At 72.8% G+C, this 56746-nt stretch carries 52 protein-coding genes (2 of these 52 cut by a window edge); 21 read left to right on the plus strand and 31 right to left on the minus strand.

The genetic code is table 11. The features are described from left to right. The 6 genes in view from AB0I89_RS02985 to AB0I89_RS03010 are tightly spaced (at most 14 nt apart) and all read right to left on the minus strand, a layout consistent with a single transcriptional unit that may run on beyond the window. A protein-coding gene (locus tag AB0I89_RS02985) for a cupin domain-containing protein (RefSeq protein WP_357119121.1) crosses the window boundary here: on the minus strand, nt 1-239 show its 5' portion. The gene continues 178 nt to the left of window position 1, outside the view; the window shows 239 of its 417 coding nt (coding positions 1-239); its start codon is at nt 237-239; the stop codon falls past the left edge of the window. Beyond that, nucleotides 232-1041 (minus strand): SRPBCC family protein, encoded by an 810-nt coding sequence (locus tag AB0I89_RS02990; protein WP_357119124.1) that lies wholly within the window; start codon nt 1039-1041, stop codon nt 232-234. Before AB0I89_RS02990 ends, AB0I89_RS02985 begins: the two co-directional genes overlap by 8 nt. Then, a complete protein-coding gene (locus tag AB0I89_RS02995) occupies nt 1038-2468 on the minus strand; it encodes an acetyl-CoA carboxylase biotin carboxylase subunit (protein WP_357119127.1) in 1431 nt (476 codons plus the stop codon). Before AB0I89_RS02995 ends, AB0I89_RS02990 begins: the two co-directional genes overlap by 4 nt. Before the next feature lie 14 nt (nt 2469-2482). Continuing rightward, nucleotides 2483-3067 (minus strand): acetyl-CoA carboxylase biotin carboxyl carrier protein, encoded by a 585-nt coding sequence (gene accB / locus AB0I89_RS03000; protein WP_357119130.1) that lies wholly within the window; start codon nt 3065-3067, stop codon nt 2483-2485. After that, on the minus strand, nt 3064-4821 hold the full coding sequence (locus AB0I89_RS03005) for an acetyl-CoA carboxylase carboxyltransferase subunit alpha (protein ID WP_357119133.1): 1758 nt from the start codon (nt 4819-4821) through the stop codon (nt 3064-3066). The genes accB and AB0I89_RS03005 overlap by 4 nt, the downstream gene beginning before the upstream one ends. Then, a complete protein-coding gene (locus AB0I89_RS03010) occupies nt 4818-5147 on the minus strand; it encodes a TcmI family type II polyketide cyclase (RefSeq protein WP_357119136.1) in 330 nt (109 codons plus the stop codon). The genes AB0I89_RS03005 and AB0I89_RS03010 overlap by 4 nt, the downstream gene beginning before the upstream one ends. 436 nt (nt 5148-5583) lie before the next feature. Here AB0I89_RS03010 and AB0I89_RS03015 point away from each other — a divergent pair, with 436 nt between their 5' ends. The 5 genes from AB0I89_RS03015 to AB0I89_RS03035 all read left to right on the plus strand — a co-directional run bounded on the left by AB0I89_RS03015 (nt 5584) and on the right by AB0I89_RS03035 (nt 10903). Next, a complete protein-coding gene (locus AB0I89_RS03015; RefSeq protein ID WP_357119139.1) occupies nt 5584-6393 on the plus strand; it encodes a BTAD domain-containing putative transcriptional regulator in 810 nt (269 codons plus the stop codon). 93 nt (nt 6394-6486) lie between these two features. Further along, the gene (locus AB0I89_RS03020) at nt 6487-6834 is read left to right on the plus strand and encodes a TcmI family type II polyketide cyclase (RefSeq protein ID WP_357119142.1); all 348 of its coding nucleotides are present in this window, start codon (nt 6487-6489) and stop codon (nt 6832-6834) included. Between the two features lies 1 nt (nt 6835). Beyond that, nucleotides 6836-8185 carry an NAD(P)/FAD-dependent oxidoreductase gene (locus tag AB0I89_RS03025; RefSeq protein ID WP_357119145.1) on the plus strand — a complete coding sequence of 450 codons (1350 nt, stop codon included), beginning with the start codon at nt 6836-6838 and terminating at the stop codon, nt 8183-8185. Nucleotides 8186-8434: 249 nt separating this feature from the next. After that, complete coding sequence (locus tag AB0I89_RS03030; protein WP_357119148.1) at nt 8435-9487, plus strand: hypothetical protein; 1053 nt, start codon at nt 8435-8437, stop codon at nt 9485-9487. A 210-nt stretch (nt 9488-9697) separates the two neighbouring features. After that, complete coding sequence (locus AB0I89_RS03035; RefSeq protein ID WP_357119151.1) at nt 9698-10903, plus strand: low temperature requirement protein A; 1206 nt, start codon at nt 9698-9700, stop codon at nt 10901-10903. A 23-nt stretch (nt 10904-10926) separates the two neighbouring features. On the opposite strand, the gene AB0I89_RS03040 is transcribed toward AB0I89_RS03035, so the two are convergent. Next, the gene (locus tag AB0I89_RS03040; RefSeq protein WP_357119154.1) at nt 10927-11754 is read right to left on the minus strand and encodes a hypothetical protein; all 828 of its coding nucleotides are present in this window, start codon (nt 11752-11754) and stop codon (nt 10927-10929) included. A gap of 230 nt (nt 11755-11984) precedes the next feature. On the opposite strand from AB0I89_RS03040, the gene AB0I89_RS03045 reads away from it, so the two are divergent. From AB0I89_RS03045 to AB0I89_RS03055, 3 genes are all read left to right on the plus strand, one after another. After that, nucleotides 11985-12191 carry a hypothetical protein gene (locus tag AB0I89_RS03045; RefSeq protein ID WP_355052696.1) on the plus strand — a complete coding sequence of 69 codons (207 nt, stop codon included), beginning with the start codon at nt 11985-11987 and terminating at the stop codon, nt 12189-12191. Between the two features lie 432 nt (nt 12192-12623). After that, the gene (locus tag AB0I89_RS03050; RefSeq protein WP_357119158.1) at nt 12624-18086 is read left to right on the plus strand and encodes a carboxyl transferase domain-containing protein; all 5463 of its coding nucleotides are present in this window, start codon (nt 12624-12626) and stop codon (nt 18084-18086) included. Nucleotides 18087-18388: 302 nt separating this feature from the next. Continuing rightward, complete coding sequence (locus AB0I89_RS03055) at nt 18389-19582, plus strand: endo-1,4-beta-xylanase (protein WP_357119161.1); 1194 nt, start codon at nt 18389-18391, stop codon at nt 19580-19582. 45 nt (nt 19583-19627) lie between these two features. Here the strand turns inward: AB0I89_RS03055 and AB0I89_RS03060 are convergent, their stop codons facing one another. Beyond that, on the minus strand, nt 19628-19957 hold the full coding sequence (locus tag AB0I89_RS03060) for an NIPSNAP family protein (RefSeq protein WP_357119165.1): 330 nt from the start codon (nt 19955-19957) through the stop codon (nt 19628-19630). 83 nt (nt 19958-20040) lie between these two features. On the opposite strand from AB0I89_RS03060, the gene AB0I89_RS03065 reads away from it, so the two are divergent. Then, entirely contained in the window at nt 20041-20970 is a 930-nt protein-coding gene (locus tag AB0I89_RS03065; protein ID WP_357119168.1) for an endonuclease/exonuclease/phosphatase family protein, read from the plus strand. Here the strand turns inward: AB0I89_RS03065 and AB0I89_RS03070 are convergent. Further along, complete coding sequence (locus tag AB0I89_RS03070; RefSeq protein ID WP_357119171.1) at nt 20931-22994, minus strand: hypothetical protein; 2064 nt, start codon at nt 22992-22994, stop codon at nt 20931-20933. The two genes, AB0I89_RS03065 and AB0I89_RS03070, sit on opposite strands and share 40 nt — an antisense overlap. Further along, nucleotides 22991-24781 carry an HSP90 family protein gene (locus AB0I89_RS03075; protein WP_357119174.1) on the minus strand — a complete coding sequence of 597 codons (1791 nt, stop codon included), beginning with the start codon at nt 24779-24781 and terminating at the stop codon, nt 22991-22993. The genes AB0I89_RS03070 and AB0I89_RS03075 overlap by 4 nt, the downstream gene beginning before the upstream one ends. 124 nt (nt 24782-24905) lie before the next feature. Here AB0I89_RS03075 and AB0I89_RS03080 point away from each other — a divergent pair, with 124 nt between their 5' ends. From AB0I89_RS03080 to AB0I89_RS03090, 3 genes are read left to right on the plus strand one after another with little or no spacing between them, the layout of a single operon-like run. Beyond that, complete coding sequence (locus AB0I89_RS03080) at nt 24906-25298, plus strand: hypothetical protein (RefSeq protein ID WP_357119177.1); 393 nt, start codon at nt 24906-24908, stop codon at nt 25296-25298. 1 nt (nt 25299) lies between these two features. After that, nucleotides 25300-27729 carry a DUF4132 domain-containing protein gene (locus tag AB0I89_RS03085; RefSeq protein ID WP_357119180.1) on the plus strand — a complete coding sequence of 810 codons (2430 nt, stop codon included), beginning with the start codon at nt 25300-25302 and terminating at the stop codon, nt 27727-27729. Continuing rightward, nucleotides 27729-27962: a GntR family transcriptional regulator gene (locus tag AB0I89_RS03090; RefSeq protein ID WP_357119183.1), complete on the plus strand. Its 234-nt coding sequence runs from the start codon at nt 27729-27731 to the stop codon at nt 27960-27962. Before AB0I89_RS03085 ends, AB0I89_RS03090 begins: the two co-directional genes overlap by 1 nt. Before the next feature lie 14 nt (nt 27963-27976). Here the strand turns inward: AB0I89_RS03090 and AB0I89_RS03095 are convergent, their stop codons facing one another. The 9 genes from AB0I89_RS03095 to AB0I89_RS03135 form a co-directional block, all read right to left on the minus strand. Next, nucleotides 27977-28960 (minus strand): zinc-dependent alcohol dehydrogenase family protein, encoded by a 984-nt coding sequence (locus tag AB0I89_RS03095; RefSeq protein WP_357119186.1) that lies wholly within the window; start codon nt 28958-28960, stop codon nt 27977-27979. Nucleotides 28961-29009: 49 nt separating this feature from the next. Then, nucleotides 29010-29585 (minus strand): TetR/AcrR family transcriptional regulator, encoded by a 576-nt coding sequence (locus tag AB0I89_RS03100; RefSeq protein WP_357119189.1) that lies wholly within the window; start codon nt 29583-29585, stop codon nt 29010-29012. 83 nt (nt 29586-29668) lie between these two features. Beyond that, entirely contained in the window at nt 29669-30283 is a 615-nt protein-coding gene (locus AB0I89_RS03105; RefSeq protein WP_357119192.1) for an LUD domain-containing protein, read from the minus strand. Continuing rightward, nucleotides 30265-31686, minus strand: coding sequence for a LutB/LldF family L-lactate oxidation iron-sulfur protein (locus tag AB0I89_RS03110; RefSeq protein WP_357119483.1), 1422 nt, complete (start codon nt 31684-31686; stop codon nt 30265-30267). The genes AB0I89_RS03105 and AB0I89_RS03110 overlap by 19 nt, the downstream gene beginning before the upstream one ends. A 20-nt stretch (nt 31687-31706) precedes the next feature. Further along, entirely contained in the window at nt 31707-32462 is a 756-nt protein-coding gene (locus tag AB0I89_RS03115; protein ID WP_357119195.1) for a (Fe-S)-binding protein, read from the minus strand. Nucleotides 32463-32481: 19 nt separating this feature from the next. After that, on the minus strand, nt 32482-33231 hold the full coding sequence (locus AB0I89_RS03120; RefSeq protein ID WP_357119198.1) for an SDR family oxidoreductase: 750 nt from the start codon (nt 33229-33231) through the stop codon (nt 32482-32484). Next, nucleotides 33228-34079, minus strand: a complete 852-nt coding sequence (locus AB0I89_RS03125) for a fumarylacetoacetate hydrolase family protein (RefSeq protein WP_357119201.1) — start codon at nt 34077-34079, stop codon at nt 33228-33230. The genes AB0I89_RS03120 and AB0I89_RS03125 overlap by 4 nt, the downstream gene beginning before the upstream one ends. A gap of 275 nt (nt 34080-34354) precedes the next feature. After that, nucleotides 34355-35239: an MHYT domain-containing protein gene (locus tag AB0I89_RS03130; protein WP_357119204.1), complete on the minus strand. Its 885-nt coding sequence runs from the start codon at nt 35237-35239 to the stop codon at nt 34355-34357. A 165-nt stretch (nt 35240-35404) separates the two neighbouring features. Continuing rightward, complete coding sequence (locus tag AB0I89_RS03135; RefSeq protein ID WP_357119207.1) at nt 35405-38206, minus strand: DEAD/DEAH box helicase; 2802 nt, start codon at nt 38204-38206, stop codon at nt 35405-35407. An 86-nt stretch (nt 38207-38292) separates the two neighbouring features. Here AB0I89_RS03135 and AB0I89_RS03140 point away from each other — a divergent pair, with 86 nt between their 5' ends. After that, nucleotides 38293-39054, plus strand: a complete 762-nt coding sequence (locus AB0I89_RS03140) for an HAD family hydrolase (RefSeq protein ID WP_357119210.1) — start codon at nt 38293-38295, stop codon at nt 39052-39054. A 65-nt stretch (nt 39055-39119) separates the two neighbouring features. Continuing rightward, complete coding sequence (locus tag AB0I89_RS03145) at nt 39120-40031, plus strand: EamA family transporter (RefSeq protein WP_357119213.1); 912 nt, start codon at nt 39120-39122, stop codon at nt 40029-40031. Here AB0I89_RS03145 and AB0I89_RS03150 read toward each other — a convergent pair. The 6 genes from AB0I89_RS03150 to AB0I89_RS03175 all read right to left on the minus strand — a co-directional run bounded on the left by AB0I89_RS03150 (nt 39994) and on the right by AB0I89_RS03175 (nt 44849). After that, entirely contained in the window at nt 39994-40932 is a 939-nt protein-coding gene (locus tag AB0I89_RS03150) for a diacylglycerol kinase (RefSeq protein WP_357119486.1), read from the minus strand. The two genes, AB0I89_RS03145 and AB0I89_RS03150, sit on opposite strands and share 38 nt — an antisense overlap. A 159-nt stretch (nt 40933-41091) precedes the next feature. Continuing rightward, on the minus strand, nt 41092-42042 hold the full coding sequence (tatC, locus tag AB0I89_RS03155) for a twin-arginine translocase subunit TatC (protein WP_357119216.1): 951 nt from the start codon (nt 42040-42042) through the stop codon (nt 41092-41094). Between the two features lie 18 nt (nt 42043-42060). Further along, nucleotides 42061-42375, minus strand: coding sequence for a Sec-independent protein translocase subunit TatA (gene tatA / locus AB0I89_RS03160; RefSeq protein ID WP_355233542.1), 315 nt, complete (start codon nt 42373-42375; stop codon nt 42061-42063). A 158-nt stretch (nt 42376-42533) separates the two neighbouring features. Beyond that, nucleotides 42534-42779, minus strand: a complete 246-nt coding sequence (locus AB0I89_RS03165) for a hypothetical protein (protein WP_357119219.1) — start codon at nt 42777-42779, stop codon at nt 42534-42536. Between the two features lie 10 nt (nt 42780-42789). Then, the gene (locus tag AB0I89_RS03170; protein ID WP_357119222.1) at nt 42790-43854 is read right to left on the minus strand and encodes a YafY family protein; all 1065 of its coding nucleotides are present in this window, start codon (nt 43852-43854) and stop codon (nt 42790-42792) included. Then, nucleotides 43851-44849: a WYL domain-containing protein gene (locus AB0I89_RS03175; RefSeq protein WP_357119225.1), complete on the minus strand. Its 999-nt coding sequence runs from the start codon at nt 44847-44849 to the stop codon at nt 43851-43853. Before AB0I89_RS03175 ends, AB0I89_RS03170 begins: the two co-directional genes overlap by 4 nt. A gap of 119 nt (nt 44850-44968) precedes the next feature. Here AB0I89_RS03175 and AB0I89_RS03180 point away from each other — a divergent pair, with 119 nt between their 5' ends. Both AB0I89_RS03180 and AB0I89_RS03185 read left to right on the plus strand, forming a co-directional pair. Continuing rightward, nucleotides 44969-45970, plus strand: coding sequence for a cation diffusion facilitator family transporter (locus AB0I89_RS03180; RefSeq protein WP_357119228.1), 1002 nt, complete (start codon nt 44969-44971; stop codon nt 45968-45970). 60 nt (nt 45971-46030) lie between these two features. After that, complete coding sequence (locus tag AB0I89_RS03185) at nt 46031-47116, plus strand: DUF3866 family protein (protein WP_357119231.1); 1086 nt, start codon at nt 46031-46033, stop codon at nt 47114-47116. Nucleotides 47117-47230: 114 nt separating this feature from the next. On the opposite strand, the gene AB0I89_RS03190 is transcribed toward AB0I89_RS03185, so the two are convergent. The 5 genes from AB0I89_RS03190 to rfbA form a co-directional block, all read right to left on the minus strand. Then, a complete protein-coding gene (locus tag AB0I89_RS03190) occupies nt 47231-48370 on the minus strand; it encodes an oxalate decarboxylase family bicupin (protein ID WP_357119234.1) in 1140 nt (379 codons plus the stop codon). Nucleotides 48371-48600: 230 nt separating this feature from the next. After that, nucleotides 48601-48795 carry a hypothetical protein gene (locus AB0I89_RS03195; RefSeq protein WP_357119237.1) on the minus strand — a complete coding sequence of 65 codons (195 nt, stop codon included), beginning with the start codon at nt 48793-48795 and terminating at the stop codon, nt 48601-48603. Between the two features lie 67 nt (nt 48796-48862). Beyond that, nucleotides 48863-50221 carry a Pup--protein ligase gene (gene pafA, locus AB0I89_RS03200; RefSeq protein WP_234581936.1) on the minus strand — a complete coding sequence of 453 codons (1359 nt, stop codon included), beginning with the start codon at nt 50219-50221 and terminating at the stop codon, nt 48863-48865. A gap of 68 nt (nt 50222-50289) precedes the next feature. Next, nucleotides 50290-50913 carry a dTDP-4-dehydrorhamnose 3,5-epimerase gene (gene rfbC, locus AB0I89_RS03205; protein WP_357119241.1) on the minus strand — a complete coding sequence of 208 codons (624 nt, stop codon included), beginning with the start codon at nt 50911-50913 and terminating at the stop codon, nt 50290-50292. Then, the gene (rfbA, locus tag AB0I89_RS03210) at nt 50910-51788 is read right to left on the minus strand and encodes a glucose-1-phosphate thymidylyltransferase RfbA (protein WP_357119244.1); all 879 of its coding nucleotides are present in this window, start codon (nt 51786-51788) and stop codon (nt 50910-50912) included. The genes rfbC and rfbA overlap by 4 nt, the downstream gene beginning before the upstream one ends. Before the next feature lie 87 nt (nt 51789-51875). Here rfbA and rfbB point away from each other — a divergent pair, with 87 nt between their 5' ends. Genes rfbB through AB0I89_RS03235 form a run of 5 tightly spaced genes read left to right on the plus strand, consistent with a single transcriptional unit; the run spans nt 51876 to nt 56124 of the window. Next, nucleotides 51876-52877: a dTDP-glucose 4,6-dehydratase gene (gene rfbB / locus AB0I89_RS03215; RefSeq protein ID WP_357119247.1), complete on the plus strand. Its 1002-nt coding sequence runs from the start codon at nt 51876-51878 to the stop codon at nt 52875-52877. Next, nucleotides 52874-53761: a dTDP-4-dehydrorhamnose reductase gene (gene rfbD / locus AB0I89_RS03220; protein WP_357119249.1), complete on the plus strand. Its 888-nt coding sequence runs from the start codon at nt 52874-52876 to the stop codon at nt 53759-53761. Before rfbB ends, rfbD begins: the two co-directional genes overlap by 4 nt. Further along, nucleotides 53758-54129: a DUF2304 domain-containing protein gene (locus AB0I89_RS03225; protein WP_007459918.1), complete on the plus strand. Its 372-nt coding sequence runs from the start codon at nt 53758-53760 to the stop codon at nt 54127-54129. Before rfbD ends, AB0I89_RS03225 begins: the two co-directional genes overlap by 4 nt. Further along, nucleotides 54122-54823: a glycosyltransferase family 2 protein gene (locus AB0I89_RS03230; protein ID WP_357119253.1), complete on the plus strand. Its 702-nt coding sequence runs from the start codon at nt 54122-54124 to the stop codon at nt 54821-54823. Before AB0I89_RS03225 ends, AB0I89_RS03230 begins: the two co-directional genes overlap by 8 nt. Beyond that, nucleotides 54820-56124: a polysaccharide biosynthesis protein gene (locus AB0I89_RS03235; protein WP_357119256.1), complete on the plus strand. Its 1305-nt coding sequence runs from the start codon at nt 54820-54822 to the stop codon at nt 56122-56124. Before AB0I89_RS03230 ends, AB0I89_RS03235 begins: the two co-directional genes overlap by 4 nt. A gap of 205 nt (nt 56125-56329) precedes the next feature. On the opposite strand, the gene prcA is transcribed toward AB0I89_RS03235, so the two are convergent. Continuing rightward, nucleotides 56330-56746 carry the 3' portion of a proteasome subunit alpha gene (gene prcA / locus AB0I89_RS03240; RefSeq protein ID WP_355053023.1) on the minus strand. It continues 414 nt past the right edge of the window, so only the last 417 of its 831 coding nucleotides appear in the window; its start codon lies beyond the right edge, outside the window — the gene reads right to left on this strand; the stop codon is at nt 56330-56332.

Consider the following 56746-nt stretch of genomic DNA (forward strand, 5'->3'; position numbering starts at 1 on the left):
TGCGTGGGCTGGTCGTCGAGGTCCACGGTGATCGCGCCGCGAGCCACGTACAGGAACTCCTCGCTGTAGGGGTGGTAGTGCTCGGCGATCCGCTCCCCCGACGCGAGGGTCGCCACCCCGAGGAAGCCGGAGGTGCTGCCGACGGTGCGGGGGCCCAACAGCACCCGCAACTCACCGCCGCGTCGCCGGTCCGCCGGTACGTCCGAGGCCGCTATCAGCCGGGTGCCCAGGTCACTCATCGCCGGCCTCCCCCGCGGCGGAGCCGGCCTGCGCCGAGGCGTCGCCGTCGACGGAGCCGGCCTGCGCCGGAACCGAGCCGCCGGCCGGGCCGCTCCGGCCGGCGCGTTCCCGGGCGATCCGCTCCACCCGGTCCTTGATCACGGCGAGTTGGATGACGCTGTTGGTGTTGATCCGCTCGGTCATGGCGGCGTTGTCGACGGGCGCGGTCGGCTTCATGGCGAAGTCCTGCGTCCAGGTCATCCGGGTGCCGCCGGCCTCCTCGGTGTAGCGCCAGTGGATCCTCATGTACTCGAACGGCCCGGTCTCCACCCGGTGCGCCCGCACCTGACGGCTCACCGGGTCGGCGGTGCGTTCGCTGACCCAGCTCCACGCCACCCCGTTCTCGTCGGGGTACATGGTGAGCCGGAACCGTACGGTGTGCCCGTCGCGGTGCAGAATCTCCACCACGGCGTACTCGGTGAACAGCTCGGTCCAGTTCGCCACGTCGTTGGTGACGTCCCAGACCAGCGCGAGCGGCGCGTCGATGAGCACGGTGTTCTCGGTGTGCCCGGGCGGGTCGGTACGACGGGCGACCAGGTCGGCCACCGCCGCGATGCTCAGTTGCCCGGCCTGCTCGGGGATGCTCACCTGCCACCGGTCGGCGACGACCGCCGAGAGTTCCAGCAGGGCGAGCGAGTCCATGCCGAGTTCCTCCAGCGACGCGGCGGGCGTGCGGGCCGCGGCCTCGGCGTCCAGGCCGCAGTGCGCCACCAGGATGTCGGTGATCTCGGCGGTCATCGGGCGACCATGGGTGACGGTCATCGGGTCCTCCTGTGGGTTACGTCGGGCTCCGCGGCGGGCGCGGCGCGGGGTGTTGGGGTGGCCGCCGGCCGCGACGCGGGCGCGGCGAGCAGGCGGTCGACGAGGCCGGTGGTGTAGCGGCCCTTGCGGAACCCGGCGTCGTCGAGCACCCGCCGGACGAACGGGATGGTGGTGTGCACACCCGGACCGGCGATGTCGAACTCGTACAGCGCGCGTTCCAGCCGGTTGAGCGCCGACTCCCGGTCGGGCGCCCAGACCACGACCTTGGCCAGCAGGGAGTCGTACCAGGGGCCGACCAGGTAACCGGCGCGGGCGTGGGTGTCCACCCGGGTGAACGGGCCGCCCGGCGGGGTGAACCGCTCGAGCCGTCCGGGGGTGGGGGCGAAGCCGCGTGACGGGTCCTCGGTGTTCACGCGGCACTCCACGGAGACGCCGCGCAGGTGTATCTCCTCCTGCCGCCACCGCAGCGGCACACCGGCCGCGATGTGCAGTTGCTCGTGCACCAGGTCGATCCCGGTGACCATCTCGGTGACGGGGTGCTCCACCTGGATCCGACAGTTGATCTCCAGGAAGTGGAAGCGTTCCTCGGCGTCGACCAGGAACTCCAGCGTGCCGGCGCCGACGAAGCCCACCTCCAGCGCGCCCCGCAGCGCGGTCTCGGCGATGGAGTCGAGCGTCGCGGCGGACAGCGCGGGGGCGGGGGCCTCCTCGACGAGTTTCTGGTGTCGGCGCTGCACCGAGCAGTCCCGGGTGCCCAGGTGCACGCCGTTGCCGTGGGCGTCGCAGAGCACCTGCACCTCGACGTGCCGGGCCTCGGTGAGGTAGCGCTCGACGTACACCCGGTCGTCGCCGAAGGCGGCCTGGGCGGCGGCCCGCGTCCGCGCGTACGCCCGGGCCAGCTCGGCCGGACGGCGCACCACGGTCATCCCCCGGCCGCCGCCCCCGGCGGCGGCCTTGACGATCACCGGGTAGCCGACGGCGTCGGCGACCTCGGCCGCCGCCGCGGCGGTGGCCACCGGCGCGACGCTGCCCGCCGCCAGCGGCAGTCCGGCCCGGCTCATCAGGGCCCGGGCCGAGGACTTGTCGGCCAGCGCCGCCATCACCGCCGGCGGCGGCCCGATGAACGTCAGCCCGTTGTCCGCGCAGATCTCGGCGAAGTCGGCGTCCTCGGAGAGGAACCCGTATCCGGGGTGGACGGCCTGCGCGCCCACCTGGCGGGCGGCCTCCACGATCGCGGCGGCGTTGAGGTAGCTGCGCCGGCTGGACGCCGGTCCGATCCGGACGGCCTGGTCGGCGAGGCGGACGGCCGCGGAGTCCGCGTCGGCGGCGGAGTAGACCACCGCCGTGCGGACGCCGAGTTCCCGGCAGGCCCGCAGCACCCGCAGGGCGATCTCGCCCCGGTTGGCGATCAGAACGGTCTCGAACATCGCCACCCCCGCCGTCAGGCCGGATCCAGCTCGACCAGTGGCTGGTCGTACTCCACCGGCTGACCGTCCTCGACGAGGATCGCGACCACCCGGCCGGCCCGGTCGGCGCTCACCTCGTTCATCAACTTCATGGCCTCGACGATCGCCACCGGCTGACCGGGACGGACCAGGTCGCCGACCGCGACGAACGGCCCAGCGCCCGGCTCCGGCGCGCGATAGAACGTGCCGACGATCGGCGCCCGGATCGCGGCGCGGCCCGGAACCGGGGGGCGGATCAGCGCGGCCGGCGGACCGGGCGCGGCCGCGGTCGGCGGCGGCGTGGCGGCGGCCACCGGCAGGGCCGGAGGTACGCCCGAGCCGCCGGCCGGCTCGTCCGGATGCCACTCGATCTCGAGCACGGTCGCCCCGCTGCGCAGCCGGATCCGGCGTACCGGCCCGGCCAGCTCGGCGAGCAGGTGCCGGGCCTGTCGGCGTAGCCCGGCCAGCACCTCCTCGCCGTCCGTGTCGGATCCCTGGGATCCGTCCGCCCGGAGGCGCCCGTCGACGTCCGCCCGGCCGTTCGGGCCGTCGGCGGTGGACACCGTCGCGCCGGCCGTCATCGGGCACCTGCCTGGTTGCCGGCGCGGGTGGCGCCGAACCGACGGAAGCGCTGCCGTCGCAGGCGGACCAGCATCGCGGGCGGCACGTCCAGCAGTGGCAACAGATTGGCCAGCAGGGCGGCGCGCAGCCGCCGGGCGGTCTCCGCCGGGTCGTCGTGGGCGGCCGTCGCGGGCTCGGGGACGATCTCGTCGACGACGCCGAGGCGACACAGGTCGGGCGCGGTCAGCCGCAGCGCGCGGGCCGCCTGTGGGGCGGCGGAGCGGTCCGGCCAGAGGATGGCGGCGCAGCCTTCCGGGCTGATCACCGAGTAGACGGCGTGTTGGAGCATCAGCACCCGGTCGGCGACGCCGAGGGCCAGCGCGCCGCCGCTGCCGCCCTCGCCGGTGATCACCGTGACGACGGGGGTCGGCAGCACGGTGAGGGTGAGGATGTTCTCCGCGATCGCCGCCGCCTGCCCCTGCTCCTCGGCGCTGATCCCCGGGTCCGCGCCGGGCGTGTCGATGAGGGTGACCACCGGCAGGCCGAGTCGCGCGGCGAGACGCATCAGCCGCAACGCCTTGCGGTGCCCGGCCGGGCTGGCCATGCCGAAGTTGCGGGCGACCAGGTCGGCGGTGGTGTGCCCCTTCTGGTGGCCGATCACCATCACGTGCCGCCCGGCCAGGCGGGCGATCCCGCCCACGATGGCCGGGCAGTCCCCGCCGAGCCGGTCGCCGTGCAACTCGACGAACCCGTCGAAGACCGAGTCCAGGTAGTCCAGGGTGGTGGGTCGACCGGGGTGGCGGGCCGTGCGCACGGTGTCCCACGCGTCGCGTACCGCCGGCTGCGTGCCGTCGTCGGCCGCCGCCGTGGGCGGTCGCTGCCCGTCGGCCACCGCCGGCGGGACCGCGTCCACCAGACGCTCGTGGTGTCGCGCCGGCTCCTGACGGGGTACGGACGCCCGCGCCGGACGGCCGGTGCGGGCCGCGGCCAGCAGCGCCGCCAGCCGACCGCGCAACGACCGGCGCTGCACCACCATGTCGACCTGCCCGTGACGCAGCAGGAAGTCGGCGGTCTGGAACCCCTCCGGCAGGGCGCGACCGGTGATCTGACGGATCACCCGTGGACCGGCGAAGCCCATCCGGGCGCCGCTCTCGGCGAGCACCAGGTCGGTGTTGGTGGCGAAGGACGCCGCCACGCCGCCGTAGGTCGGGTCGGTGAGCACGCTGACGGTGAGCAGGCCCGCCTCGCGCAGGGCGGCGATCGCCTGGCTGACCGTGGCCATCTGCATCAGCGACAGGGCGCCCTCCTGCATCCGGGCGCCGCCGGACGCGGTGACCAGGATGAGCGGCACCCGGTCGTCGAGCGCCCGCTCGGCGGTGCGGGTGATTAGCTCGCCCACCGCGGCGCCGAGGCTGCCGCCGAGGAAGCGGAAGTCCATCACCGCCAGGGCGGCCGGGTGCCCGCCGATGGTGGCGGTGCCACAGAGAACAGCCTCGGGCAGGCCGGTGGCGGCCCGCGCCGCGGTGAGCCGGTGCGGGTACGGGAGCACGTCGACGAAGTTCAGCGGGTCCGCCTCGGGTATCCGGTCGGGCAGCAGGCGCAGCGAGCCCGGGTCGACGAGCTGCCGCAGCCGCTCCGGCGCGCCGAGGCGGGAGTGCTCCCCGCACTCCGGGCACACGTGCAGGTTGCGGCGTAGCCGCTTGCGGTAGAGCAGGCTCGCGCAGCCGGCGCAGCGGGACCAGAGCTGCTCCTCCTGCCCCGCGGCGGCGGTCACGAGCGCCCTCCGGCGTCGAACCGGTAGAAGCAGCGCGCCATCGCGTCGCGCGGGGAGCGCCAGGTCGGCAGGTACGGCGAGACGTACGGCCGGAGCCGGTCGCTGACCCGGATGAACTCGGGGTGGCCCCGGGCGGCCTCGACCGCCGGCTGCGCCGGCTGCTCGGTCTCGAGCAGGTGCACGTAGAGGTCGTGCAGCCGGTACAGCGCGCGGTGCCGGACGCCGACCAGGCGCGGTAGCTCGGTCGCGTCCGACTCGGCGAAGATTTCGGCGACCTGCTCCTGCGCGGTCGGTACGACCTTCGCGATGATCAGCGATCGGTCCATGGCTGGGCCTCCCCCCACGGCGTCCGGGTCGGCCGGATGAGCCCCGGGGACGCGCTGGACGACTGCCGCCACGATGCGGCAGTCGTCGTCACGGCGGCGTCACCGCGACGGATCGACCGGCGACGCCAAATGGTGACGCTGCGTTGACGCAACCTGTGTATGAGCTATGCGTCCCATGTGCAGCCCGCCTCGAATGATCGATGTTTTTGCAGTTCAGAACCGATTTCATGGGCGAGATTGGGCCAACATGGGCGTTGACTCACCGTGACCGTAATTGATAATCTTCACGGTGGTCAGCCCGGCGGCTCCGGCGGGTGACGCCGCGCGTGGACAGCCGTGGTCGGATTCCATCGACGGAGCCGACGGTGGCGACGCGGGCAGCCGATCCGGGACACAGCAGACAGTCGGGACGAGCGTTCCACAGAGGGGTGCCGCCGTGGCCGCTGATCCGTCCGTGCCGACCGCCGAAGGCCCCGGCGAGGGTGACCTCGCGCTGCACCTGCTCGGCGGCTTCCGCCTCCTGCACGCCACCGCGCACATCGTGGTGCCGCGCGGACTGCAACGGGTGATCGCCCTGATCGGGCTGCGCCCCGGCGCCACCCGCAGCCAACTCGCCGGGCTGCTCTGGCCCGACGTGTCCGAGGAGCGGGCGCTGTCGTCGCTACGGACCGCGCTGTGGCGGCTGCGGCAGGACCCGTGCTGCCCGATGGTCGTGGCCGGCGACACCGTCCGGCTGGCCCCGGCCGTCCGCCTCGACGTCGACGACCTCGTCGGGACGGCCGAGCGCGTCCGCAACGGCGACGACCCGCGGACCACCGCCGGGGCGCTCGCCGCCGGCCGGCACGACCTGCTGCCCGGCTGGTACGACGACTGGGTGTTGCTGGACCGGGAACGGCTGCGGCAACTGCGTCTGCACATGCTGGAGCAGGTGTCCGCCCAGCACCTCGCCGCGGGGCGGCACGGCGAGGCGTTGGAGGCAGCGTTGGAAGCGATGGCCGCCGAACCGCTGCGCGAGACACCGCACCGGCTGGTGGTCCGCATCCACCTCGCGGAGGGCAACGCGTTCGAGGCCGTGCACGCCTTCTACGTCTACCGGGACCTGCTGCGCCGCGAGCTGCGCCTCGAACCCAGCCCGGCGATGAGCGCCCTGCTCGACGACACGCTCGCCCCGATCCGGGCGGCCACCCGCCCCGCCGCCGGCCGGGACCCCGCCGTACGGCCGTCACCGGCCGGTCGGCACACGTGACGGTGACGTGACACGGCCTGCGGCACGGTGACCGCATCAAGCACGTGACCACCGGCCTGCGGGTCGGGATCGGCCACCGGCGGAAGGGGTCCCATGAGTCGTCTACTGATCGTCAGCCGGATCATCCCAGGCGCGGAGGGGCGGGTCGCCCAGATCTTCGCCGAGTCCGACGCCACCGAACTGCCCGGCCTCACCGGCGTCACGCACCGGTCCCTGTACGGCCTGCACGACGTGTTCGTGCACGTCATCGAGACCTCGGACGTCAATCCGGGCGCCCTCGCCGCCGCCCGTAACCATCCGCTGTTCCAGCAGGTCAACGAAAGGCTCGCGGCGCACACCTCGCCGTACCTGTCGACCTGGCGCTCCCCGAAGGACGCCATCGCCGAGTGCTTCTACCGCTGGGACGCGGCCGACGCGGCGGCGCCTCACCCGGCCGGCTGACATGTCCACCACGGGACCGCACGTCCTGGTCATCGGCGCCGGCACCGGCGGCCTGTGCCTGGCGCACGGGCTGCGCCGCGCCGGCATCAGCGTCGCCGTCTACGAGCGGCATCGGCACAGCGGAGAAGGGCTGCTCGGATACCGCGTGGGCATCGGTCCGACCGGCAGCCGGGCACTGCGCGACTGCCTGCCACCTCAACTGTTCGCCACGTTCCTGGCAACCTGCGCCCGGCCGCCGAGCTACTTCAACGTCGTCACCCAGCGGCTGCGCGAGACCGCGTCGTTCGAGCTGCGGCCGGCCGTCGATCCCGTGCGGACGGAACACTCGGTGGCCCGGATGGTGCTGCGCCAGGTGCTGTTGACCGGCCTGGCCGACGTGGTGCACTTCGACAAGACCTTCGTCCGGTACGAGCAGCACGACGACGGCACGGTCACCGCCCACTTCGCCGACGGGACCACCGCCACCGGCGACCTGCTGGTGGCGGCGGACGGCACGCACTCGGCGGTCCGCCACCAGTACCTGCCGCACGCGGTCATCCGGGACGCCGGGACGATCAACATCGCCACGCGCATCCCGCTGACCGCGCAGACCCGCGGTCTCGTGCCCGAGCGCGTCGCCAAGGGCATCTCGCTGATCTTCGGCGTCGGCGGCACGATGGGCGTGCTGCACGTGATGGAGTTCAAGTGGGACGCGAACCGGACGATCAAGCCCGGCGTCGGCGACGACGACGCCGCCCTGCTGCGGGCCTGGTCCGGCCTGTCCGAGCAGACCAGCGCCGACTACATCAACCTCATCATCTGGAGCACCGCCCGTCGGTTCCCGTCCGACGTCCTGGAGCGCCGGGGCGAGGACCTGAAGCGGGTCGCGCTGGACCTGACCCCGAACTGGCACCCGGACCTGCGGGAACTGTTGCGGACCAGCGATCCGGGCAGTGTCCTGCCGATCAGGGTGAGCACGTCCGAGCCGACGCCACCCTGGAAGAGCAGCACCGTCACCCTGCTCGGGGACGCCATCCACACGATGACCCCCGGGCGCGGGGTGGGGGCGAACACCGCGCTGCGCGACGCCCGCCTGCTCTGCCAGCACCTCACCAGCGCCGTCGCCGGGGACAAGACGCTCGTGCAGGCCGTGGCGGACTACGAAGCCGCCATGGTGCCGTACGGCTTCGCACGGGTCGCCGAATCACTGAACCGCAGCGGCACCAACGGCGAGGACCGGATGTACCGCCCGGTGGTGGGCCGTCTCGCCCTGCTCGGCGCGCGCGGCTACTTCGGAGTGACCAGTCGGGTGCCCCCACTGCGACGCCGTTTCGTCGACGACTTCCACACCTACGAGGGCGACGAGGACTGACCGCGGCACCCACCGACCCGGGTACGACGTGCGAGCGTCGTACCCGGGTCGCCTCGTGCCCGGCGGGCGCCGGTCGCGACGTCGGCGCTGGTGGGCGCGACGCTGCGTCACCCGTCGGGCACCCCGCGAGGTGGTGGGCGTCGGCGCGCGCCGTACGACCGGTCCTGTCTGTCGTCGTCCGATCGCGTGTGCGAAGCTGCGGCGAGTTTTTCTCGTGACTTTCTCGACGAGGTGAGAGGGAGGTTCGCCGTGGAGTGGTCTATCGGACACTCGCTGATAGTGGTCGTGGCGGGGTTGCTGGGCCTGGCCGCCGGATGGTTGCTGCGCGGCCGGCAGGGCGCGGGGGCCGCCGCACGGCCCATCGTGGACGGCGATCCCGTCGCCGGTCTGGCCGTGGTCACCAGCCCGGAGCCACCGGCCATGACCGACGAGGCCCGGCCGGCGGCGAGCATCGACTCCCCGCCCGCGGCGGTCGCCGACGAGCCGGCCCCGGTCGACACGGTCAGCGCGCCGGCCACCGTGACCACGTCGGACGATTCCGCGCCGGACGCCGTCGACCCCGGCGACATGGCCCTCACCGAAGCCCCGCCGACCGTTCCGGCCGATGACCGGACCGACGCGGTCGACGAGCCGGGCACGGTCGACGAGCAGCCCGCCCCGGCGACGGTGGTCGCCCCGCGCCAGCCGCTGGACGACCGCACCGACACTCCGTCCGACGAGCCGATCGACGCCACGCCGGTCGACACCACGCCGGCCGAGCCGATCGACACCACCCCGGCCGACGCCACCCCGGCCGAGCCGATCGACGCCACCCCGGCCGAGACCGTCCCGGCCGCGCCGGACGAGCAGGCCGAGGCCGTTCCCGCCGAGAGCGCGTACACCGGGACGACGCCGGCCGACACGACCCCGGCGGTCGCGGCCGGTCTGCCGGCGGTGGACGTCGACGAGGCCGAGCCGGCGCGGGCCACGCCGCCGGTCCGCGCGACGGACGCCCCGCCGATCCCGGCGGCCACGGCGGACACCGACCCGACGGGCCCGGCGGACACCGACCCGACGGGCCCGGCGGACGACTTCCGTCGGATCCAGGGTGTGGGGCCGAAGATGGCGGCCGCGTTGCAGGCGGCCGGCGTGCGCACCTACCGCCAGCTCGGCGAGCTGGACGAGCCGGCGCTGCGCGACCTGATCCGGACCGCCGGCCTGCGCGCCGCGCCCGCGCTGGCCACCTGGCCCCAGCAGGCTCGGGTGCTGGCCGGCGCCGGCGACGCGGCGAGCGCCGTCCTGCCCGGCGGCGACCAGGGCTGACGCACCACCGTGAACCCCCGGACGTCCGCGCGGACGTCCGGGGGTTCGCTCGTTCCGAGCGCGCCCGACGGAGGCCGGGACGCGGGTCGACCAACCGCCCGGTCGGGGGACGGTGGGACGAATCCCGAGGTGGCGGGGTGGGCCGCTGGCTAGCGTCGGTCGGGGTGGGCCGGACGGTCCGCCACGTCGACCGGCACCGCAGGAGCGAGCGTGCAGTTCTCCGCGCCGGAGCCCGGGCCTGGCAGGACGCGACCACCGGTACGCGACCCGGATTCCCCCCGCCGGGTGACTCTGCTCGAACTCTTCTTCGACCTGGTGTTCGTGGTCGCGCTCGCGCTCATCTCACGCGGCATGGTCGACCAGCTCGACTGGCACCGCGCCGGACAGGCGTTGATCCTGCTGGCCGCCGTCTGGTGGACGTGGGCGATCACCACCCTCGTCACCGACCTGTACGACCCGGAACGGACCGAGATCAAGCTGCTGATCGCCTCGGTCATGTTCGGCGCGCTGCTGATGACCACCGCGATCCCCGAGGCGTTCAACGCGCGCGGCATCGTCTTCGCCGGCACGTACGTGGCCATCCACCTGGGGCGCGGGCTGTTCCTGATGCCGGCCGTGCGTCGCCAACCACAGACCCAGCGCCGGGCGTTGCGCATCTTCACCTGGTTCGTCGTGTCGGCGATCCCCTGGATCATCGGCGCGTTCGTCGCCGGTGACGCCCGGCTGGCGTGCTGGGCCATCGCGCTGGCCATCGACTACACCGGCTTCCGGCTCGCGTACCCGGTGCCGGGGCTGGGGGTGGTGCCGGAGCCGCAGCGCAACGTCACGGCCGAGCACCTGTCCGAGCGGTACCAGCAGTTCTTCATCATCGCGCTCGGCGACGCCATCCTGACCATCGGCACCATGTTCAACCTGGCGCACACCGAGGCCCAGAACATCGCCTCGTTCGCGGTGGCGTTCGGGACCACGCTGCTGCTCTGGCGGATCTACGTCCACAAGTCCGGCCAGCTGCTGCCGACGGCCATCAAGATGTCCGGCGCGCCGGCCAAGTTCCTGTTCACCGCCCCGTACACCCACCTGCTGATGATCGCCGGAGTGGTGACCACGGCCGCCGGGTTCGACCTGGTGCTGCACGACCACCCGGGACGTACGCCGCCGGCCTGGGTGGCGGTGATCCTCGGCGGCCCGGCGCTGTTCCTGGTCGGCCGGTCCTCGTTCGAGTACGAGGTGTTCAGTCGGGTGTCGCCGTCCCGCCCCGGTGGGCTCCTCGCGTTGCTCACGATCGCGCCCGTGGTGATGTACCTGCCACCGCTGGCCGCCTCGTTCGGCGCGCTGCTGGTGCTGGCCGGGGTCGCCTACGCGGACCACCTCCGCAGCCACGGCAAACCGCCGGAGCCCCCCGCACCGCCGCACTGAACCAGCCGCCGGCCGGCGGGCGGTCACACCAGCGCGCCCGCGTACCCCCGGGCCTGTAGCCGCTGCCCGGCGGTGTTGCCGAGGCGCACCTGGAGGCCCAGCGGCACGGCGGCCCGGCGGACGTCGTCCACGTGCAGCGAGCCGTGCCGGTCCACGGTCAGCACCGGCGGCTCCTCCAGCTCGCCGACCGGCGCGTGGAAGGAGAGCAGGGTCACCGAGGTGGTGAGGTAGCCCGGGTAGGCAGCGCGGGCCACCGCCTCGTCCGGGTGGGCGAGCACCACCAGGTCGCGCAGGTGAGCGAAGTCGGCCGCGAGCGCGCCGGCCTTCCAGTGGGCCGGCTCGTCGACGGCGCCGGTGTGGTGCCGGGACCGGTTCGCCGACGTGATGTAGAGGTGGTCGGTGCCGGTCTCGGCGAGCGCCCGCTCGAAGAACGTGTTGGACGGACAGGTGAGGCCGGGAGCGATGACCTGGGCGGTCCGCAGTCCGCAGTCGACCTGGGTGAGGTGGTCGGGCAACCGGTCGGCGGCCGGACCCCGGAAGCCGAACGGCCCGGCACCGTAGAGGGCGTCCATCAGGGCCCGCACCCGGCCGACCGGCAACCGGGGCGAGATACGGGACCAGTCGAACATCCCCGGGATACGTCCGATCGCGGTGGTGATGCTGCCGACCTGGTCGACGGCCCGACCCTTGGCCAGGTTCACCCGACGGACGGTGGCCGGGTCCGGGCGGGCGACGAGGGCGTAGACGTTGGCGAACGCCACCGCGACGACCGCGCCTCCGGCGAGCGCGCGGGCAGCGACCGCGACGTCGTGGGGGCGGTCGACGTAGAGCGATGGTGTCGGGACGTCCATGGGTCCTCCTCGGCGGGCCGTGAGGCAGTTCTACGTCCGATGCCCCGCGCGGCGGCCGGGTCGGTCGGCGATCCGATAGCCGCGCGCGGAGACCTCGTGCGGGCGGCCGATGCCGGCATCGGCCGGACGGACGATGCGGCGGGGGTACGACGCGTCCACCGTTAGCGGCGCGACCCGATTGGGTACAACGCGTGCACCTCAGCTCCACCACATTCCTTCAGGAGGCAGCGATGCGCGGCACCTCGATACTCGGAGTCATCGTCGTTATCTGGCTGGTGATCGGCGCGGTCGCCGCCGGCCAGCGGGGCTACTACAGCGGCGACGACACCAACTGCGCCGAGGCGGGCACGATCCTGGTCACGATCGTGGCCGGACCGTTGAACTACATCGGGGCCAATCCCAAGATCGACTGCAAGCTGCCCGAGCCGTCCAAGTAGGACGAAGGCGGTTCGCCCGGCCCGCGCCCGCGTAGGGCGCGGGCCGTTTTCCGTCCCAGGGTCGGGCGGGCGGTCGGCGGTCGGCGGTCGGCGGTCGGCGGTCGGCGGTCGGCGGTCGGCGGTCGGCGGTCGGCGGTCGGCGGTCGGCGGTCGGCGGTCGGCGGTCGGGTGATGGTGAGGGCGGTGCCCAGGGCGGGCGCAATGGGGCGAAGAAGCCGAAAGGTGATGTCGGGGCGTTCATCGCGAAGAGGGGACATCTATCCGGCACCTGGCCGCTGACAGCCAAAAAGTTTTGTGGGGTCTCTACAACTCAGCGGCGGTTGGTTCGGCCGTTGCACCATGGCGCCGTCCGCTCCGAGCCGGAAAAGTGATCACTGCCGGGAGCCGTCGTGTCTCGGCACGTACAGATGGTCTACCAAAGGGGTCAGTCGGGTGTTCAACCGCGTCGCCATCGTCAACCGTGGTGAGGCCGCCATGCGGCTCATCCACGCGGTCCGGGAGCTGGCCGCGGAGACGGGCAGCCGGATCGAGACGGTCGCCCTCCACACCGACGTCGACCGCACGGCCACCTTCGTGCGCGAGGCCGACATCGCCTACGACCTCGGGCCCGCGTCGGCGCGCCCGTACCTGAATCTCGCGACGCTCGAGCGCGCCCTGACCGAGACCGGCGCCGACGCCGCGTGGGTCGGCTGGGGCTTCGTCGCCGAGGATCCCGCCTTCGCCGAGCTGTGCGAGAAGATCGGGATCACCTTCGTCGGACCGAGCCCGGAGGCCATGCGCCAGCTCGGCGACAAGATCGGCGCAAAGCTGATCGCCGAGCAGGTCGGCGTGCCGGTCGCGCCGTGGAGCCGCGGCGCCGTCGAGAGCCTGGAGGCCGCGACGGCGGCAGCGGCCGAGATCGGCTACCCGCTGATGCTCAAGGCGACGGCCGGCGGCGGCGGGCGCGGCATCCGCGTGGTCACCAGCGACGCCGAACTCGCCGACGCGTACGAGCGCACCAGCCAGGAGGCGGCGCGGGCGTTCGGCAGCGGCATCGTGTTCCTGGAGCGCCTGGTCACCGGTGCCCGGCACGTCGAGGTCCAGGTGATCGCCGACGGTCAGGGCACCGCGTGGGCGCTGGGCGTGCGGGACTGCTCGGTGCAGCGGCGCAACCAGAAGGTCATCGAGGAGTCGGCCTCGCCGGTGCTCGACAAGGCGCAGGCCGCCGAGCTGAAGACGTCGGCGGAGCGGCTCGCCGTGGCGGTCGGCTACCGGGGCGCGGCGACCGTCGAGTTCCTCTACCACCCCGGCGACCGGCTGTTCGCGTTCCTGGAGGTCAACACCCGCCTGCAGGTCGAGCACCCGATCACCGAGCTGACCACCGGATTCGACCTGGTCAAGGCGCAGCTGCACGTCGCGTCGGGCGGCCGGCTCGTGGGTGACCCGCCGGTGGAGCGCGGGCACGCCATCGAGGCCCGACTCAATGCCGAGGACCCCGACCGTGACTTCGCGCCGTCGCCGGGGCGGATCGCGCGGCTCGACCTGCCCGCCGGGCCGGGCATCCGGGTGGACACCGGCGTCAGCGAGGGCGACACCATCCCGGCCGACTTCGACTCGATGATCGCGAAGATCATCGCGTACGGGCGGAACCGGGACGAGGCGCTGGGCAAGCTACGGCGGGCGATGGCCGACACCACCGTCATCATCGACGGTGGCGCGACGAACAAGAGCTTCGTGCTCGACCTGCTCGACCAGCCGGAGGTCATCGACGCCAGCGCCGACACCGGCTGGATCGACCGGGTCCGGGGCGAGGGCCGGCTCGTCACGCACCGGCACTCCGCGGTCGCCCTGGCCGCCGCCGCGATCGAGTCGTACGAGGAGGAGGAGCACGCCGAGCGGCAGCGGCTCCTGTCGACCGCCGCCGGTGGGCGTCCGCAGGTGCAGCACGCCAGCGGCCGACCGCTGGACCTCAAGCTGCGCGGCGTCACCTACCGGCTGCGGGTGGCCCGGATCGGCGCGCACCGGTTCCGTGTCGGCATCGAGGCGGGCGGCGACGTCCGCACGGCCGACGTCGAGCTGGACCGCTTCGACCGGCACACCGGCCAGATCGCCGTCAACGGCATCCGGTACCGGCTGCTCACCGGCACGCACGGCCCGACCCACCTCGTCGAGGTGGACGGCGTGACGCACCGGGTCAGCCGGGACGAGGGCGGCGTCCTGCGCTCCCCCATGCCCGCGCTCGTCGTCGCCACCCCGCTGGAGGTGGGCGCCGAGGTCGAGGCGGGCGCGCCGGTGCTGGTGCTGGAGGCCATGAAGATGGAGACGGTGCTGCGCGCGCCGTTCCGGGCCCGACTCAAGGAGTGCGCCGTCTCGGTGGGCAGCCAGGTGGAGGCCGGTGCGCCGCTGCTGCGGCTGGAGCCGGTCGCCGACGAGGCCGCCGACACCGTGGCCGCCCCGAGCGGCCCCACCGTCGAGCTGGACCTGCCCGCCGCCGACGCCGGCCTGTCGGCGTACGAGCGCAGCCGGCGCGGTCAGGAGGACCTGCGCGGCCTGCTGCTCGGCTTCGACGTCGACCCGCACGACGACCGGCGGGTGCTCGACGACTATCTCGTCGTACGCCGGTTGGCGGCCGAGGACGGGCACCGGCCGCTGGCCGCCGAGCTGGACCTCGTCGACGCGTTCGCCGACCTGGCCGAGCTGAGCCGCAACCGGCCGACCGGCGAGGACGGCGGCGCGCACGCGCGCAGCGACCGGGAGTACCTGCACACCTACCTGCAGAGCCTCGACGTGGAGCGGGCCGGTCTGCCGGACGCCTTCCAGGCCAAGCTCGCCAAGGCGCTCAGCCACTACGGCGTGACCGACCTGGAGCGCTCCCCCGGCCTGGAAGCCGCCGTGTTCCGGATCTTCCTGGCCCAGCAGCGCGCGTCCGTCGACGCCACCGTCGTGGCGTCGCTGCTGCGGGAGTGGCTGCGCGAGACGCCGCCGGACGAGTCGCTGCGCGAGCCCGCCGGTCTGGCGTTGGAGCGGCTGGTGGCCGCGACGCAGGTCCGCTTCCCCGTGATCGCCGACCTGGCCCGGGGCGTGGTGTTCGCCTGGTTCGCGCAGCCGCTGCTGCGCCGCAACCGCGCCCGCGTCTACGCGCAGGTGCGGGCCCACCTGCGACACCTGGACGCCCACCCGGATTCGCCCGACCGCGCCGAGCGCGTCGCCGAGATGGTCCGCAGCACCGAGCCACTGGTCCGACTGCTGGGCCAGCGCCTCGTGCGGCACCACCTCGACAACACGGTCATGCTGGAGGTGCTCACCCGCCGCTACTACGGCAACAAGGCGCTCAACCGGGTGCGGACCCGCGAGGTCGCCGACTGCTCCTTCGTGGTCGCCGAGCGCGCGGACTCCACCGTGGTCTCCGCGGCCGTCCGCTTCGACGGGCTGGGCGACGCGCTGCGCGGGCTCGCCGAGCTGGCCGGCGCCGAGGATTCCGTCGACGCCGACATCTACCTCGGCTGGGAGAACCAGCCGGAGGACTTCGACGCGATGGCAGCCGCGCTGCGCGACGTGCTCGCCGCCCATCCGTTGCCGGCGCGGGTCCGTCGGCTCACCGCCACCGTCGCGGGTCGCGGCGGGGCGGTCATGCACCACCACTTCACCTTCCGCCCGTCGGACGCCGGGATGGTCGAGGACCGGCTGATCCGCGGTCTGCACCCGTACATCGCGCAGCGGATGCAGTTGGAGCGGCTGCACAAGTTCGACCTGACCCGGCTGCCGTCGTCGGACGAGGAGGTTTACCTCTTCCAGTGCGTGGCGCGGGAGAACCCGGCCGACGAGCGCCTGGTGGCGTTCGCCCAGGTACGTGACCTGACCGAGCTGCGCGAGCAGGACGGCCGGCTGGTGGCGCTGCCCACCGCCGAGGACGCGGTGGCGGCCTGCCTCGACTCGATCCGCCGGGCCCAGTCGCGCCGGCCGTCGAAGACGCGCTTCACCACCAACCGGATCGTCGTCTACGTGTGGCCGCCGAGCGAGCTGACCCGCGAGGAGATGGAGATGATCGCCGGGCGGGTGCGCCCGACGACGGTGGGCGCCGGCCTGGAGGAGATCCTGTTCATCGCGCGTCAGCGCGACCGCCGCACCGGCGAGCTGACCAAGATCGCCGTACGGATCTCGTTCGACGCCCAGGGCGGCGCGGAGCTGACCGTCGGCGAGCCGCCGGCCGAGCCCGTCGAGCCGCTCGACGAGTACCGACTGAAGGTGCTGCGGGCCAGCAGCCGCAACACGGTGTACCCGTACGAGCTGACCGGTCGGCTCGGTGAGTTCGTCGAGCACGACCTCGACGACGCGTACGCGCTGGTCCCGGTGGACCGGCCCAAGGGGCGCAACCGCGCCGCGATCGTCGCCGGTGTCGTCACCGCGCCCACCGAGCGACACCCGCAGGGCGTGACCCGGGTCGTGCTGCTCGGCGACCCGACGAAGTCGTTGGGCGCGCTGTCCGAGCCGGAGTGCCGGCGGGTGATCGCCGCCCTGGACCTGGCGGAGCGGATGCGGGTGCCGCTGGAGTGGTGGGCGCTGTCGGCCGGGGCCAGGATCTCGATGACCTCGGGTACCGAGAACATGGACTGGGTGGCGGCGGCGCTCAAGCGCATCGTCGAGTTCACCCAGGCCGGCGGTGAGATCAACATCGTGGTCGCGGGCATCAACGTGGGCGCGCAGCCGTACTGGAACGCCGAGGCCACGATGCTCATGCACACCAAGGGTGTCCTGGTGATGACCCCGGACTCGGCGATGGTGCTCACCGGCAAGCAGTCGTTGGACTTCTCCGGCGGCGTCTCCGCCGAGGACAACTTCGGCATCGGCGGGTACGACCGGGTGATGGGTCCGAACGGGCAGGCGCAGTACTGGGCGCCGAACCTGACCGCCGCGCGGGACGTGCTGATGGCCCACTACGACCACACGTACGTCGCGCCCGGCGAGGACGCCCCGCGTCGCGCGACCACCACCGACCCGGTGGACCGGGACATCTCGGAGTTCCCGCACGACGTGGCGGGCAGCCCGTTCCGTACCGTCGGCGAGATCTTCTCCGCCGAGGCCAACCCGGACCGCAAGAAGCCGTTCGACATCCGGACGGTGCTGCGGGCCATCGCCGACCAGGACCGCCCGGTGCTGGAGCGGTGGGCGGGCATGGCCGACGCCGACACGGCGGTCGTGCAGGACGCCCACCTGGGCGGCATCCCGGTGTGCCTGCTCGGTATCGAGTCCCGGTCGGTGCCGCGTCGGGGGTTCCCGCCCACCGACGGCCCGGACACCTACACGGCGGGCACGCTCTTCCCCCGCTCGTCGAAGAAGGCCGCGCGGGCCATCAACGCGGCCAGCGGCAACCGGCCGCTGGTCGTGCTGGCCAACCTGTCGGGCTTCGACGGCTCGCCCGAGTCGATGCGCAAGCTGCAACTGGAGTACGGCGCGGAGATCGGCCGGGCGATCGTCAACTTCCAGGGCCCGATCGTGTTCTGCGTGATCTCGCGGTACCACGGCGGCGCGTTCGTGGTGTTCTCGAAGGCGCTGAACCCGAGCATGACGGTGCTCGCGTTGGAAGGGTCGTTCGCCTCGGTGCTCGGTGGCGCTCCCGCCGCCGCGGTGGTGTTCTCCGCCGACGTCAACGCCCGGACGGCCGCCGACGAGCGGGTACGCGCCCTGGAGGCCCGTGTCGCCGCCGCGTCCGGCACCGAGCGCGCCGCGTTGACGGCCGAGCTCGACGAGCTGCGGTCCTCGGTGCGGGCGGAGAAGCTCGGCGAGGTGGCTACCGAGTTCGACCGGGTGCACAACATCCAACGGGCCGTCGAGGTCGGCTCGGTGGACGCCGTCATCCGCGCCGCGGAGCTGCGTCCGCGCGTCATCGAGGCGATCGAGGCGCGGCTGAACGCTTGATCCGCCGCCGGGCCTGCTGAGCGGGGACGGCGCCGACCCATCCGGGTCGGTGCCGTCCCCGCTGTCGTTGACGCCCTGCCGCTCGGCGCAGCGGCGAAACTTTCATCCGATGACTATCCACAGTCGCGCAGCTCACCCGACTGTTTTCCGGAAGTTTTCAGAGTTGACGGGGCCCATCGACGGCCATAATGTTTCGAACGAGTTTCCGGTCCTTCGAAGCCACTCCCCCGCGCCCTTTCATCCCGGGCCGCACCCTTCCTTCAAAGATCGACACTTGTCGATCATTATCGAGAGGCAGGCAGATGAAGCCAAGACGGTGGATCAGCGCCGGCGTCGTCGCCGTCGCGACCGCTGCGGCGTTGAACGCGGTTCCGGCCACCGCGAGCCGGCCGTACGACCCGACCAGCCAGACGCTCGCGGCCCTCGGCCAGCGCCACGGCCTGAAGATCGGCACCGCGGTCAACGCAGAGGCCCTCAACGACGCCAACGACCCGCGCTACCGCCAGCTCGCCGCCGCGGAGTTCTCCTCGGTCACCGCCGAGAACGCGATGAAGTGGGAGAGCCTGGAGCCCACCCGGGGCACCTACGACTGGACGGCCGCCGACCAGCTCATCCAGTTCGCCCAGCGCAACCACCAGAGCGTCCGGGGCCACGTGCTGGTCTGGCACAACCAACTGCCCGCCTGGCTCACCAGCGGCGTCGCCGACGGCACCATCAGCAAGCAGGAGCTGCGCGAGCTGCTGCGCAAGCACATCACCACCGTCGTCGACCACTTCAAGGGCAAGATCTGGCAGTGGGACGTCGTCAACGAGGCGGTCAGCGACCCCTGGGACACCCCGTCGACGCTGCACTACAAGGGTTTCTGGGCGCAGAACCTGGGCCCGGACTACATCGCCGACGCGTTCCGCTGGGCCCGCGCCGCCGACCCGAAGGCGCTGCTGTTCTACAACGACTACAACATCGAGGCGTTCGGCTCGGGCAACCCGGCCGACGACAAGACGCAGTTCGTCTACGACATGGCCAAGGGCCTGCGCGCCAAGGGCGTCCCGATCGACGGCGTCGGCTCGCAGGGCCACCTGGGCACCCAGTACGGCAACTTCGACACCCTGCAGGTGACCGCCGCCCTGAAGCGCTTCTCCGCGCTCGGCCTGGCCACCGCGTTCACCGAGGTCGACGTCCGGAGCCAGCTGACCGAGGGCGTCCGGGCCGGCAACTCCGAGGAGATCAATCCCCGGTTGCAGGCGTCGGCCGCCAACTTCAGCGTGCTGATGAAGGCGTGCCTCGCCGTGCGCGACTGCCTGTCGTACACCGTCTGGGGTTTCAGCGACAAGTACTCGTGGGTGCCGGACTGGTTCAACGACCCGCCCGAGGGCCTGGCCACCATCTACGACGAGAACTACCAGCCCAAACGGGCGTACCAGGAGCTGAAGTCGGATCTGATCTTCGCCGGCCCGCCGTACGTCCTGCCGCGCGTCGCGCCCCGGCCGCACCGCTGAACCGGCACGGGTCGTGCGGGGTCCACCCTCCCCGCACGGCCCGTGTCAGCGGGCCACCGTCATGTCGTCATCGGGCAGGAGCGGACGCATGAACGTCCGCTCGTAGCGCACCACGCAACCCGACTCGTCACGGATCGCCTCGGCCGCGACGAACTCCGGGTCCTGGCCGAACCGTGCGCGGTACCGCTCGTACGCCGCGAGGCTGTCGAAGCTGAACAACGCCTCGGCCCGGTCGCTGGCGCCCTCGGCGGGCAGAAAGTAGCCGTGGTGCACGCCGCCGTGCCGGGCCACGAGCCGCATCCACGCGCGGGCGAACCGTTCGAACGCCTCGATCTGCGCGGGGTCGATGGTGTAGTGCACGACGCAGGTGATCATCGGTCCACCATAGAGCTCCGGGCGGCCGGCAGTAGGATCGCGGACACCTCGGCGAAGAGTGCCGCCCTGCTGCCGGAGTCCGCATGTCCGACGATCCGCCCGGCGACACCGACCGCCGCCGGGGCACGACCGTCCCTGGTCGGCGCGCGAACGGCCCGTTCCGCGCGATTCGCCGGGCCCTCGCCGTCGGCTGTCTCGTCGTCGTCGCCGCTGTGCCGGCCCGGCCCGTCCCCGCCTCCCCCGGGCCCACGACCCTGTGGGTGGCGCAGATGAACCTGTGCGACAGCGGTCGCGCCGCCTGCTACACCGGCCGGGCGGTGCCCAGGGCCGCCGAACTGATCAGGACCGAGCGGCCCGATCTGGTCACCCTCAACGAGATCTGCCAGGACGACGTGCCCACGCTGGAGGCGGTGTTCGCGACGGTCCACGGCCGCGCGAGAGTCACGTCCGCCTTCCAGGCTGCCGGCGACCGGCCCAGCGGCGCCGACACCCGGTGCCGCAACGGCCGGGCGTACGGCATCGGTCTGCTGGCCCGACTGCCGACGACGGTCAGCCGGTACACGGTGCACGGTGGGATCCACCCGGCGCAGGACCTCGCCGACCCCGAGGAACGACCCTGGCTGTGCGTGCACGTCGAGGGCGGGTTCAACGCCTGCACCACCCACCTGGCGGCCACCAGCCGCAGCGTCGCGCTCACCCAGTGCGGCCACCTGATCGACGGGATCCTGCCCGCCATCGCCCGCAGCGCCGGGTACGCCCCAACGGTGCTGAGCGGCGATTTCAACCTGCGCCCCGGCGACGTCGGGTCCTGCGTGCCGCCCGGTCATCCCCGCGTCGGTGACGGGGCGGTGCAGCACATCGTGGCCAGCGACGACATCAGCATGTGCTGCGCCCGGTCGGTGGACCTGGACGGGGCGACCGACCACCCCGCCCTGTTGGCCACCCTCGTCGTCGGCTGCGCCCGCCCGGCCCGTCAGTCCTCGTCGTCGTCCGGTTCGAGGTCCTGCTCGTAGTAGTCGAGGTCCTCCTCGTCCATGTCCTGCGCGGCCAGCGTCTTCTCGGCCTCGTCGGCGCGACCCTGCGCCCGCAGCGCGAGGGTCAGCACCGCGGTGGCCTCGTAGCCGTACTCGTCGGGGTCCTCGGCCAGCACCTCCCGGGCCTCCGCCTCGGCGCGGGCCGGCTCGCCGAGGCGCAACCGCAACCGCGCCCGGTGCAGCCGGGCCGAGCGACGACCGTCCGCCAGCTCGTCGCCGTCGAACAGGGTGACGGCCCTGTCGAGCCGGTCGAGCGCCTCGCCGGTACGGCCGGCGCGGTCCAGCAACTGCGCGGCGGCCACCTGGTCCCGGCCCGACAGCTCGGCGGAGGTGGGCCGCGCTGCCGCGCCGAGGGCGTCGACGCGCGCCAGCACCGCCCAGGCGACGTCGTCCGGCGGCCGGTTGGCGAGCCGGCCCAGCGCCTTGCGCAGCACCCGCAGCTCGGCGTCGGCGTCACCGTTGGCCCGGTGCCGGTCGGCGGCCGTGACCAGGTGCGTGAACCCCTCCGTACCGTGGAGCAGGTCGGCGGCGTCCTCCAGGACAGCCGCCAGCGGCGGCAGCCCGTCGGGCAGCTCCCCGGCCCGGATCAGCTCGGCCAGCACCACCCGCGCGGCATCGCGGTGGTGGTAGCCCCGGCGGTACAGCTCCCACAGCAGGTGGCGGCAGCGCAGCGCGTCGTCGCGCAGACCGACCCGGTCGAGGCTGCGGACCGCCTCCTCGGCGGCCTCGATCGCGTCCTCCTGCCGGCCCGCGTTGCGCAGGGTGTGCGCCACGTCGAGCCGGGTCCGCGCGGCGCCGGCCTGGTCGCCGGCCGCGGTGAGCGCGGCGACCCGTTCGACGAGCGCGGCCAGCGCCGGGTCGGCTGCCCGCTCGGACGTGGTGACCCGCCCGGCGAGGACGGTGAGCGGCACGTGCCGCGCCACCGGCGTCGCCGCCATCCGCGCCTCGACCCGCTCGCTCTGGTGCCGGTTGCCGTTCCGGACGTCGAACCGGGCGGCGATCGCGCGGGCCTGCGCGGCCACCTCGTCGTGGACCTCGGCGACCGTCGCCTCCCAGCGGCGGGTGCCGTCGTCCGAGCGGCGGGACACCACCAGGTCGGCGTGGCCCGCCGCGCGCAGCCGGCCGAGCACCAGCGCGGCGGACGCGGCGAACTCCATCGCCGCGTACGGCGACGAGGGGCGCTCCAGCCAGCTCAGGTGCCGCTCCACCAGCTCCAGGCCCCGCGCCTCGTTGCCGGTCAGCCCGCAGAACAGCACGTGCTGGGCGAGGTTGTCGAGGTGGTGACGGTCGTCGCGGATGCGGCGGTAGCCGTCCCGGTGGGCCTCGACGGCCTCGTCGTAACGGCCCGTCCGCAGGTACGGCGTGAGCAGCTCGCTGAGCATCCACTGTGGCTGTTCGGTGCAGCCGCCGCGCTTGTACGGCTCCCCGATGGTGATGGCCTCGTCGAACCTGCCGAGCGACGTGAGGTGCCGGACCTGCCCCGACGGAACACACGCCTGGCAGTCCGACATCGAGTCGCGCTTGGCGGTGACCATCCGGTCGTACGCCTCCTGGGCGGCATCCATGTCCCCCACGTGGTGCGCCACGAGCCAGCGGTGCTGGTGGACCGCGTGCAGGCTGTGCCCGGCGAGCCGGTAGCGGCGCTGCATGTCGTCAAGCACCGCCCTGGTGCGCTCCAGCGGGATGTCCGGGAACTGGGGCAGCGCCCAGACGATCCACTTGAAGTCCCACAGCAACGTGCGGGTGTGGTAGGCCTCGACCACCTCGGGCTGCCGGTCGGCCGTCGCCAGGCACCAGGAGAAGGCGAGGAACGCCCGGGTCGGGTCGCCGCCGTGGTGGAAGTCGCTGATGGCGTTCATCCGGGCCGAGAAGGCGAACGGCACGTCGCCGGCCGCGTCCGCGTGCCGGAAGACCGCGTCCAGCGCGGCGAAGCGGGCCGGACCACGTGGCAGCGCGTACGCCTGCGCCAGGCGGTCCCGCAGCTCCTGCTCGGAGGTGGTCATCGGGTTCCCTCCATGGCGCGGGCGAGCAGACCGAGGAACGACTGGTTCAACGCGGCCGTGTCGGCGGGCCGCAGCGGCTGGTGGCCCAGCAGCAGCGCCTGCACGTACAGGCCCTCGATCGCCAGCGTCGTCAGCTCGTCGTCGCCGGCGGCGATGGCCTGCCGGACGAGGGGGTTGCGGTAGTTGAACACGAGCTGCGGTCGCTCGTCGCGGCCCTGCGTGAAGGTGCCGAGGATCGACGACCACAGTTCGTCGGCCTGCTCCTGCCCCTGACGCAGGTCCACCGCCAGGGCGGTGTCGCCGTCGAGCAGGTGCAGCGCCGGCATGCTGGCCGGTTCGAAGGCACGCACCAGCACCTGCACGCCGAGCCGGTCGAGGGTCCGCTGCGCCAGGACGAGGAAGGGCCGCACGGCCAGCTCGACGTCCGGGTCGAGCGGTTCCAGCCGGGTCGCCAGGTCACTCGCCGTGAGGATCTCGGTGACGACGCCGCTGTCCACGTCGGGCAGCCGACGCAGCAACTCGGCGTCGTACACGTAGCCCGCGTTGACCACGGCGATCCCCTGGGCGGCGGCGACCGCGGCGAGCTGCCGGAACTCGTCCACCGACGGCGTGTACCGCACCACGCCGTGCCGATCCCGGAACTCGGCGAGCGTCAGTGGGCCCATGTTCGTCTCGAACGGCCACCACTGCTCGACCAGGCGCAGCATCTCGTCGTCGTGCACCGCCAGGGCCTTGACGCCCAGGTGGTGCACCCGCAGGAAGGCCTGGAGGCGACGCGGGTCGGTGCGTCCGAGCCGGGTCATCCAGCCGCGCAGGGTGTCGCCCAGCGCGTCGCGGACCTCGTCGAGCAGCGCGTCCTCGTAGAGCGCCTCCCGACTCGCGGTCGGGCGCAACTCGGTGGTGTCGACCACGCACCGGACGAAGAAGGCCCACTCCGGCAGCAGCCGTTCGATGTCCTCGGAGAGGAGCATCTGTTTGAGGTAGACCCGGTGGGCCACCCGCGACGTCGGGTTGGCCGGCATGGGCAGCACGAACGCCACCCCGCGCAGGCCCGCCGCGGGCACCGCCAGGTCGATCACGTCGAAGGGCGGAAAACCGAAGACCTCCTGGGCGTACGCGTCGAGACGCTCCCGCCGTGCCGCCGCCGGCTCGGCCGGGTCGTTCTCCCAGGGGGCGAGGCCGGTGGTGATGGCCTCGTGGTCGACGTGGACGTCGATCGGCAGCAGTGACCCGTACAGCGCGGCGATCTCGACGACGGTGTCCCTGCGCAGCCAGTGCTCGGCGCCGCGCCGGGGCACCAGGGTCACCGTGGTGCCCTGCGCGGGGCGTTCCCGCTCGGCCGGGGCGATGTGCAGCTCGTAGCGCCCGTTGCCGTAGCCGATCCACTCGACGGTCGGCGAGTCGGCCGCACGGGTGGACACCCGGATCTCGTCGGCGACCAGGAAGCAGGAGAGCAGCCCGATGCCGAACTGGCCGAGGAACTCGTGTCGGGCGAATCCCAGCTCGTCCCGCTTGGAGCTGCGGCCGATCGTGGCGAGCAGTTCGTGCACCTGCGCCTCGGTCAGACCGACGCCGGTGTCCTCGACGCGCAGCGTGCCGTCCCCGGTGGACTCCGGTGGGTAGATCCGGATCGAGCCCGGCGCGCCGGGCTCGCCCGCCCGACGGGCGGTGATCGCGTCGACGGCGTTCTGCATCAGCTCGCGGACGTAGACGCGTGGGCTGGCGTACAGGTGGTGACTGAGCAGGTCGACGATGCCGCGCAGGTCGACGTGGAAGGTGTAGCTCACAACCGCCCTCTCCCGTGATCCGATCGGCTGCACCCTAGCGGCTGGCCCGACGCGCTGGGGGGCGCGTTTTCGTCGGACGGTCGTGCCATGCTGCCGCTCACCTTCAGGGCGAGGAGCGCAACGCATGGTCACGGTGATGGTTCGGGACGAGACGGCGACCGGCAGAGCCGTCGACAGTTGGCCGTTGACGGGCCTGCCGGAGCGCATCTCCGCGCGGGAGTTGGTCCGGCTGCGGGTCCGCGAGGAGGTGGCGCGGTTCAACGCCGCGCGGCCGCGGCACTTCCGGGGCCTGGTGCAGCCGACCGACACGGAGGCCACGCTGAACGGCTACCGGGTCGCCCCGGGCCGGCGACTCGACTGGGAGGCGCAGGCGGACCGGGCCTGTGCCGCGTTCTCGCACAACGGTTTCCTGCTGCTGGTCGGCGACCACCAGGTCGACGACCTCGACGAGGAGATCGACCTGCGATCCGACCTCGACGTGGCGTTCGTCCGGCTCGTCGCGCTGGTGGGCGGCTGACATGGGTGACTGGACGGCACTGCTCCCCCACCTGAGCGAGGCGGACCGGCGGCAGGTGGAGACCGGTCTCGCCGAGGCCGACGAACGGATCCGCGCGGTGCTGCGCATCGCCAGCACCTACTACTGGGGATCCTCGGTGACGAACGTGCCCGAGTGGTCCACGGTGGAGTCGTGGTCGGCCGGGGAGCGCCGCCGCGCTGCCCTGGCCCTGCACCGGGAGTCGGCGTCCGGGATGAGCGGGGTGATGCCCGATCTCGCCACCGAGGATGTCCCCTTCACGCGGGCGGACCTGCTGTGGTGCCTGGACGTGGTCGCTCGCCGAGGCGGCGTCGACGACGGCACCGACCTGGAACTACCCGCCCTGATCGCGCCGCGCCTGACGGCCGCCGAGCTGGCCGACCTGGTGCCGGCGCTGTCCGCCCTGAACAGCGAACTGCTCGACGACTACTTCGTCACGGCGGCGACCCGACGGCGTACCGTCACGCTGCTCGGCCAGGCCATCGACCGCGCCACCGGCAGCCGCCTGCCGGCGTGGCTGCTGCACCACGGGGACAGCTTCGGGCCCGCCGTCCGCGCCGACCTGGACGCCGACCTCGCCGCACCCGGCGTGCCGGAGCTGCTGGAGCACTGCGCCGCGTTGGAGAAACCGGCGGCGACCGCGAAGTGGCTGCGTCGCCTCGACGAACTGCTCGTGGCCGCGCACGGCGGCCGGCAGGTCGTCCGCCGGCTCCTCGAGGCGTTCGCCGCCCACGGGCGGAGCGTGCACGACGACACGGACCGCCTCCTGCGCGGGCTGGTCTGGGCGCTGTCCCGCGAGCGCGACGAGCGGTCGACGGAGCTGCTGGCCCGGGCCACCACGAGCGCGGCGTCCGCGCCACGCCAGGCCGCCGGATTCCCGTACGCCTCGCGGACCGCCATCGCGGCGGTACGGCTGCTGGCCGACCGGGACGGTGACGTGCCGCTGCGCACGCTGGCCCGCCTCGCGGTGACGGTCCGCAACAAGGCCGTACGGAGCCGGGTCCAGAGCGCGCTGACCCAGCTCGGGGCCCGGCGTGGCTGGTCGCTCAGCGAGGTCATGGAACTGGCCGTCGACGGCCACGGACTCGGACCGGACGGGCGGCTGCGCAGGACGGTCGGCCCGTACGAGGCGACGGTCGAGATCGTGGGCGAACGGCCGCGCCTGGTCTTCGCCCGCGACGGGGTCGACCTGAAGGGCGTTCCGGCGCAGGTGAAGCAGTCCCACGAGGACGACCTCGCCGAGCTGCGGGGCCTGGTCAAGCGGATCGGCGCGACGCTGGTCAGCGAACGTCAGCGGGTCGAGGGGCTGCTGTCCGAGGAGCGCGTCTGGTCGTACCCCGACTGGTCGTCGCGCTTGCTCGACCACCCGGTGACCGCGACCTACGGGCGGCGTCTGCTGTGGGAGACCAGCGCCGACGGCCGGCGCTGGACGGCCGGTCTGCCCCGGCGCAACGGCGACGGGTGGGCGATCGTCGATCGGGACGGCCACGCCCTCGCCCAGGGATCGGTCCGGTTGTGGCATCCGGCCCGCGCGGACACGGCCGAGGTGCTGGCCTGGCGCGCGCACCTCGTCGCCGCCGGCCTGACGCAGCCGTTCAAACAGGCGTTCCGCGAGGTCTACCTGCGCACGCCGGCGGAGGAGAAGACGGAGACCTACTCCAACCGCTTCGCCGCGCACATCCTGCGCTACCGGCAGGCCAACGCCCTGCTGCGCGCCCGCGGCTGGCAGGCGGGCTACCTGGGCACCTGGGACGGCGGGTACGACAGCGAGGCCACCAAGGTCTTCGGCGGCGGCGCGTGGCAAGCGTCCTTCCACCACGCGCTCGTCGACGACCCGCACGAGCGCCGCCACGACGTCGAGTACTGCTCGACCGACCAGGTGCGCTTCGCCCGGCACGACGGCAAGACGTGGCAACCCGCGCGGATCATCGACGTGCCACCGCTGGTGTTCACCGAGGCCATGCGCGACGTGGACCTGTTCGTCGGCGTCACCTCGATCGCCACCGACCCGCAGTGGGCCGACCGTGGTGAGGACCGCTTCTCCGCCTACTGGCACCGGACAGCGGTGGCCGAGCTGACTCCGTCCGCGCAGGTACGTCGGGACGCGCTCGCCCGGCTGCTGCCCCGGATGGCCATCGCGGACCGGGTGGACCTCACGGAGCGGTACCTGCGGGTGCGGGGCAACCTGCTCGCTTACCGCATCCACCTCGGGTCGGGCAACATCATGATGGAGCCCGACGACAGGTACCTCTGCATCGTCGCCGCGCGCACCCAGACCGGTCGCCTGCACCTGCCGTTCGACGACGACCCCATGCTCGCCACGATCCTGTCCAAGGCGATCATGCTGGCCGCCGACGACCGCATCACCGACCCCACCGTCCTGAGCCAACTCCGACCCACGGTGAGCGGTTGATGCCGACCGAGCGAGTGGACTACCGGCGCATAGCGAACGAGATAGCAGGAAGGATCAAGTCCGGCAAGCTTGCGCCGGGCGAGAAGCTACCGTCCACGCGGGAACTGGCCGGACAGCACGGCGTGCACATCTCCACGATCAACCGGGTCACGACGATCCTGAAGGATCGCGGGTTGGTCGAGGGACATCCCGGTAAGGGTCTCTACGTGGCTGAAGCGGAGCAATCCGATTAACAGGCCCCGCCTGCTCAGGGCACGTCGATGACGATCTTGCCGGTGCTGGCGCCGGCTTCCACGAGAGCGTGGGCGTCCGCGACGGTGTCCAGCGTGAACCGTCGGGGGTCGACGATCGGCCGCAGCGCGCCCGCGTCGCCGAGGGCGCTGGCCTCGCGCAGGATCTCGCCGTGCGCGTCGCGCCCCTGACCGGTCAGCAGTGGCAGCAGGGTGAAGACGCCGGAGTAGCTGGCACCCCGGAACGACAGCGGCGCGAGGCTGTGCGTACCCCAACCGAGCGCGCTCACCACGCGGCCGGTGTAGGTGCGCACGGCGGTGAAGGACTTGTCCAGGGTGGCGCCGCCGACGGTGTCGAAGACGACGTCGAAGCCCTCGCCGCCGGTGTGCGCGGCCACGTAGTCCGCGACCTCGGTGGCGTTGTAGTCGATCGGCGTCGCGCCGAGCCGTGCGATGGTCTCCAGGTTCCGGGGTGAACCGGTGGCGAAGACCTCCGCGCCCCGGGCGCGGGCGATCTGGATGGCGGCCTGTCCGACGCCACCCGCGCCACCGTGCACCAGGACCCGCTGGCCGGCGCGCACCTGCGCCCGGTGCACCAGCGCCTCCCAACTGGTGATGACGGCCAGCGGCAACGCCGCCGCCTCGCGCAGGCTCCACGCCTTCGCGGTGCGGGCCAGCAGCCGGGCGTCGACGGCCGCGTACTCGGCGAGCGACCCCTGAACATCACCGACTCCGCCGGTGAGGCCGTACACCTCGTCACCCTCGGCGAAGCCGACGACACCCGGCCCGACCTCCGCCACGACCCCGGCCAGGTCCAGGCCGAGGACGACGGGCGGATGGTTCCGGGCGTGCGGCGCCTTCCCCTCCCGGATCTTGGCGTCCAGGGGGTTGACGCCACTGGCCGCGACTCGGACGAGCACCTGCCCCGCGCCGGGGACCGGCGTGTCGACCTCCTCGACGACGAGCGGGCCGCCGAACTCGTTGAGCACTACCGCGCGCATGGCGCTACCTCACCCTTTCCACTGCTGATGAGCACATTGTTGGTCTTTGTCATGTCGTCTGGTGAGCGACCAGCGACCGGGCGGCGTTCTTCGCCTCGTGCACGACCACCCGGTCCTGCAGGAGGCGACCCGAGGCCAACGCGCCGTCGATCAGGAGCCCGATCTGGCGGGCGAGGCCGGCCGGATCGCTCGCACCGGCCTGCCTGGTCAACTCGGTGAGCCACGTCTGGCGCCGCTCGGTGTGCCGGATGGTGATGGCGCGGGCTTCCGAGTCCAACGATGCCTCCACGGCAGCGCTGACGAAGGGGCATCCGAAAAAGCCGTGTCGGTCGAACGCGTCCAGGAGGGCGTCGAAGAGACCGACGAGCTGGTCCGCCGGCCGAGCGCCGGCGCGCTCGGCGGCCCGCTGCAACTGCGCCATCCACGAGTCGTCGGTGCGGCGCAGGTAGGCGGCCACAAGGTCGTTCTTGGTACGGAAGTGGACGTACAGGGTCGACTTGGCCACCCCGCTCTCGGCGATGACCTGCTCGATGCCGACACCCCGCAGTCCGTGGGCGTAGAACAGCTCGGCGGCGGTGTTGAGGATCCGCTCCTCGGTGGTGGTCTTCCTGATCTTCGTAGCCATGGCCCCTCCCTTAATCGAACAGACTAGTCCGTTCGATTAAGGGAGCCCACATGAGTGCCGTCACACACCGTGACAGTCGTGGGTCAGGGCAACAGGAGGACGTGCAGGCGACGCGGGCCGTGCACGCCCTCGACGCGGATCAGCTCGATGTCGCTTGTCGCCGACGGCCCGCTGATCCAGGTCAGCGGGCGCTGCGGCGTCAGCCGGGCCAGGGCCTCGGGAACGGTGGCCACCACCTGGTCGGCGCGGACCACGCAGATGTGCAGGTCCGGCAGGAGGCTGAGCACGCGGCGTCCCTGGTCGGGCGAGCCGTCGAGGACCACCGTCCCGGTCTCGGCGATCGCGACCGCAGCGGCGGTGACGACCCCGTCCGCCGCGCCGATCCGCGCGTGGTCGAGGCCGTCGTCGGGCAGCGCGGTCACCGTCGCCGGCAGCCAGGCGGGGGCCAGACCCGGGGGTACGACGACCGTGCCGCCCGCCGGCAGAATGTCGGCGATCGTGTCGGCGACGGCGGCCTCGGGAATCCGGTGTACGTGGGCCCGGTAGTCGGTCAGCCGCTGCGCCAACTGGTCGAGGTCCGCGTCGGCGGCCCGCCGGTAGTCGCGCGGCACCGGCACCGGATCGGCGGGACTGCCGGCGAGCGCGGCACGCAGCCGGCCGAGGACGAGGTCGCGGGACGTCACCGATCGGCCCACCATTCGCGGAACGTCTGCTCCGGCGGGTCGGGCAGGTCGCGGCTGGCGGTCCAGCCGTTCAGCGGCGGGGGCAGGCCCCGACCCCGCCGACCGGCGAGCCGGCTCAGCCGGGCCGCGCGCTGCCCGGCCGCGTACAACCGGGGTCGGTCCATCGTGTACGCGGCGGCGGCCATCGCGATCGACTCGGCCGTGGGTCGCCGCCGCGCCTCGACGGCCTCGGCGCGCAGGTGCACCAGCAACTCCGGGATGTTGATCTTCACCGGGCAGGCGTCGTAGCAGGCGCCGCAGAGCGTCGACGCGTACGGCAGGGAAGCATTGTCCTCGATGCCGGTGAGCTGGGGAGACAGCACCGCCCCGATGGGCCCGGGATACACCGATCCGTACGCGTGCCCGCCCGCGCGCTCGTACACCGGGCACACGTTGAGGCACGCCGAGCAGCGGATGCACCGCAGCGCCTGCCGACCCAGCTCGTCGGCGAGCACCGCGCTGCGCCCGTTGTCCAGCAGGACCAGGTGAAACGCCTGCGGCCCGTCGCCGGGGGTGACGCCCGTCCACATCGAGGTGTACGGGTTCATCCGCTCCCCCGTCGACGCGCGCGGCAGGAGTTGGAGGAAAACCTCCAGATCGCGCCAGGTGGGCACCACCTTCTCCACGCCCATGACGGTGATGAGGGTTTCCGGCAGGGTGAGGCACATCCGGCCGTTGCCCTCGGACTCCACCACGGCGAGGGTGCCGGTCTCGGCGACGGCGAAGTTCGCGCCGGACACCGCCACCGGCGTACTCAGGAAGGTCTGGCGCAGGAACCGGCGCGCGGCGGCTGCCAGGGCGGTCGGGTCGTCGGTGAGCGCGGGGTCGACGCCGGGCATCTCGCGCAGGAAGATCTCACGGATCTCGGCGCGGTTGCGGTGGATCGCGGGTACCAGGATGTGGCTCGGCCGGTCGTCGCCGAGCTGCACGATCAGCTCCGCGAGGTCGGTCTCGACGGCGGTGATCCCGGCCGCCTCCAGGGCCTCGTTGAGGCCGATCTCCTGGGTCGCCATCGACTTGACCTTGATGACGCGGTCCGCGCCGGCCGCCTGGACGAGGTCGGTGACGATGCGGTTGGCCTCGATCGCGTCCGTCGCCCAGTGCACCACACCGCCGGCCGCCGCGACCTTCGTCTCGAGCTGTTCCAGCAGCTCGGGAAGGCGGTGCAGGGTGTCGGTCTTGATGGCCGCGCCGGCCGCGCGCAACTGCTCCCAGTCGGCCTGCTCGGCGATCACTGACCCGGACTTGGTCCGGATCGTCGTCGTCGCGTGCCGCAGGTTCCGCCGCAGTTGCGGGTCGGCCAGGCTGCGCCGCGCTGCGGTCGGGAACGACTCGTCGCCGCGCAGGTGCCCCACGCCGGGCGGCGCGGTCGCCGGCATGCCGAGGAACGTGCGGCGGGTCACGACCGGGCCGCCGCTGCGCCGCTGGTCTCCGTCGACGCCAGGATCTCGGCGAGGTGCACGGTACGCACCCCGGTGCGCAGCCGGGACAGTCCACCGCCGATGTGCATGAGGCAGGACACGTCACCGGCGGCGCACACGTCGGCGCCAGTGTCCAGCACGTGGCGCATCTTGTCCGCCAGCATGGCCGTGGACGTCTCCGGGTTCTTCACGGCGAACGTGCCACCGAAGCCGCAGCACTGCTCCGCCGCCGGCAACTCGACCAGGTCGAGGCCGCGCACCTCGCGCAGCAGCTGTCGCGGCCGGTCGCCCACCCGCAGCATCCGCAGCGAGTGGCAGGTCGGGTGGTAGGTGACCCGGTGCGGGTAGTACGCGCCGACGTCGGTCACGCCGAGCACGTCCACGAGCAGCTCCGACAACTCGTACGTCCGCGCGGCCACCGACTCGGCCCGGTCGGCCAGGCCCTCGTCGCCCGCCTGCCGGGCCACCATCGCGTGCTGGTGCCGGACCGACCCGACGCAGGAGCCGGACGGCGCGACGATCACGTCGTACGGATCGAAGGTACGCACGTGGCGGCGCACCAGCGGCACGGCCTCGCGCCGGTAGCCGGTGTTGACGTGCATCTGCCCGCAGCAGGTCTGCTCGGTCGGGAAGACGACCTCGTGGCCGAGCCGTTCCAGCAGCCGTACGGTCGCCGTGGCCGCCTGCGGGAACATGGTGTCGGCCAGGCAGGTCACGAAGAGCGCGATCCGCACGGCACACCCCCGCCCGTCGTCACGGTCGGACCCGCAGGTGGGTGACCCCACCGTCGACGTCCAACACCGTACCCGTGGTCGACGCCGATCGGGGTGACGCGAGGTAGAGGATCGCGTTGGCGACCTCCTCCGGGGTGACCAGCCGTCCGATGGGTTGGCGGGCCCGCAGCGCCGCGCGCTCGGCCGCCGGGTCGCCCGCCTGCGCGAGCAGTCGTCCCACCCACGGCGTGTCGGCCGTGCCGGGGCAGACGCAGTTGAACCGGATGCCCTCGCGGACATGGTCGGTGGCCATGGCGAGGGTCAGCGACAGCACGGCGCCCTTGCTGGCCGAGTAGAGCGCGCGGCCCGGCAGCCCGTTGAGCGCCGCGATGGACGAGATGTTGACGACCGACGCGTGCTCCGAGCGGCGCAGCCAGGGCAGCGCGGCGCTGACCACCCGGGCCATGCCGACCACGTTGACGTCGAGCACCCGGTGCCACTCGTCGTCGCCCTGGTCGGCGACGGTGCCGGTCGCGCCGATGCCGGCGTTGTTGACCACCACGTCGAGGCCGCCGAGCACGGTGGCCGCCTCGGCGACCGCCGCGTCCACCGATGGCCGGCTCGACACGTCGGCGGTGATGCCCGCGATGCCGTCGTCAAGCCCGCTCGGGTCGAGGTCGAGGACCGCCACCCGGGCGCCCCGAGCACGCAACTCCACGGCGGTGGCGCGTCCGATGCCGGACGAGCCGCCCGTGACGATCGCGGCCAGCCCGGCGAACTCCGCGGTCATGCCGCCACCAGCGTCTGGCGTGCCCGGCCCAGGCCGGCGACCTCCAGCTCCACGACGTCACCGGCGCGCAGGTACGGGTGATCCGGAAGACCCAGCGCCACCCCGGCCGGCGTTCCCGTGTTGATGACGTCGCCCGGGTACAGGACCATGAACTGGCTCAGGTACCAGAGCACGTGCGCCACCGGGAAGATCATGTTGGCGGTGGACCCGTCCTGGCGGAGCACGCCGTTGACCCACAGACGCAGCGCGAGCGACTGCGGGTCCTCGACCTCGTCGGCCGGCACGAGACCCGGCCCCAGCGGGTTGAAGGTCTCGCAGCTCTTGCCCTTGTCCCACTGGCCGCCGCGCTCCAACTGGAAGGCGCGCTCGGAGACGTCGTGCGACACCGCGTACCCGGCGACGTGCCGCAACGCCTGCTCCGGAGAGTCGGCGTACCGGATAGTCTTCCCGACGACGACCGCGAGTTCGACCTCCCAGTCGGTCTTGGTCGAGCCACGGGGAACGAGCACGTCGTCGTACGGCCCGACGATGGTCATCGGGTCCTTCATGAAGACCACCGGCTCGGCGGGCAGCGCCGCGCCGGTCTCCGCGGCGTGGTCGCGGTAGTTCAGTCCGATGCAGACGATCTTCGCTGGACGCGCCACCGGAGCGCCCACCCGCAGCGACGCGGCCCCGGGCAGCTCGGTCAGCTCGCCCCGGTCGAGCGCGCCGCGCGTCCGGGCGATCCCGTCCGACGCCCAGAACGCCCCGTCCAGGTCGGCGGTGAGTGGCCGCAGGTCGAAGGCCGTACCGTCGTGCTGGACGACCGGGATCTCCTGGCCGCTCGGGCCGAGGCGCTGGAAGTTCATCTCACCCTCCTCTGTGTCCGGCTGAATCGCGGGGGGTGGCGGACACCACCGCATTCAACACCGACACGCCTCGCCGCCCGCACAGCGGGATCACCTCGGTCGGCGGACTGGGACGCGGCCACCGCGCCGCACGCGCCGCGTCGGCCGGGTGGCGCGATGATCGACACCAGATCGCCGATGTGGGGGTGACCCAAGAACAGGTCACCCCCACATCGCTGATGTCGTGTGGATCATGCGGTCCGGGTCGCCTCAGCGCCGGACGGCACCGGCCGGCGTCAGCGCGACGGGGTGTCCCGGCGGGAGGGGAACGGGGTGCCGGGCTGCCCGAGGGTGGAGCGGGCGCGCAGCCCGACCGGGTCCGGGGCGGCTGCCGGCGCGGCCGGGGTGGGCTCCGGGGTCCGGCGCGCGTCCAGGTACGCGGCGGCGGCCAGGTCGTCGTCGGTGGGGGCGGCGAGCAGGGCGTAGAGCAGCCCGACCACGCCGAAGATCACCGCCACGACGATCGGCACCAGCAGGGCGCTCACCCCGGCGCCGGTCACTCCGCCCGAGCGCTCGTGCAGGTGCACCGAGAGGGCGCTCATGCCGGTGAAGTGCATGCCGTTCACCGCGACGCCCATGACCAGAGCGGAGGCGAAGATCGCCAGGCCGCGCCGGACGGTCATCGCGAGCCACAGGGCCACGGTCGCGGCGACGACCGCGATGACCACGGAGAGGACGACCCGGATGGTGTCGTAGCCGAGGCTGCCGTTGAGGCGCATCGCCGCCATGCCGGTGTAGTGCATGGCGGCGACCCCGGCGCCGGTGAACACGCCGCCGGCGATGAGGCGTACCGGGTTCAGCCGGCCGGTGCCGACGATCGCCAGGCCGATGCCGACGGCGACCACCGCGATGGCGGTGCTGGCGGCGGTGAGCGGCACGTCGTACCGGATGCGGGTGCCGTCGACGGCGAAGCCGAGCATGGCCATGAAGTGCATGGCCCAGATGGCGGTGCCGCCGAGCGCCCAGGCGGCCAGCAGGCCCCACCAGGCGCGCTGGCGGGCGGTATGGGCCGTGCGGATGCGGCCGGCGCAGACGAGCCCCAGGACCGACCCGAGCACCGACAGCGCGTAGCTCAGCGCGGGCGTGATCCACCCGTACTCAAAGTGATTGATGTCCGCCACGGCGATGTTTCTCCCCACTCGTTACCGGCGCGTATGCACAGCGCCCGGGCAATGATCAGGGGTGCTCCGAGCAGGCGCAATAGCACCCCCGGGCTATTCGTGGGGTGCCGTCACGGTGACCGTCCGATGCGTCGATTCACCGACCCGGTTGACCGAAAGTGATCATCAGGTGGAGGTGTGGTACGCGAGCACTCCCCGGTTGATGGCCGCTATGGCCTGCCGGGCCGTGGCACGCAGCTCCGGCGACGCGCCGCCCGAGTCGGAAAGTTGACCAAGAAGGTCGACCACCTGCCGCGCCCACCGGACGAAGTCGCCGGCCGGCATCTCGCCGTCAATCTCGTGCCCGCTGCCGAGCACCTTCGCCAGGGCCTCGCCCCGGGCCCACCGGTAGACCGGCCAGGCGAAGCCCAGATCCGGCTCGCGGGTAGCGGCCAGTCCACGGGCGGCCTCGTCGGCCTCGATCTCGCCCCACAGCTTCAGCGTCTCGTCCACGGCGTCGGAGACCGGGCCGCGCGGCAGGGAGGCCCGCTCGTCGACGTCGCGGCGCGCCTCGAAGACCACCACGGACACCGCGGCGGCCAGCTCGGCCGGGGAGAGCCCGTCCCACACGCGTCGACGCAGACACTCGGCGACCAGCAGATCCGCCTCGGTCCAGATCCGGCCGAGCATCCGACCGGCGTCGGTGACCGCGCCGTCGCGGCCGAGGTATCCACGCTCGGTCAGCAGCGCGACGATCCGGTCGAACGTCCGGGCGAGGGACCCGGTACGCCCGGACACCCGCTCACGCAGCTCGTCGGTGTCCCGTTCGAGACGACGGCGGCGCTCCGCCCAGCGGGCGTGCTCCTCCCGCTCCGGGCAGGCGTGACAGGGGTGGTTACGCAGCTCGGTGCGGAGCTGGCTGAGCCGGTGGTCCTCGCCGGGCGTCTGCCGGGAGCGGCCACCTCGGCGGCCACCGTGCCGGTCCAGGCCGGTGCCGCTGACCTCGGCGGCGAGGTCCCGCCGGGCCCCCGGCGAGCGGTGGTTGAAGTGCTTGGGCACCCGGATCCGGGCCAACACCTCGGCGGGCGTGGTGAAGTCCCCCGGGCTGACCCGCCCCGCCCAGCGGTCCTGGGTGAGTACCAGCGGACGAGGTTCGCCGAACCCGCCGGTCGCCGGGTCCAGCACGACGGCCAGACCGGCCCGACGGCCCGACGGAACACGGATCACGTCGCCGATACGCAGCCGCTCCAGCGACGCCACGGCCGCGGCCTTGCGCTGGGTCTGCCCCTGCCGGGCGATGGCCTTCTCCCGGTCGGCGATCGCCACCCGCAGCGCGAAGTACTCGTCGAAGTCGCCGTGGTGGCAGGCGGCCTCCGCGCCGTACGCCTCGATGGTCTCGGTGTTGCGCTGCACCTGCCGCGCCAGGCCGACCACCGACCGGTCGGCCTGGAACTGGGCGAACGAGGACTCCAGCAGCGCCCGGGCGGGCTCCGCGCCGACCGAGCCGACCAGGTTCACCGCCATGTTGTACGACGGGCGGAAGCTGGACCGCAGCGGATAGGTGCGGGTGGAGGCGAGCCCGGCCACGTGCCGCGGGTCGGTCTCCGGGGACCACACCACCACGGCGTGCCCCTCGACGTCGATGCCCCGCCGGCCGGCGCGGCCGGTGAGCTGGGTGTACTCCCCCGGGGTCAGGTCGACGTGCGCCTCGCCGTTGTACTTGACGAGGCGTTCCAGCACCACGCAGCGCGCCGGCATGTTGATGCCCAGCGCGAGGGTCTCGGTGGCGAAGACCGCCTTGACCAGGCCCCGGACGAACAGCTCCTCGACGACCTCCTTGAACACCGGCAGCATGCCGGCGTGGTGGGCGGCGAGGCCGCGCTCCAGGCCGTCCAGCCACTCCCAGTAGCCCAGCACCGTCAGGTCCTCGCCGGGGATGGCGGTGACCCGGGACTCGACCACCCGGCGGATCTCGGCGCGCTCCTCGGGCGAGGTGAGCCGCAGCCCGGCGGCCAGGCACTGCTGCACGGCGGCGGCGCAGCCCGCGCGGCTGAAGATGAACAGGATGGCCGGCAGCAGACCCTCCCGGTCCAGCCGGTCCACGATGTCCGGGCGGATCGGGCCGCGCCAGCGCGGACCTCGGCGTCCGGAGCCCGGCCCGGCGCTGCGCCCCTCGCCCAGCTCCAGCCGGCGCATCGTGTCGCGGGTGTAGCGCAGCAGCTCCGGGTGCACGTCGTGCTTGCGGGCGGCGTCGGCGTCGTGGAACAGGTCGAACATCCGCTTGCCGACCAGCATGTGCTGCCACAGCGGCACCGGCCGATGCTCGCTGACCACCACGGCGGTCTCGCCGCGCACGGTGACCAGCCAGTCGGCGAACTCCTCGGCGTTCGACACGGTCGCCGACAACGAGACCAGGGTGACCGACTCCGGCAGGTGGATGATCACCTCTTCCCACACGCCGCCGCGGAACCGGTCGGCGAGGTAGTGCACCTCGTCCATCACCACGTAGGCGAGCCCCTGCAACGTGCTGGAGCCCGCGTAGAGCATGTTGCGCAGCACCTCGGTGGTCATCACCACCACGGGCGCGTCGCCGTTGATCGCGTTGTCGCCGGTCAACAGGCCAACCTGCTCGGCGCCGTACCGGTCGACGAGGTCGTGGTACTTCTGGTTGGACAGCGCCTTGATCGGCGTCGTGTAGAAGCACTTGCGCCGGGTCGTCGGCGGCGTCGCGCCGCCGGCCGCCGCCGGGTCGTCGGGCCGCCCCCGCAGAGCCAGGTGTACGGCGAACTCGCCGACCACGGTCTTGCCGGCGCCGGTCGGGGCGCACACCAGCACACCGCTGCCCCGCTCCAACGACTGACACGCCTCGCGCTGGAAGTCGTCGAGGTCGAACCCCAGGTCCAGGGCGAACTCGTCCAACGCCGGAAACTCGGAGGCCTGCGCGGTCCGGCGGCGCGCCGCGGCGTACCGCTCGGCGGGGCTCGACATGGCACCAAGATTAGTGCGTGCCGGCACAGTGCACCCCACAAGGCCGTCCGGCAGGGCTGTCGGCGAGGGTCGGTAGGGTGCACGGCGTGCCGGACCATGCCGAACCGCCCCAGACCACTGCGCCGGGCAGCGCCACCGCCCGCCGGACGTCCCGACGGCCCGTGAAGGCGGTGCTCTTCGACTTCCACGGCACCCTGGCCCAGGTGGAGGAGCCTCGGCAGTGGGTGCTGGAGGCCGCGGCGGCGTGCGGGGTCACCCTGGACCGGGTCCGCGCCACCTCGCTGGCCGACCGCCTGCTGACCGCCGGCCGCGCGGGCGGCCCGCTACCGGCCCGGGTGCCGCCCCGGCTGGCCGAGCTGTGGGCCGACCGGGACCTCTACCCGCACGCCCACCGGGGGGCGTACACCGGGCTGGCCGAGACCGTGGACGCCGGCATCGAGGGCTTGCCCGACGCGCTCTACGAGCGGCTGCTGATCGCCGAGGGCTGGGTGCCCTACCCGGACACGGCCCCCACGCTGGCCGCGCTGCGCGACGCCGGCGTACGCGTCGCGGTGGTCAGCAACATCGGTTTCGACCTGCGCCCGCACTTCGACGCCTGGGGGTTGACCGACCTCGTCGACGCGTTCGTGCTGTCGTACGAGGTGGGGCGCTGCAAGCCCGACCCGGCGATCTTCTGGCGCGCCTGCGGGATGCTGGGCGTCGACCCGGAGCAGACGCTGATGGTCGGCGACAGCCCGGCCGACGCGGGCGCGGTGGCCGCCGGCTGCGCGGTGCTGGTGCTGCCGGCCGCCGAGCCGGGCCGGGAGAACGGGCTGGGCGCGGTCCTGGACCTGGCCCTGCCCGCCTGACCCCGGGCTGATCCGCGTCGAGGCCGCCCGCGCGTCCCCGGAGCCCACCGCCTAGCGTCAGGGCCGTGACGGACACCCTCCTGCCTGCGTCGACACCGACCGACGCGCCCCCACAGCGGCACGGTGGTGTCCTCGCCGTGGGGCTGGTGCTCGGCGGGGCGCTGTCGGTCCAGTTCGGCTCCGCCGTCGCCGCGCTGCTCTTTCCGCGTACCGGCGTGGCCGGGGCGGTCACCCTGCGGCTGACGATCTCGGCGGTGTTGCTGCTCGTCGTGTGCCGGCCGCGACTGCGCGGACACGACCGCTCGGCCTGGCTCGCCGTCGGCGCGTTCGGGCTGGCCCTGGCCGGCATGAACTCGCTGTTCTACCAGGCCATCGAACGCATCCCGCTCGGACCGACGGTGACGCTTGAGGTGCTCGGTCCCCTCGCCCTGTCGGTGTTCACCGCCCGCCGGCTGGCGAGCTGGTGCTGGGCGGGACTCGCGCTGGCCGGGGTGGCGCTGCTCGGGCAGGGCGGCTTCGACCGGCTCAACCCGGCCGGCGTGGCGTTCGCGTTCGGCGCGGGCACGATGTGGGCCGCGTACATCGTGCTCAGCGCCCGCGTCGGCGGCCGGTTCCCCGGCGCGGACGGGCTCGCCCTCGCGCTCACCCTGGCCGCGCTGGTCACCCTGCCGCTGGGCATCGTCGACGGCGGCGCGGTCCTGCTCGACCCGCAGGTGCTCGCGTTCGGCGCGGCCCTCGCGGTGCTCGCCTCCGGCCTGCCGTACACCCTGGAACTGCTGGCGCTGCGCCGGATGCCCACCGCCACCTTCGCGGTGCTGATGAGTCTCGGCCCAGCCGTCGCCACCCTCGCCGGCTGGCTGGTGCTGCGCCAGGCGCTGACCGTGTCGGAGTGCGTCGCCATCGTGCTGGTCATCGCCGCCAGCATCGGCGCGGTACGGGTCAGCGCAGCAGTCGCAGGGCCCCGGGCACTGCGGTGATCGTCACCGGGAGGCCGAGCGAGCGTTCCCCGTCGGCGTACGTGACGATCCCGTCGGCGGCCAACTCCACCGTACGGGCCCGGTAGCTGCTCACCACCGGGTGCTCGACGTGGGTGCCCTGGTAGATGTGCGGCTTCACCCGGATCATCGTGCGCCGGTCCGCCCGACCGGCCACCACCACGTCCAGCAGCCCGTCGGTCGGGTCGGCGTCGGGGCAGATCCGCATCCCACCGCCGTACGACGGGCAGTTGCCCACCGCCACCAGCACCGCGTCCATGTCGTGCACCACCCCGTCGAGGCGCATCGTGTAGCGCCGCGGCTTCAGGCGGGCCATCTCGATCAGGATCGCCAGGTCGTACCGGCGGGGGCCGCGCGGCCACCGCATCCGGTTGGCCCGCTCGTTGACGATCGCGTCGAAGCCCGCCGCGAGGACCGCGCCGTACCAGCGTTGCGCGCCATCGACGCCCGTCATCCGGGCCAGGTCGACCTCGCGGCTCCGGCCGGTACGCAGCGCCTCGGCGATCACCTCCACGGCGGCGACCGGATCGGCGGGAAAACCGGTGTCGATCGCGAAGTCGTTGCCGGTGCCGGCGGGCACCGGTCCGAACGGGATGTCGGTGCCGGCCACGGCCTGCAGCGCCCGGTGCACGGTGCCGTCTCCGCCGATCGCGACCAGCGCGCCCGCGCCCTCGGCGACCGCCGTCCGACAGGCCACCTCCGCCTCATCGGGGGTGGACGCCGACAGCACCGTCACCGGCCGGCCGGCGGCGGACAGCCCGTCCAGCAGTCGGGGCAGCAGGGCCCGCCGCCGTCCCCGGCCGGCCGTCGGGTTGGCGAGCACGGCCACCGGGCCGGCGGCCGACGCGGCGTCCTCCGCCGGTCCGGGCCGAAACTCTTTCACGGTCACGGCCAGCACCGTACTCGTCGTACATCTGATGTTCATCGTGCGGAGGTAGCGCTCCCAACCCACCGGGCGGCTCGAATCGGTCGACGGCGGACACAGCGACGCCGCCCCCACCTGGCGGGGACGGCGTCGGCTGGCTCTGGCGGCGCGGGGCCGTCAGGTCATGTCGTCGTAACGGCGTTCGATCGGCGCCGGCTTCGCGATCGGCTCCGGAGCGCCGATCGGCGCGGTCGCGTCGACCCGCTGCCCGGCCACGACCGGGTCCGGGTCGAACTCCAGCGGCGAGACCTCGTCGTCGTCGAGACCGGCGTAGACCTCCTTGCCGCGACCCCGCCGCCGGTCGTTGATGAACGCGATGCCCACCGCGCCGAAGTAGAGCGCGGAGAGGCAGACCGCCAGGGCGGTCATCCCGAACGGGTCGGGGGTGGGGGTGACCACGGCGGAGAACGCGAAGAACACGAAGATCGCCACCCGCCACCAGCTCAGCAGCCGCTTCGCGCTGGCCAGGCCGACGAAGTTGAGCATCAGCACGATCAGCGGGAACTCGAACGCCACCCCGAACAGCAGGATCAGGTTGGTGACGAAGGAGATGTACCGGGTGACTTCCAGCGTGGTCGAGATGTCATCGCCGGACACGTTCATCAGGAACTCGAGGCCCTTGGCGGTGACGAAGAAGGCCAACACCGCGCCGGCGGCGAACAGCGGCGCCGCCAGGGCCGTGAACGCGTACGCGTAGCGCCGCTCGTGCCGGTGCAACCCGGGCGCGATGAACGCCCAGAGCTGGTAGAGCCAGATCGGCGCCGCGATGATCAGGCCCACCCAGAGGCCGATCTTCAGGTTCAGCAGGAAGAGGTCCGCCGGGCCGAGCTGGACGAACAGGCACTTGCCGGACGCGTCCTTCGACCCCGGCAGGTCGCAGTACGGCTGCGACAGCAAATGCCGCACCGGCTCGGCCAGCCAGATGCCGAAGCCGAAACCGACCAGGATCGCCAGCGAGGCGCGGAACAGACGGTTGCGCAGCTCACGGACGTGCTCGATGAGCGTCATCGAGCCGTCGGCGGCCCGCTCGAACGTGCTCGGGCCGCGCTTACGCAGGGCGAAGGCCACGGTGCGAAGGCCCTTCGGTCAGTTGTCGCGGACGCGGTGCACCGGGTCGACGACCGGCTGCTGCGCCGGCGCCTGCTGGTACGGCGGCTGCTGCGGCTGCCCGGCGTACGGCGCCTGCTGCCCGGCGTGCGGCGGCAACGGCTGGTAGCCGGCCTGCGCGTCGGCCTTCTCGGCCAGGTCGCGGTCGTCGTCCTGCAGGCTCTTGGTCTCGGCCTTGATGATCCGCAGCGAGCGACCCAGCGAACGGGCCGCGTCCGGAAGCCGCTTCGCACCGAAGAGCAGGATCAGCACAACCACGAGAACGGCGATGTGCCACGGCTTGAGGGCACCCATGAGAAGCTCCAGTCGCTCTGTGTCCGGGGGGTGGTACGCAGCCCATCGTACGTGCGGATCGGTGCGATGCCACCCGCCGGGTGGTGATGGATCGGCCCGGCCGGTGAAGTCTTGACCAACGCGCGATGATCCGTCAACCACCTGGGCCGACGGCGCGGTCAGCCGCGCTTGGCCTTGATCAGCTCAAGGCGCTGCTGGGCGGTGTCGAGCTGACGTTGGACGCCCTCGGCGCGCTGCTGCAACGCCTCGGCGGTCTCCCGCAGCGCCTCCGCCTCACCGGCCCGGCGCTGCAACGCCTCGGCGGCGCGGCGCAGCTTGGGCAGCCGGGCCAGCACCGGGCGTACGGCCAGCGCGAGCGCCACGAGCGGGAGCAGCACCAGCGCGAGCACGATCCAGATCAGCACGCCGGCCAGCCTACTGGGTGCGGCCGGCCACCGCCGGATCGCCCGACGGCGCTCCGGGGGCCGCGGCCGTGCGGTCGTCGTCGGGCAGCCGCGTCACCGGCGCGGGCACCGCGTACGCGTCGAGCGCGGCGGACGCGGTCGCTCGGACCTGCTCGGCCAGCTCAACGGGGGCGACCACGGTGACGTCCGGGCCGAGGCCGAGCACGAACCGTCGCGCCCACCCCAGGTCGGTCACGCGCAGCGAGACGAGCCACTGGTCACCGTCGCCGGCCTCGACCCGCTCGCACGGGTAGTACTCGGTGATCCACCGTTCGCCGCGCCCGATCCGCAGGGTGATCAGCGGCAGGTCGGGCGACGGCCGGAAGACCCCCTCGGTGCGATCGTGCGGGACGGCCTGCGGCGGAACGGCGGCCGGCTCGTCCAGCTCGGTTATCGCGTCGATCCGGTCGGCGCGGAACAGCCGCACCGCCTCCGCGCGCCGGCACCACGCCTCCACGTACGCCCGACCGCCGACCATCAGCATCCGCAGCGGGTCGATCACCCGCTCGGTGGTCTCGTCCCGGGCCGCCGTGTAGTAGGTGATCCGCAGCGCTCGGCCGCCCTCCACGGCGGCGCGCAGCGCCTCGACCCGCCGGGTGTCCCCGGGGAGCCGGACCGCGACCGGCGCGCCCACCAGGTCACCGGCGGCGTCCTCGATCTTGGCGAGGGCCCGTTCGATGGCGTCCCGGTTGGCGACGCCGGGGGTCTCGGCGAGCATCCGCAGCGCCACCACGAGCGCGAGGGCCTCGTCGGGGGTGAGCCGCAGCGGCCGGTCGATGCCGGCGTCGTAGGTGATGGTCACCCGGTCGCCGTCGAACGCCATGTCGATCAGATCACCGGGGCCGTAACCGGGCAGCCCGCACACCCACAGCAGCTCCAGGTCCTCCCGGAGCTGTCGTTCGGTGACACCCAGGTCACCGGCCGCCTCGGCGACCTCGATGCCCGGTCGGGCCAGCAGGTAGGGCACCAGGTTGAGCAGGCGCGCCAACCGGTCGGCGGAGGTCTTGGAACCGCCGCGGGCGGCCGGGCGGGTCACCGGGCACCCCCGGAAACCGCCAGCTCGTCGTGGCGGACCGCGATCTCCTTGAGCCGCTGGATGACCGCCTCGCGGACCTCCGGCGGGTCGAGCACGCGGACGTCCGGCCCGTACCCGACAAGGTGGCCGGCCAGACCGTCCGGGTCGGCGTACGGCAGGACCAGGCGGTCGCCGTCCGGCCCGGCGGTCACCTCGACCGCCCACCGACGCAGCCCGGCGGCCCGGCCGGGCGCGGCCAGCACGGTCGCCCGGCCGGTGCGCTCCACCGGCCCGGACCAGCGGGCCACGTGACTGATCAGGTCTTCTCCCAGCGGCGGCTCGTAGGCGCCGGACGCGCCGGTCACCCGGACGGCGCCGACCACCCGGGAGAGGCGGAAGCAGCGGGTGGCGTCCCGGTCCAGGTCGTGGCCGACCACGTACCACCGGCCCCGCCAGCAGACCACGCCCCACGGTTGGAGCCGGCGGCGGCTGGGGGCGTCCCGGTCGGGTACCCGGTAGTCGAAGCCCACCTCCCGGCGGTCCCGGGCGGCGGCGGTCAGCGGCGCGAACGCCGGGTCGACGGTGACCATCGGCTCCAGGCCGAGGGTGGCCTGCGGGTCGACGTCCACCCCGGCGGCGCGCAGCTTGGCCAGCCCGGAGGACGCGGCGGCGGCCAGCCCGGCGTGCTGCCACAGCCGGGCGGCGATGCCGACGGCGGCGGCCTCGTCCGGTTCGAGGGGGATGTCGGGCAGCGCGTACTCGCGGTGGGCGATGCGGTAGCCGGGCTCGGCGTCGAAGACGCTGGCCGTGCCGGTCTCCAGGGGGACGCCCAACTCGCGCAGCTCGGCCTTGTCCCGCTCGAACTTGCGCTGGAACGCCTCGTGGTCGCGCGCGTCGTCGGGATCGTGCTCGTAGCCGGGCACGGTCGCGGCGATCTGCGCGGCGGTCAGGAACCGTCGCGTGGACAGCAGGCAGATCACCAGGTTGACCAGGCGTTCGGTGCGGGTCCGCGACACGCGGTAGACGCTAGCAGCCGACGCGCCCACATCGTGCACCCACGCGGGGCGTGCCGCACACTTGTTCGGATCGGGTCCTCCCCCGGCGCGCCGCCGCTCACCGCCATAGGGTTTCCCTCATGTCGCAAGCCGGGATGAAGACCGAGAGCGAGAGCGTCGGCACCGTGGTCGTCGCGGGCGTCGCCAACCTCGCCATCGCGGTCGCCAAGCTGGTCGCCGGGCTGATCTCGGGGTCGGCCGCGATGCTGTCCGAGGCGGCGCACTCGGTCGCCGACACCACCACCGAGGTGCTGCTGTTTCAGGCGCTGCGCCGGGGCGCCCGGCCGGCCGACAAACGGCACCCCTTCGGGTACGGCAAGGAGAGCTACGTCTGGGCGTTCTTCGCCGCGATGTTCACCTTCGTGGCCGGCGCCGGTTTCGCCGTCACCCACGGCGTCACCACGATCCTCGTGCACGAGCACAGCGGCGACTACCTCGTGTCGTACATCGTGCTGGCGGTCTCGTTCGTCATCGAGTCGATCTCGCTGGCCCGGGCCGTGCGGCAGGTCCGGCGCGAGTCCGAGCGCTGGCAGACCACCCCGCGACGGTTCCTGCGGCTCACCGCCGACACCACCGTCAAGGCCGTCTTCCTGGAGGACAGCGCGGCCCTGATCGGCCTGGTGCTCGCGGGGCTCGGCGTCGGCCTGTCGCACGCCACCGGCGACGAGGTGTGGGACGGCGTCGCGTCGATCCTCATCGGCCTGCTGCTGCTGACCGTCGCCGGGATCCTCGCCAGCAACAACCTGTCGCTGCTGGTCGGCCGGGCCGTCCCGGAGCGGCTGCGTCGCGAGATCGAGCAGGAACTGGCCGGCCTGCCCGAGGTGGAACGCATCGACACCCTGCTGACCATGCAGCTCGGCCCGGACGACATCCTCGTCGCCGCGAAGGTCGACTTCCGCGACGAGGCCACCGGCGCGCAGATCGAGACCACGGCCGACGAGGCCGAGCGGCGGCTCACCGAGCGCTACCCGGAGATCCGGTTCGTCTTCCTCGACCCGACCCGCTCACTGCCGGGCGCCACCGGCACCGCCCGCCACACCCAGGCCGCGCCGCCCGCCTCCCCCGGCGACGAGCGGACCTGAACCCGAGCGGCGTCGCACCCGGTCGCGGTCCGCCGCGCCCGCGCGGCTAGCGTGCCCGTCATGGTGCGATGGCGTACGGGGACGGTGGCGGCGCTGCGACGGCAGTGGACCGGGGCGGTGGAACTCGACGTCGACCTGCCCGACGGCACGCGCATGCGGGCGCTGGCCTATCCCGAGCTGGTCGGCACGCCCGAGCCCGGCGACCGGGTGCTGCTCAACGCCGGCGCGCTGCTGATGGGGCTGGGCACCGGCGGGTACGCCCTCGTGGTGGCGGTGCCGGACCGGCTGCCCCCGGACCCGCCGGACGCCGGCGACACCCGCGACGCCGGGCACCTGGTCAAGGCCCGCTACACGCCGTTGCAGCCGATCCTGCTCGGTGTCGACGAGGAGGCGTCCCCGCACCGGGCCATGCTGGCCGACGCCGACGACCTGGGCGGCCTGCCCGTGGTCACCGCCGACCTGCACTCGGCGTTGCCGGCGATCCTGGCCGGCATCCGGGCCGACGCCCCTCGGGCGCGGGTCGCGTACCTGCTCACCGACGGTGGCGCGCTGCCGGCCTGGTTCTCCCGCACCCTGGCCGGGCTGCGCGACGAGCTGGTCGGGACGATCACCGTCGGGCAGGCGTTCGGCGGTGACCTCGAGGCCACCACCCTGCACGGCGGTCTGCTCGCCGCCCACCACGTGCTGCGCGCCGACGTGGCGATCGTGGCGCAGGGCCCCGGCAACCTGGGCACCGGCACCCGGTGGGGCTTCTCCGGTGTCGCCGTCGGTGAGGCGGTCAACGCGATCGCCACGCTCGGCGGGCGGCCGGTCGGCTCGCTGCGCATCTCCGACGCCGACCCCCGCCCCCGGCACAACGGGGTGTCGCACCACAGCCTCACCGCGTACGGCCGGGTGGCGCTCGCCCCGGCGGAGTTGGTGGTGCCCGACGGCCTGGACCCGGCCCTGGCCGCCGAGGTCGACGCCGCCCTGGCGCCGCTGGCGGCCCGGCACCGGATCGTGCAGGTGCCCACCGCCGGCCTCGACGCCGCGCTGCGCGCCAGCCCCGTCCCCCTGTCCACCATGGGCCGCCCCCTGGACGCCGACCACGCCTACTTCCTGGCAGCAGCAGCCGCCGGCCGCCAAGCCACCACCCACCTCCCCTAACCCCAACCCCACCCCACCCCACCCCACCCCCACCCCCGGTGATCAAGAGGTTTGCGTCAGAATCCGGCGCGATATTGACGCGAACCTCTTGATCACCGGGGGCAATCGGTGGGGTTAGCGGATCACGGGGCGTTGGTCTCGGGGTAGGGCCTCGATGAGTTCTCGGGGCAGGTTGAGGGTGTCGGCGCTGACCTCGGGCGGGGTGTTCGCCATCCACTGGGTCAGCGAGACGGACTCGAACCGGGGCTTGCGGAACATCTCCAGGAACACCAGCGGCTCGGTGCCGAGGTTCTCGATGTAGTGGCCGTAGGCGAACGGCACGTACCCGACGTCACCGGCGCGCATGTCGAAGGTGCCGGCCACGCCCTGACTGGCGAACACGCCCATCCGACCGTGGCCAGACAGGTAGTACTGCCACTCGTCGTCGGTGGGGTGCCAGTGCAGTTCCCGCATCCCGCCCGGATCCACCTCGACCAGCGCGGCGCAGATCGTGGTGGCCGCGGCGAACTGGGTGACGTCGGCGATGCGGACCTGCCCGCCCGGGAACCGCTGCGGCTGCTGGGCGAGCAGCCGGTGACTGAGGCTGCGGGGCACGTCCCCGGTCGGGCTGACGACGCGGTCCTGGTCCAGCGGCGGCGGCACCTGCCCGGCGAAGATGTACTTTTCCCGCTCGGGGATCGAGTCGAGCTGATCGAGCCGCCACCCGAAGTTCTTGGCCAGCACCTCCTTCGGGGTGTGCGCGAAGAAGTCGCTGATCAGGAACGTGCCGTTCTCGGTGAACGCGCCGTCGTCGAAGACCAGCAGGAACTCCACACCCTCGTCGAGCGCCTGGATGTGGTGCGGCACCCCCTGCGGGAAGAACCACAGGTCGCCGGCGCGTACGTCGTCGAGGAAGTTGCGGCCCTCCTGGTCGACGGCGCTGATCCGGGCGCTGCCACGCGACACGTACGCCCACTCGGACTGCTTGTGCCAGTGCAGCTCCCGGTACCCGCCCGGTTCCAGCGCCATGTCCACGCCACTGAGCTCGGTGGCGATGGGCAACTCCCGTACGGTCACCTCCCGGGTCCATCCGCCGCGCTGCACCCGGGTGTGCGCGTCCGAGAAGGAGAACCGCAGGTTCGGCAGCGTGCCCGCGTCCGTGCTCGGTGGAGTCAACAGATCGGGGTTCTGCCGGTCGCGGACCACGTCGCGTGGCCCGGGGTCCACCCAGCCCCCACCGTCGCGTTCGGGCTGGGGCACCGTCGGGTCGTTCATGATCGCCTCCCGCGTCGTCGCGTCCTCGCGCCGCCGGCCCACTGGGCGGCAGGACGGCCCGCGACGGCGACGGCCAGCGGATACCCGGTGGGGCGACCCGGCCGGGCCAACCCCTGGCCCCGACGGGTCAGCACGTCCGACACCGCGCGGGGCAGCGATCACCGGACACCGTGCGCGACCGCGCGGGGCGGGGATCACCGGCACACCACGCGCGACCGCGCGGGGCGGGATCAGGAGAGGAAGATCAGGGCGAGCCAGCCGCCCACGATGAGCGCCAGCGCCACGGCCAGCACCCAGGTCGGCACGGTGTACTCGCCGCGCCGGTTGCGGTCGATCTCGGCGCGGATCTTCTCCCGCCGGCGCTCGACCCAGTTCTGCCGCGCGTCGCCGCGCTCGGAGGGGTCGGATGGTCCAGAAGTCGTCATGGCGCGCCCAGCCTACCGGTCGTGCCGGCCCCGTCGGCGTACACCACCGTCGGGGCCGGCGGACCCGTCACATGCTGGCGATCAGCCGCTCCACCCGCTCGTCGTACGCCCGGAACGGGTCCTTGCAGAGCACGGTGCGTTGCGCCTGGTCGTTGAGCTTCAGGTGCACCCAGTCGACGGTGAAGTCGCGCCGCTTCTCCTGGGCGTGCCGGATGAACTCGCCGCGCAGCCGCGCCCGGGTGGTCTGCGGCGGAGTCTCCTTCGCCTCGAAGATCTCCGGGTCGGTGGCCACCCGGTCCACCTCGCCGCGGCGCTCCAACAGCCCGTAGAGGCCCCGGCCACGGCGCACGTCGTGGTACGCCAGGTCCATCTGCGCCACCCGGGGGTGCGACAACGGCAGGTCGTGCTTGCGCTGGTACCGCTCGATCAGCCGCAGCTTGCTGACCCAGTCGATCTCCCGCGAGACCGGCTCCAGGTCACCGCTCTCCACCGCGTTGAGCACCCGGCCCCACAACTCGACCACCCGCTTGGCGGCCTGGTCGCCGCCGCGCCGCTCGACGAACTCGGTGGCCTTGGCCAGGTACTCCTGCTGGATGTCCAGCGCGCTCACCTCCTTGCCGGAGGCCAGGCGCACCTTGCGGCGGCCGGTGATGTCGTGCGACACCTCGCGGATCGCCCGGATCGGGTTCTCCAGCGACAGGTCCCGCATGACCACGCCGGCCTCGATCATCCGCAGCACGATGTCGGCCGTGCCGACCTTGAGCAGCGTGGTGACCTCGTTCATGTTCGAGTCACCGACGATGACGTGCAGGCGCCGGTAGCGCTCGGCGTCGGCGTGCGGCTCGTCGCGCGTGTTGATGATCGGGCGACTGCGGGTGGTCGCCGACGAGACGCCCTCCCAGATGTGCTCGGCCCGCTGCGAGAGGCAGTAGACCGCGCCGCGCGGGGTCTGCAGCACCTTGCCGGCCCCACAGATCAACTGCCGGGTCACCAGGAACGGGATGAGCACGTCGGCGAGCCGGCCGAACTCCCCGTGCCGGGAGACCAGGTAGTTCTCGTGGCAGCCGTACGAGTTGCCGGCCGAGTCGGTGTTGTTCTTGAACAGGTAGATCTCACCTGCGATGCCCTCGTCGTGCAGCCGCTTCTCCGCGTCGACGAGCAGCCCTTCCAGGATCCGCTCGCCGGCCCGGTCGTGGGCCACCAGGTCGGTCACCGAGTCGCACTCCGGTGTCGCGTACTCCGGGTGCGACCCGACGTCCAGGTAGAGACGGGCCCCATTGCGCAGGAACACGTTGCTCGACCGACCCCAGGACACGACGCGCCGGAACAGATACCGCGCGACCTCGTCCGGGGACAGCCTCCGCTGCCCGCGATAGGTGCAGGTGACGCCGTACTCGGTCTCGAGGCCGAAGATTCGCCGCTCCATGATGAGACATTAGCCGCCCAGAGGCCCGGTTCGTCACTGTCACACCACAGGTCGTGCCCGAGGGATGGTCACATACCGGCTGAGTGCGACATTCCGTCGGGTCCGAGGCTGGCCACGAACCGCCGGCAGGCGTCGTACTCCGGAAGCAGGCCGCTCTCGCGGGCCTGCGCGAGGGTCGGCGCGGCGTCGTCGCGCGCGGACAGCAGCGCCGTGTCGGCGGGCCACTCGATGCCCAGTTCCTCGTCGAGCGGGTGCACCGCGTGCTCGCCGGTCGGGTTGTACGTGGCCGAGCAGAGGTAGCTCAGTGTCGCGTCGTCGGTCAGCGCGCAGAACCCGTGCCCCAGGCCCTCGCTGAGGTAGACGGCCCGCCGGTCGGTGTCGTCCAACCGGACGCCCTCCCAACGGCCGAAGGTCGGTGAGCCGACCCGCAGGTCGACGATCACGTCGAGGACCGCTCCGCGCACGCAGGTCACGTACTTCGCCTGCCCAGGAGGTACGTCGGCGAAGTGGATGCCGCGCACCACGCCGCGCGCGGAGACCGACAGGTTGGCCTGGGCGAGGCGCAGCGGGTGCCCCACCGCCTCGGCGAGCTTGTCGAAGCGGTACCACTCCATGAACATGCCGCGCGGGTCGCCGTGCTGCTGGGGGCTGATCTCCCAGGCGCCCTCGATGCTCAGCTCGCGGATCTTCACCAGGACACCCCGTTGCCGTCCAGCAGGCCGAGCAGGTAGTCGCCGTACCCGCTCTTGGTCAGCGGCGCGGCCAGCGCACGCAGCTGGTCGTCGTCGATCAGGCCGGCCCGCCAGGCCACCTCCTCGACACAACCGATCTTGAGGCCCTGCCGCTCCTCGACCACCCGGACGAACTCGGCGGCCTGCATCATTGAGGTGAACGTGCCGGTGTCCAGCCACGCGGTGCCGCGATCGAGCACCGTCACCGACAGCTCGCCGGTCTCCCGGTACACCTCGTTGACGGCGGTGATCTCCAGCTCGCCGCGAGCGCTCGGGGTGAGCTTGCGGGCGATGTCGACCACCCGATTGTCGTAGAAGTACAGGCCGGGTACCGCGTAGCGGGACTTCGGCCGCGCCGGCTTCTCCTCGATCGAGAGCACCCGGCCGTCGGCGTCGAAGTCGACCACGCCGTACTCCTGGGGGTTGGCGACCTGGTAGGCGAAGACCCGGCCGCCGACAGGGTCACCGTGGTCGGCGAGCTGCCGTCCCAGCCCCACGCCGTGGAAGATGTTGTCGCCGAGGATCAGCGCCACCGACTCGTCGCCGATGAAGTCCGCGCCGAGGATGAACGCCTGCGCGATGCCCTCCGGGCGCGCCTGGGCGGCGTACTCCAGCCGCAGCCCGAACTGGCTGCCGTCGCCGAGCAGCCGGCGGAACTGGTCCTGGTCCTCCGGTGTCGTGATCACCAGGATCTCCCGGACCCCGGACATCACCAGAGTAGAGAGCGGATAGTAGATCATCGGTTTGTCGAAGACCGGCATCAGTTGCTTGGACACCGCGCGGGTGATCGGCCACAGTCGGGATCCGGTACCGCCGGCAAGGAGGATTCCACGCACCGGCGAAGCCTACCGGCACGGCTACGGAACGTGCGTGGGGGTCGCGTCCCACGTCCGCCGACGAACGTCGCGTACACTTCCGAACCCGTGAGGATCCTCGTCACCGGCGGAGCCGGATTCATCGGGTCGGAGTACGTTCGACTGTTGCTGGGCAAGCCCCTGGGCAACGCTGAGGGCGTACCCCCGCTCGAACCGGCGGTCGTGACCGTGCTCGACAAGTTGACCTACTCGGGCAACCGGGCCAACCTCGACCCGGTCCGCGACGACCCTCGCCTGCGGTTCGTGCAGGGTGACATCTGCGACCCGGTCGTGGTCGACGAGGTCGTCGCCGACCACGACGTGATCGTGCACTTCGCCGCCGAGTCGCACGTCGACCGCTCGATCGCCGGCGCCGCGCCGTTCGTCACCACCAACGTGCTGGGCACCCAGACGCTGCTCGACGCGGCGCTACGCCACGGCACCGGCCGGTTCGTGCACGTCTCCACCGACGAGGTGTACGGCTCCATCGACGAGGGTTCCTGGACCGAGACCTGGCCCCTCGCCCCGAACTCCCCGTACTCGGCGTCCAAGGCCGGCTCCGACCTGCTCGCCCTGGCCTACCACCGCACCCACGGCATGGACGTGGTCGTCACCCGCTGCTCCAACAACTACGGTCCGTACCAGTTCCCGGAGAAGGTCATCCCGCTGTTCGTGACCAACCTGCTCGACGGCGGGACGGTTCCGCTGTACGGCGACGGCGGCAACATCCGCGACTGGCTGCACGTGCACGACCACTGCCGGGGCATCGCGCTGGTCCAGCAGAAGGGTCGCGCCGGCGAGGTCTACAACATCGGCGGCGGCACCGAGCTGACCAACAAGGAGCTGACCGGCCGGCTGCTGGACGCCTGCGGCGCTGACTGGGACCGCGTCGTGCCCGTCGCCGACCGCAAGGGCCACGACCGCCGGTACTCCCTCGACATCAGCAAGATCAGCGAAGAGCTGGGCTACCAGCCCAGCGTCACCCTCGACGACGGCCTCGCCGAAACCGTGCGCTGGTACCAGGAGAACCGGGCCTGGTGGGAGCCGCTGAAGTCGGCCCCCACCGCATGACCCGACTACTCGTCACCGGCGCCGGAGGGATGCTCGGCCGGGACCTGGTCACCGTCCTGGAGACCCGGCCCGACCTTAAGGTCACCGCCGCCGCCCGTACCGACCTGGACATCACCGACCCCGCTGCGGTCCGCACCGCCGTCGCCGGACACGACGTCGTGATCAACGCCGCCGCGTGGACCAACGTCGACGGCGCGGAAGCCGACGAGACGGCGGCCACCGCCGTCAACGGCCACGGCGTGGCGAACCTCGCGGCGGCGTGCGCCACCAGCGGCACCCGGTTAGTTCAGGTCTCCACCGACTACGTCCTCGCCGGCGACGCCGACTCCCCCTACCCGGAGGACGCGCCGACCGCGCCCGTCAACGCGTACGGGCGCGGCAAGCTGGTCGGCGAGCAGGCCGTCGCCCGCCTGCTGCCGGACACCGGGTACGTCGTCCGCACCGCGTGGCTGTACGGCGCGCACGGGCCGAATTTCGTGGCGACCATGCTGCGGCTGGCCGGCCAACGCGAGCACCTCGACGTGGTCGACGACCAGCACGGGCAGCCCACCTGGTCGTACCGTCTCGCCGAGCGACTGGTCGCGCTCGCCGACGCCGCCCTGGACGGTCGCGCCGCTCCCGGCGTCTACCACGGCACCTGCGCCGGCCAGACCACCTGGTACGGGCTGGCCCGTGCCGCGTTCACCCTGGCCGGTCTGGACCCGGACCGGATCCGACCCACCACGAGCGACAGGTATCCTCGTCCCGCCCCCCGTCCGGCGTACAGTGTGCTAGGGCACAGCCGCTGGGCGGCCGCGGGTCTGCCGCCGCTTCCGGATTGGCATTCCACCCTGGTTGACGCGTTCCACTCCCCCGCTCCACCCGCCCCGTGGAAGGTCGCATGAAGCTCACCCTCGTCACCGGCCTGACCGGCCTGATACTGCTGGCCACGATCGTCGAGCTGCTGCGTCGCCGGCAGCTCCGCGAGAAGTACGGCATGCTCTGGCTCTGCGTCCTGGTGATCGTCATTCCCCTGTCGCTCTTCCCCCGCCTGCTGGACAACGTCGCCGAGTTGCTCGGCGTCCAGTCCGGCGTGAGCCTCGTGCTCTTCCTCGGCATCGTCTTCCTGCTGCTGGTCTGCGTGCACCTCAGCTGGGAGGTCAGCGCCCTGGAGGAAGAGACCCGGACCCTGGCAGAAGACTTCGCCCTACTCCGCGCCGAGATCGACGCGGACCGGGCGGCCCGAGACGAACTGGTGTCGCACGATGGTTAACGGCAAGCGGGTCCTGATCATCATCCCCGCGCTCAACGAGTCCGGCTCCATCGCCGACGTCGTCGGCGAGGTCCGCGGCGAACTGCCCGGCGTCGACGTGCTCGTGGTCGACGACGGCTCCACCGACCGCACCGCCGCCGTCGCCTCCGCCGCCGGCGCCCGGGTCGCGAAACTCCCGTACAACCTCGGTGTCGGCGGCGCCATGCGGGTGGGGTACCGGTACGCCCGCGATCACGACTACGACGTGGCCATCCAGATCGACGCGGACGGCCAGCACGACCCGCGGTACGTGCCCAAGCTCGTCGACCTGCTCGACGAGACCGACCTGGTGATCGGCGCCCGGTTCGCCGGCGAGGGCGACTACAACGTCCGCGGCCCCCGCCGCTGGGCCATGGTCATGCTCTCCGGCGTGCTGTCCCGCGTCGCCCGCACCAAGCTCACCGACACCACCTCCGGGTTCCGGGCCGCCAACCGCCGGGTGATCGACATGTTCGCCACCTGGTATCCCGTGGAATACCTGGGTGACACGGTCGAGACGCTCGTGCACACCGCCCGGCGGGGCTACACCATCCGCCAGGTGCCGGTGGCGATGCGCAAGCGGATGGCCGGCACCCCCAGCCACTCCCCGGCCAAGGCCATGATCTACCTCGGTCGGGCCTTCGCCGTCCTCACGTTGGCGCTCATTCGCCGGTGATCCGGCGACTGCTGAGTCTGGTCCCACCGGGCACCGTCGCCGTCGGCGCCGGCCTGGCCCTGCTGGGGCTCGCCTCCTACGTCCACCTGGCCGTCGCCGGGCACAGCCTCACCGCGGCCGACTACTCGTCGCTCGCGGCGCTCTGGACGATCGTCTTCACCTTCGGCATCGGCCTGTTCATGCCCGTCGAACAGGAGGTCGCCCGGCTCGTCGCCGGCCGGCGCAGCCAGGGCCTACCCCCCGGACCGGTACTGGCCCGAGGGGCGGCCCTGGCCGCCGGTCTGCTCGCCGCCGTGGTCGCGCTGATCATCGCCGCCCGCGGGCCGCTCACCGACCGGTTCTTCGCCGGCGACGGCACCATGGTCGCCGTCCTGATCGGGTCCCTCGCCGCGCTCGCCGTCGCGCACACCACTCGCGGCGTGCTCTCCGGCCTGCAACTGTTCCCCTGGTACGGCACCCAACTCGGCGTTGACGGCGGCCTGCGCATCGCCCTCGTCGCCCTGCTCGGCCTGACCGGCGTCACCTCCCCCGTCTGGTTCGGCGCGGTGCTGATCGCCGCCCCGCTGATCGGCGTGGCGATCACCGCCCCACCCGTGCTCCGGGCCGTCGGCGGCGGCGTCCCCGTCGCCTGGGCCGCGTTCCTGCGCGGCCTCGGCCTGCTCATCACGTCCAGCCTGCTCTCCCAGGTCGTCGTCAACATCGGCGTGATCAACGTGAAGGTGCTGGACCCCTCCGACGTGGCCACCGCCGGCGCGCTGCTCTCCGCGCTGGTGCTCGTCCGGATCCCACTGTTCGTCTTCGCCTCGCTCCAGGCGTCCCTGCTACCCGGCCTCGCCACCTCCGCCGCGACCGGCGACCGTACGGCCTTCAACAGCCTCCTGCGGCGGGCCCTGGGCATCGTCACCGCGCTCGGCCTCACCGGGGCTGTGCTCGCCGTCCTGCTCGGCCCGTGGCTGGTGCGGACCCTCTTCGACGCGCCCGACGTCCTCGGCCACGGTGACTTCGCCTGGCTCGCCGTGGCCACCCTCGCCTACCTCTGGGCGATGGTCCTCGGTCAGGCGCTGCTCGCCCTCGACCGGCACCGGGCCCAGGCCGTCGCCTGGGCCGTGGGCGTGGCCGCGCTCGTCGCCGCCACCCTCGCGCCGGTGGCCACCGCGCTGCGGGTCGAACTCGGCTACGCCATCGGCTCCGTCGTGGTCGCCGCCACCATGGCCGCCCTGCTGCGCGGCACCCGATCCCCCGCGCCGGCCCCCACCCCCACCCACGAAGCCGTCGCACCCGGAGTAACCACCGCCCCCTGACCCACCACCCCACCCCAGCCCAGCCCGGCCCAGCCCAGCCCGGCCCACTCCGGCCCGGCGATCTTGCAGTTTCTGTCGCGACCAATCGTCATCAAACTGACTTTTCGTCAACCGAAAGTGCAAGATCGGCGGGCTGGAGCGGGGCGGGGAACGCGTACGGCGGGCGGCCCGGAAACCGGGCCGCCCGCCGTGTGCGCGTACGGAACTACTTGCCGTCCGCCGGCTTGTCCTCCAGGTCGGCCGAGCCCGCCGACGTCGTCGGCTTGTGCGCCTCCGTGGTCGGCTGCGCCGGCGTGTCCGGCCCACCCGCCTCGGCCGGCTCCTCCGCCGCCGCGACATCACCGTCGAGCAGCGCCGTCAGCGCCGCCCCCGTGATCCGCCGGAACGTACGCCCCACCCGCTGACGGTCCAGCACCGCCACCTCAAGCTGGTTCGCGGCGATCGTACGGGCCGCGCCACCCTCACCGCCGACGGTGCTCAACGCCTGCACCGCAACCCGGACGGCCTCACCGAGGGACATGTCCGCCCGGTGCTGCGACTTCAACACACCGGTGATCGCCTCGGCCTGGCCGCCCATCGCCATCCGGCCCGGCTCGTCGTTGACCGACCCGTCGTACGTGAG

This window comes from Micromonospora sp. NPDC049801 (assembly GCF_040656575.1).
Lineage (GTDB): Bacteria > Actinomycetota > Actinomycetes > Mycobacteriales > Micromonosporaceae > Micromonospora.

What these genes read in the sequence shown, in the direction of transcription:
- AB0I89_RS02990 (WP_357119124.1), bottom strand. Translation starts at nt 1,041, where the DNA reads ATGACCGTCACCCATGGTCGCCCGATGACCGCCGAGATCACCGACATC.
- AB0I89_RS02995 (WP_357119127.1), bottom strand. Translation starts at nt 2,468, where the DNA reads ATGTTCGAGACCGTTCTGATCGCCAACCGGGGCGAGATCGCCCTGCGG.
- accB (WP_357119130.1), bottom strand. Translation starts at nt 3,067, where the DNA reads ATGACGGCCGGCGCGACGGTGTCCACCGCCGACGGCCCGAACGGCCGG.
- AB0I89_RS03010 (WP_357119136.1), bottom strand. Translation starts at nt 5,147, where the DNA reads ATGGACCGATCGCTGATCATCGCGAAGGTCGTACCGACCGCGCAGGAG.
- AB0I89_RS03020 (WP_357119142.1), top strand. Translation starts at nt 6,487, where the DNA reads ATGAGTCGTCTACTGATCGTCAGCCGGATCATCCCAGGCGCGGAGGGG.
- AB0I89_RS03025 (WP_357119145.1), top strand. Translation starts at nt 6,836, where the DNA reads ATGTCCACCACGGGACCGCACGTCCTGGTCATCGGCGCCGGCACCGGC.
- AB0I89_RS03040 (WP_357119154.1), bottom strand. Translation starts at nt 11,754, where the DNA reads ATGGACGTCCCGACACCATCGCTCTACGTCGACCGCCCCCACGACGTC.
- AB0I89_RS03045 (WP_355052696.1), top strand. Translation starts at nt 11,985, where the DNA reads ATGCGCGGCACCTCGATACTCGGAGTCATCGTCGTTATCTGGCTGGTG.
- AB0I89_RS03055 (WP_357119161.1), top strand. Translation starts at nt 18,389, where the DNA reads ATGAAGCCAAGACGGTGGATCAGCGCCGGCGTCGTCGCCGTCGCGACC.
- AB0I89_RS03060 (WP_357119165.1), bottom strand. Translation starts at nt 19,957, where the DNA reads ATGATCACCTGCGTCGTGCACTACACCATCGACCCCGCGCAGATCGAG.
- AB0I89_RS03065 (WP_357119168.1), top strand. Translation starts at nt 20,041, where the DNA reads ATGTCCGACGATCCGCCCGGCGACACCGACCGCCGCCGGGGCACGACC.
- AB0I89_RS03070 (WP_357119171.1), bottom strand. Translation starts at nt 22,994, where the DNA reads ATGACCACCTCCGAGCAGGAGCTGCGGGACCGCCTGGCGCAGGCGTAC.
- AB0I89_RS03080 (WP_357119177.1), top strand. Translation starts at nt 24,906, where the DNA reads ATGGTCACGGTGATGGTTCGGGACGAGACGGCGACCGGCAGAGCCGTC.
- AB0I89_RS03085 (WP_357119180.1), top strand. Translation starts at nt 25,300, where the DNA reads ATGGGTGACTGGACGGCACTGCTCCCCCACCTGAGCGAGGCGGACCGG.
- AB0I89_RS03090 (WP_357119183.1), top strand. Translation starts at nt 27,729, where the DNA reads ATGCCGACCGAGCGAGTGGACTACCGGCGCATAGCGAACGAGATAGCA.
- AB0I89_RS03095 (WP_357119186.1), bottom strand. Translation starts at nt 28,960, where the DNA reads ATGCGCGCGGTAGTGCTCAACGAGTTCGGCGGCCCGCTCGTCGTCGAG.
- AB0I89_RS03100 (WP_357119189.1), bottom strand. Translation starts at nt 29,585, where the DNA reads ATGGCTACGAAGATCAGGAAGACCACCACCGAGGAGCGGATCCTCAAC.
- AB0I89_RS03105 (WP_357119192.1), bottom strand. Translation starts at nt 30,283, where the DNA reads ATGGTGGGCCGATCGGTGACGTCCCGCGACCTCGTCCTCGGCCGGCTG.
- AB0I89_RS03110 (WP_357119483.1), bottom strand. Translation starts at nt 31,686, where the DNA reads ATGCCGGCGACCGCGCCGCCCGGCGTGGGGCACCTGCGCGGCGACGAG.
- AB0I89_RS03120 (WP_357119198.1), bottom strand. Translation starts at nt 33,231, where the DNA reads ATGACCGCGGAGTTCGCCGGGCTGGCCGCGATCGTCACGGGCGGCTCG.
- AB0I89_RS03125 (WP_357119201.1), bottom strand. Translation starts at nt 34,079, where the DNA reads ATGAACTTCCAGCGCCTCGGCCCGAGCGGCCAGGAGATCCCGGTCGTC.
- AB0I89_RS03135 (WP_357119207.1), bottom strand. Translation starts at nt 38,206, where the DNA reads ATGTCGAGCCCCGCCGAGCGGTACGCCGCGGCGCGCCGCCGGACCGCG.
- tatA (WP_355233542.1), bottom strand. Translation starts at nt 42,375, where the DNA reads ATGGGTGCCCTCAAGCCGTGGCACATCGCCGTTCTCGTGGTTGTGCTG.
- AB0I89_RS03180 (WP_357119228.1), top strand. Translation starts at nt 44,969, where the DNA reads ATGTCGCAAGCCGGGATGAAGACCGAGAGCGAGAGCGTCGGCACCGTG.
- AB0I89_RS03185 (WP_357119231.1), top strand. Translation starts at nt 46,031, where the DNA reads ATGGTGCGATGGCGTACGGGGACGGTGGCGGCGCTGCGACGGCAGTGG.
- AB0I89_RS03190 (WP_357119234.1), bottom strand. Translation starts at nt 48,370, where the DNA reads ATGAACGACCCGACGGTGCCCCAGCCCGAACGCGACGGTGGGGGCTGG.
- AB0I89_RS03195 (WP_357119237.1), bottom strand. Translation starts at nt 48,795, where the DNA reads ATGACGACTTCTGGACCATCCGACCCCTCCGAGCGCGGCGACGCGCGG.
- pafA (WP_234581936.1), bottom strand. Translation starts at nt 50,221, where the DNA reads ATGGAGCGGCGAATCTTCGGCCTCGAGACCGAGTACGGCGTCACCTGC.
- rfbD (WP_357119249.1), top strand. Translation starts at nt 52,874, where the DNA reads ATGACCCGACTACTCGTCACCGGCGCCGGAGGGATGCTCGGCCGGGAC.
- AB0I89_RS03225 (WP_007459918.1), top strand. Translation starts at nt 53,758, where the DNA reads ATGAAGCTCACCCTCGTCACCGGCCTGACCGGCCTGATACTGCTGGCC.
- AB0I89_RS03230 (WP_357119253.1), top strand. Translation starts at nt 54,122, where the DNA reads ATGGTTAACGGCAAGCGGGTCCTGATCATCATCCCCGCGCTCAACGAG.